This is a genomic window from Methylobacterium sp. WL8, from assembly GCF_008040045.1.
Taxonomy (GTDB): Bacteria; Pseudomonadota; Alphaproteobacteria; order Rhizobiales; family Beijerinckiaceae; genus Methylobacterium; species Methylobacterium cerastii.
This window is the reverse complement of sequence record NZ_VRVF01000009.1, coordinates 1-56231: the sequence shown is the minus strand read 5'-3', so window position 1 is coordinate 56231 and position 56231 is coordinate 1. Positions and strand designations below refer to the sequence as shown.

The window sequence follows — 56231 nt, the reverse complement described above, 5'->3', positions numbered from 1 at the left end:
GCGCCTTCGAGGGCATGGAGCCGGCCGCCTTCTTCAAGGACCCGCGCTTCGGCCTGTCGATGATGAAGGGCGTCAGCCACGTGGCGCTCGTCACCGACGCGCAATGGCTCAAGGTCGTCGCCGAGACCTTCGGCTTCGTCTCCCCGGCCCAGATCAAGGTGTTCGAGCGCGCCCGCCTCGACGAGGCCCGCACCTGGCTCGCCGCCGCGTGACGGACGCAGACGGTCCCGCCGCGTGACGGACGCAGACGGTCCCGCCGCGGGCGGGACCGTTCTACTCGGCCTGGGCGGTGTGCGTCGTGTTGCGCCGCGCCGTCCAGCGGCCGGAGCACAACGCCGACACCTTCCAGGTCCCAGCCCCGCCGGCCGCCTGAAGCCGGCCCGAGGCCGCGCCGCTCGCGGCCCCGTTCGAGACGTTGAGCCCCACCGTGCCGTCCGGTCCGACCTGGCCGGTGACCCGCGCGCCGGACTCCTTCGCGGACGCCGTGCGCACCTGCCCGTCGCGGATCGCGATGGCGGTGGTGTAGCGCGCGTCGCACAGGCCGCTCTCGGTCACGAGATCGACGGCCCAGGTCCCGTTGAAGGCACCCGGTTCTCCGGCGGCTACCGGCGACACGGTCGCGCCGGAGAGGAGGCCGACGAGAACGATCGGGGTGAGCTTCAGCATTCGGGACCTTTCTGTAGATCGGAAGGCGACCGCCGGGCACGACGGCAGCGACATCGGAAGACGAAACCGCAACGAGGCGTCTGACGCGGTGCCAGATTGATGAACGGCGGTGGCGGCAAGACGATGACGCCACGCGGATCCGACAGATACGCGTTCGGCCGTCGGTCGCGTCGGCGATGATTGGGGGCGGGGCATCTGTTCCTTGCGCGCCCGCCGCATTGATCACGTCTTATAGCATGATGACCGCAAAAACGAAATTTTTACGGGTTTCACGGGCGGGCGACGCGGCCTGCGGGCGTCGGCGGGCGCCTCCCGGCATCCAGCCCGATGCGGCGCGTTAACGCTTCATCAACCATGCCGCGTCCACGCTGTCCCGAGGAGAGACACCGCCATGAAGCGACGCCCGAGCCGCGACTTCGATGCCCTGAGCCAGGCGCAGATCGCCGCCGGGCGGACCGACGCCCGCCGGGTGGACGCGGCGCGGCTGATGTCCGCGCAGGCGCCCAAGCGCATGGCGGACCTTCTCGATGCGATCCAGCACGTGACGGAGGCCGCGACCGGCGAGCGCAGCTTCCTCCACGTCCGCCCGCGTTCGTAACGCCCGCGCGGCCGACCGTCCGCGTGCGCCTCAGAACGCGTCGGCGACGGGCTTGAACGCGCGGACGAGGTCGCCGTCGAGCCGCCCGGCCATTCCGACGAGGATGTCGTAAGCCGGCATGCTCTCCATCCGCGCACGGTAGGGGCGGTGCTCGGTGAGCGCCCCGAAGATGTCGCAGATCGTGACGAGGCGAACCAAGTCCGAGATCTGGCTCCCGACCAGCTTGTCCGGATAGCCCGAGCCGTCGAGCATCTCGTGGTGCGAGTGCGCGACGGCGAGCAGGCTCTCGTCGAACCCGCGGCCGACCAGCATGGCGTGCCCGTGCGCGGGGTGGGTGCGCATCTCGGCCATCTCTACGGCGTCGAGCTTGCCCGGCTTGTTCAGGATGGCGGCGTCGATCGCGATCTTGCCGACATCGTGCAACAGGGCTGCCTTCACGAGGTGATGGCGGTCGGCGGCGCCGAGCATCAGGACGCCGCCGAACGCGGCCGCGAGCCCGGCGACCAGCAGGCAATGCCGGTGCGTGGCGTCGTCGAAGCGTCGCACCGCCCGCACCCAGGAGCGGATGCCGCCCTCCTGCAGGGCGGTCTCGATGAGCGTCGTTCCCGCCGCGATCTCGACCGGCGAGAGCGGCCGTCCCGGGACGAAGGTGGTGCACAGGAACCGCTCGGCCCGCTCGCCGTGGCGCCGCATCGCGTCGGACATCGGATCGATCCGGTTCCGCAGCTCCGCCAGGGCGCTGCCGAGGGCGGCCGGGCCGGAGGCGGCGCTGAGCAGGCTGGAGGCGCCGAGCAGCTCGGCGTAGGCGCGGGTCCGCGCACCGTTGTCGTGGAACAGGCAGACGTAGGGCACGTCCTGGCCGCGGACGCGCTCGAGCAGCGTGCGCAGGCGCGACAGCGCCTCCGAGGTCAGCGCCTTGACGTCGCTGACGATGAGTTCCGCGGCCGCCGGGCAGGAGGCGTCGTCGTAGAGGTCGAAGACCGTCGACCGCTCGACGTTCGGGAGGTCCCGTGCCAGCCGCGCCGTTCGGTGCGTGTCGTCGCTGATCAGGAGCAATTCGGCCATGACGGCGGTCCACCGGGGAGATCGTGGTCGTTCGGGTCTCGAAAGGCGGGCGCAGGTCGCGAACGCGGCTCACGCCGCAGCCGCCGGGCCTCAGCCGAAGGCGCGGGCGGCCGAGCGGACCTGACGGGTCGCGTCGTCCACCCGCTCGCTCGCCTGGGCGATCAGGTCCATGCCCGAGGCGATCGCCGTGACGCCGTACGACGCGGTCTGCATGCTACCCGAGATCTCCTGCGTGACCGCGGATTGCTCCTCCACCGCGGCCGCGATCGCGCTCGACACGTCGCTGAGCGTCTGGATCGTGGTCTTGATCGAGGCGATCGCGTCAACGGCGTCGCGGGTCGCGTTCTGCGTCGCGGCGATCTGCGTGCGGATCTGGTCCGTCGCCTTGCCGGTCTGCTCGGCCAGCGCCTTCACCTCGGCCGCGACGACGGCGAAGCCCTTGCCCGCCGCGCCCGCACGCGCGGCCTCGATGGTGGCGTTCAGCGCGAGCAGGTTGGTCTGCGCCGCGATGCCCTGGATGAGCGCGACGACATCGCCGATCTGTGCCGCCTGGCTGCTCAGGCCGGCGACGATCAGGCCCGTGCGCTCGGTCTCCTCGACGGCCTGTCCGGCGATCCGGGCCGCGTGGCTGACCTGCTGGCTGATCTCGCCGACCGAGGCCGAGAGCTCCTCCGCACCGGAGGCGACGGCCTGGATGTCGCCGGAGACGCGCCCCACCGTGGCGGCGGCGTCGGTCGTCTGGCGCGTGACGTCCTCCGTCGCCGTCCCGATCGCGTCGAGGTCGGTGCCGATCGCCCGCTGCGCCTCGGCCCGGCGCTGGCGCTCGTGCACCTGTTCGGTGATGTCGGTGGCGAACTTGACGATCTTGGTCGTGCGGCCCTCCGCATCGGTGACGGGATTGTAGGTCGCCTGGATCCAGACCTCGCGGCCGCCCTTGCCGATCCGGAGGTACTCGGCCGACTGGAATTCGCCGCGCGCGAGCGCCGCCCAGAACGCCTGGTAGGCCGGACCGACGCGTTCGGCCTCGGTGACGAACATGCGGTGGTGCCGGCCCTGCACCTCGTCGAGCCGGTAGCCGACCGCGTCGAGGAAGTTGGGGTTGGCGGTGAGGATCGTGCCGTCGGGTTCGAAGTCAATCACGGCCTGCGAGCGGTGCAGGGCGGCGATCTGGCGTTCCATGTCCAGCGCCGCGAGCTTGTAGGCTGTGATGTCGGTGGCGAACTTCACGACTTTGACGGTCTTGCCGTCCCGGTCGAGCACGGGATTGTACGAGGCCTGGAGCCAGACTTCACGACCGCCCTTGGCGATGCGCCGGAAGGCGGCGGAATCCGCCTTGCCCTTCGACAGGCCCTCCCAGAACAGACGATACGCCTCGCTCGTCCGCTCGGACGGCTCGAGGAACAGGCTGTGGTGCCGACCTTGGATCTCGTCGAGGGCGTAGCCCATCGTCGCGAGGAAGTTGGCGTTGGCGGTGATGATCTTGCCGCTGCCGTCGAATTCGATCACGGCCTGCGACTTGTGCAGCAAATCCGAGGTGACCGAAGTCCGGCGATTCAGAAGACTCAGCATGTCGCTCCCTCGATGGAACATCGACGCCACGACGCGCGGGACCCTTGAAGAGGGGTGGCGGCGGGCTGACGATCGGCTTGGGAGGACGATACGTCGAGAGACGTTAAATCTGGTTTATTTTCTTAGAAACCCTTGGGTCCGCGACACTCTGGCATCGCTTGCGCGCAATTCTTATAGTCCCCGGCATGATCACGATGTCGATTGCGCGGGGCGCCGCCGCAGAGGCACGTGCGGGGACAGGACCCGTGATCGCGCGACGACGCGGGGCGGCAGGCTCCCACGCGGACGCTAGACAATTCTGCGTGATGCCGACGACCGTGCAGGCGCGTCTCCCGAAGCCGTCAGGCGCCGGGCGTCGCCGCATCGCCGTCCCGCATCGCTTCGGCGACGCTCTCGAAGGCGGCCACCACCGCTCGCGCGTTGGCCTGGCGGATGGCGTCGAGGTCGGGAACTCCGGCGCCGGGAATCTCGATGTCCGACATCTCGGCGCTGAGGCTTTTCCCGAGCGCGCGCACCCGGTCCGGCGGCAGGCCGCTCTGCTCGAACACCAGCACGGCGACCGTCTGGACCAGCACCCGCAGGGCGGAGGCCTCCGCGAGCCGCTCGACCGCTTCCTGATTGATCGCCATCGTCATCCCGTCGCTTGGCCCGAGAGCATTTTCCGTGATCCCCGGATCACGGAAAATGCACCGACCTGCTGTGTGGTCGCGTTTTCTTCACGCGAGCCGGCATCCACCTCGCTTGAAAACGCTCTGAAAGCCGTCTCGTCGCCGCCCGCCATGCCCGACACGGCGTGCCGCTGGCAACCGCTCAGGCGGCGGTGGGGAGCCAGTCGCAGAAGGCGCGCACCGCCGGGTCTTCGGCCCGGGCCTCCGGCACGTAGGCGTGGTAGCTTCGCGCCGGCAGGGCCGGGCCGGAAAACGGCAGCGTCAGCCGCCCCGCGGCCACATCGTCGGCGATCGGCCGCTCCGGGCCCATGGCCACGCCGAGGCCGTCGAGGGCGGCCTGCAGCGTCAAGTAGAAATGTTCCAGCGTCACCGAGCGCTGCGGGCGCAGGTTCGGCACGCCCGCGGCCTGCAGCCAGTGCGGCCAGACCTCGGGCAGCGTCGCCGCATTCAGCAGCGTATGCTGCGCCAGATCCGCCGGCGCCCGGAGCGGCAGACGTCGCAGCAGGCCTGGGCTGCAGACCGGGATGCGCCCCTCGGGAAGGAAGGCGATCGCGACGTGCCCCGGATACGCGTCCGGGCCACCGCGGATCGCGACGTCGAACGGTTCGGCGAGGTGGGCGAGCGGCACGTTGGAGGTCGTGAGCCGCACCTCGATCGCAGGGTTGGCCCGCTGGAAGGCCGAGAGGCGCGGGATCAGCCAGCGCAGGGTGAAGGTCGCGAGCGCGTTCACGTGCAACACCCGCGTTCGTCCGCGCCCGATCTGCCGAGCGCTGGCGAGGGCCACGCGGTCGAGGGCGGCACCGATCTCGGCGAGGTAGGCGCGCCCGGCCTCGGTGAGCACCACGCGGCGGTTGTGGCGCTCGAACAGCGGCGCCCCGAGCCAAGCATCGAGCGCCTGCACGTGCCGGCTCACCGCACCGTGGGTCACGCAGAGCTCGGCCGCGGCCAGGGTGAAGCTCTGGTGCCGGCCGGCAGCTTCGAAGGCCTTCAACGCATTCAGCGGCGGCAACCGGCGGTGCATGCGTGCCAGCTTTCCTCACACGTGCGTCAGCACAAGGCGTTTGTCGCGAGACCGCGAGACCGGCATCGTGCCGGCCATGAACGCCGACAGCCGAACCTCGCCCGCCGAAAGCCTTGCTCCTCCAAGCCTCGCCGACTCAAGCCTCGCCGCCCCGCCCGCCGGCGGCGCGGAGGCCGGGCGCGCGCTCGCGGTGGTCGGGGTCAACCATGCGCTGCACGACGGCTACGCCGACCTGATCTACGTGCTCCTCCCGGTCTGGCAGGCGGAGTTCGGCCTCGGCTACGTCGCACTGGCGCTGCTGCGCTCGCTCTACGTCGGTGCGCTGGCCGGGTTGCAGATGCCGGCCGCCGCGCTCGCCCGCCGACTCGGCCTGCGTACGGTGCTGGTGCTGGGCACGTTCGTCGGCGCGGCGGGCTACGCGCTCGCCGGCGCCTCGGGCGGCCTCGTCGTCCTGTGCCTCGCGCTGGCGCTGTCGGGCGCCGGCAGCAGCACACAGCATCCGCTCGCCTCGGCGGTGATCGCCCGGGCCTACGGCGAGGCCGCCCGCGGGCCGCTCGGCACCTACAACGTCGCCGGAGACCTCGGGAAGGCGGCGCTGCCGCCCCTGGTCGGGTTCGTCCTCGCCTATGCCGGCTGGCGCCCGGTGCTCTGGCTCGTCGCCGGCCTCGGCGCCATGGTCGGCCTCGGGGTCGCCGTCCTGCTGCCGCGCGAGCCCGCCGCCCGCGAGGCGGCGCGGGGGGCGGCACAGGCGACCGCGCGGGTGGATTCCTCTCGCAGCGCGCAGAAAAAGTCCGGGTTCGGGCTGCTCGTGGCGATCGGTATGCTCGACAACGCGGCGCGCCCGGCCTTCCTCGTCTACCTGCCGTTCCTGCTCCAGGCGAAGGGGGCGGCGCTCGCGACGGTGGGCGTCGGGTTCGCACTCGTCGCCGTCGGCGGAGCGCTGGGCAAGGCGGCGTTCGGACGCCTCGGGGCCCGCTTCGGGGTGACGCGCAGCGTGATCCTCACCGAGGTGGGGACGGCGGCGGCGATCCTCGCCGTCGTCGCCCTGCCGCTGGCGCCCGCCATCGCGGTGCTGCCGCTGCTCGGCCTGCTGCTCAACGGCACCTCCTCCGTCCTCTACGGCACGGTGCCGGAGCTCGCGCCGGGCGGCCGGGTCGAGCGCGCCTTCGCGATCTTCTACACCTGCACCCTCGGCGGCAGCGCGCTGGCGACGCCGCTGCTCTACGGGCCGCTCGGCGACGCGCTCGGCCCGGGCCGGGCGACCATGGCTGCCGCGGTCACGGCGTTGGCGGTCGTCCCGCTGATGCTCGCCCTCGCGCCAAGGCTCGCGCCGCGGGAGGGCGGCCCCGGATAAGCCCCGTTCGGCGCCGGGCCCGGCGCGGGTGATCCGGCATGCGCAGACCAAGCCTGCAGAAGGAGACGAGATGAGGAACGACACGACCATCCGGACCGGCGGCTGCCATTGCGGCGCGGTGCGCTTCGCGGCGACGCTGGGCGACGGCTTCCGTTCGATCCGCCGCTGCACCTGCTCCAACTGCCGGATGCGCGGCGCCGTCGTCGCGATGGCGGAGGCGGGCGGGGTCGAGATCCTGCAGGGCGCGGCGGCGCTGACGAGCTACCGCTTCCACACCGGGACGGCGCAACACTTCTTCTGCGCGCGCTGCGGGATCTACACCCATCACCAGCGCCGGTCCGACCAAAACCTGTACGCGGTCAACGTCGCCTGCCTCGACGGGGTCAGCCCGTTCGATTTCCCGGAGGTGCCTGTGATGGACGGGATCAAGCACACCGGCGACACCGGGACGCCGACCCGGCGCGCGGGCACGCTGCGCTTCGTCCCGGCCGAGGACTGACGCCGCCGGCTCAGCGCCAAGTCAGCGCAAGCCGCGGATCGCCATCTCCTCGGGCGCCTGCTCGGCTTCGTCCAGCCGGGCGAGCACCTCGGCGAGGTCGACCGGGCGATAGTCTTGCGCGTCCACGCCCACGTCGCAGGAGCGGCTGGTGTCGGGCAGGCAGGCATGAGTGTGGCCGTAGAGGTGGCGGGTCTCGCGCCAGAAGCCCGGCCAGGAGCGATGCGGATAGTGCGACAGGAACAGCCTCCGCGACGTGCCGCCGGCGTCGACCACGCTGATGCGGGCGCTGTCCACCGGCGGCTGCGCCCAGGGCAGGTCGAGCACGCGGTTGGTGTCGTGGTTGCCGCGCACCAGCCGCTTCACGCCGTTCAGCCGGCGGAAGATCGCCGCGCAATAGTCTCGGCTGGCCTCGGCGGCGAAGTCGCCGAGGTGCCAGACCTCGTCCTCGACGCCGACGCGGGCGTTCCAGCGGGCGACCAGCGCCTCGTCGTGATCCTCGACCGAGCCGAAGGCGCCGCGCCGGCGCCGGACGAGGTCGGCATCGCCGAAATGCGTGTCGGCCGTGAAGTAGGTCGCCATGGGGTTTCGGACCGGTCCTCGGCCGCCCGGGCCCGTGCGCCCGGCAGAGACCCGAGATGGCGCCCGTCGCCGGCAGCGCCAGCCGACGCGGCATCGGACCGCGCTCCCGCGCCGCGCCTCAGGGCGCGTGACGCGGCGGCGGCTCCTTCTCGAGCCCGAGGAGGCCGGCGAGCTGCCCGCGGGCGCGGCTGACCCGGCTCTTCACCGTGCCGACCTGGCATTGCAGCCGCACCGCGGCCTCCTCGTAGGTGAGGCCCTCGGCGCCGACGAGGAGGAGCGCCTCGCGCTGCGTCGCCGGAAGCGTCTCCATGACCGCGTAGAGGCGTTTGAGGGTGACGACGTCCTCCTGGTCCGGCACCGCGGTCAGCTTGCCGGCCTGGACGCCGTCGGCATCCTCCACCTCGCGCTTGCGCTTGCGGATCTCGGTGTAGAACTGGTTGCGCATGATCGTGAACAGCCACGCCACCAGGTTCGAGCCCGCCTGGAACCGGTGCTGGTTCATCCAGGCCTTCATCAAGGTTTCCTGGACCAGGTCGTCGGTCCGGCTCATGTCGCCGACGAGCGAGAACGCGAAGGTGCGCAGCGCCGGGAGAACGGCCATCAGGTCGTCGCGGAACGCCGTGGTCGGCGTCTCGCCGCGGCTCGCGAGCACGTCCTCGAAGCGGCGCACCAGGGCGCGCAGCGGCTCCGGCAAGGCGTCGCCCGCCGGCAGGGCGAAGTAGGCGCGCAACTCGCCGCCGAGATGGTTGCGGACGACGGCCGCGACGTCGACCGCGCCCAGCTCGGCGTCGAAGGTTTCGTCCCGGCCGTTGGAGATGGCTTGCGTCATGCCGATGGAGCGTCCCAAGGTTCTCACGGTCAAGCTCTTTTGAGCCGGTCTAAGGTAATTGCATATTAAATTCTGAGCCGGTGATGAACGGTCCTTAACCGTGACCGACTCCGACGGAACGTTGCTTTAGCAACGAACCCCTTTGCTCTGGCCTCATCGTGGCCCGGATGGTGAAGGCGGGCAATCGAGGCGGGGCGGGACTTTAGGGCGGGTGCGCGGCACGGGCCGCGCATGGCTGTCGCAGGTGGGTCTCAAGTCGGAACCGATCCGATCAGGCCCGATTTCATCACGGGCAACCTTCTCGCGCGGGGAAGGTTGAGGTATCTATTCATCATGTCTCGCCGAGTTTCCTATCGCATCCACGACCGGGACGACGGTCTGTTCGACGCAGCCGCCACCGTCGCGCCCGACAAGACGTATAGGCGCGAGGGCTTCGCCTCGCTCGCCGACGCCGAGGAATGGATCGATGGGCTGCGCGTCCTGATGGCCGCGATCGGCGCGCCGGTAGTGCAGGCGCAACCGGAGCCGGGCCTGCGCGATGCCCCTCCCCTTCCGTTCAGCGCGGCGCGCGCGACCGAACCGAAGACGGCCGGCGCCCGGCTGCGGCGCTTCCGCGATGCGATGTCCGCCTCCGAGGACGAGGCGGACTGAACCACCGACTGTGCGGCGGCCTCCCCACGGAAGAGCCTCCATCCGGCCGGGCAGTACGGCCTTGCCTTCGGAGCCGGGCGAACCAGACTGCGTCGGGCGAGCGCGGCCGATCCGGTCCGCGCGAGGAAACCGCCGATGGTCCGAACCCGAACCGGCGCGCGCGTGCTCGTCGACCAGCTCCTGGCGCAGGGCGTCGACTGGCTGACCTGCGTCCCCGGCGAGAGCTACCTCGCCGTCCTCGACGCGCTCTACGACACGGACGTCGACGTGCTGGTCTGCCGGCAGGAGGGCGGGGCCGCGATGATGGCCGAGGCGGCGGGCAAGCTCACCGGCCGGCCGGGCGTCTGCTTCGTCACCCGCGGCCCCGGCGCCACCAACGCGTCGGCGGGCCTCCACGTGGCGCAGCAGGATTCGACCCCGATGATCCTGTTCGTCGGCCAGGTCGCCCGCGGCATGCGCGACCGCGACGCCTTCCAGGAGATCGACTACCGCGCGATGTTCGGCACGGTGGCCAAGTGGGTCGTCGAGGTCGACGACGCCGCGCGCATCCCAGAGCTCATCGCCCGCGCCTTCCGGGTGGCGATGCAGGGGCGCCCCGGCCCGGTGGTGGTGGGGCTGCCGGAGGACATGCTCGACGACGCCGTCGCCGTCGCGGACGCGAGGCCCGTCGCGCCGGCGGAGCCCGCGCCCCGGCCGGAGGACGTTTTCGCGCTGCGCCGGATGCTCGATGGCGCGCAAAAGCCGGTCGTGCTCGTCGGCGGCTCGCGCTGGAGCGAGGCGGCGCGGGACGACCTCGTCGCCTTCGCCGCGGCCGAGGACCTGCCGGTGGCGACCTCGTTCCGACGCGCCCACCTGTTTCCCGCCGACCATCCGAACTACGCCGGCGAGCTCGGCATCGGCCCGAACCCGGCCCTCGTCGCGCGCATCCGCGAGGCCGACCTGCTGCTGATGGTCGGCGGCCGCCTGTCGGAGATGCCGGCGCAATCCTATCGCCTGCTCGGCATTCCCGATCCCGGCCTGCCGCTGGTCCACGCCCACCCGGATGCGAACGAGCTCGGCCGCGTCTACCAGCCGACGCTGGCGATCCAGTCCGCGCCCGGCCCGCTCCTGGCGGCGCTGCGGGCGTCGCCGCCACCCGTCTCGAACCCACACGGCCGGGCGGCGGCGGCGCATGCGAGCTACCGCGACTGGTCCGAGCGCCCGGCCCCGACGCCTGGCGCCTTCCAGTACGGCGAGGCCGTGACGTGGCTGCGCGAACGGCTGCCGCCCGATGCGATCCTGTGCAACGGGGCCGGCAACTTCGCCACCTGGATCCACCGCTACTACCGGTTCCGGCGTTTCCGCACCCAGCTCGCGCCGACCTCGGGCTCGATGGGCTACGGCGTGCCCGCCGCGATCATGGCCAAGCGCATCCGGCCCGAGCGCATCGTGGTCGCGCTCGCGGGCGACGGCGACGTGCTGATGACCGGCCAGGAATTCGCGACCGCCGTGCAGTACGCGATCCCGATCCTCGTAGTGGTGCTCGACAACGGCATGTACGGCACCATCCGCATGCACCAGGAGCGCACATATCCCGGCCGCGTCTCCGGCACGCGGCTGGGCAACCCGGACTTCGCCGCCCTCGCCCGCGCCTATGGCGGCCACGGCGAGCGGGTGGCGCGGACGGAGGAGTTCGCGCCGGCCTTCGAGCGGGCGCTCGCCTCCGGGCTGCCCGCGATGCTGCACTGCCTCGTCGACCCGCAGGCCCTGACGCCGACCCAGACGCTCGACGCGATTCGCGCCGGGGCGGTGGCGCAGGGCAAGGGAGAGCAGAGCAAGGGAGAGCAGAGTAAGGGCGCCGGCGGTTGACGCGTCGTCCGCCTGCGCCCGCATCGTCAGAAGATCGAGATCAGCAGGATGCCGGCCACCATCAGCGCGGCACCGCCGAGCCGTGACGGGCCGGCCTTGACCTGCTTCATGCCGACCCAGCCGAAATGGTCGAGCGCCACCGAGGTCAGCAGGTTGGCGGTGATCAGGAGGCCGTTGAAGGCGCCGGCGCCGACCGTGTCGACGAAGAGCAGGCCGCCGAACACCGCCACCGCACCGGTGATGCCGGCCAGCGGCATCCACCAGCGCACGCCCTCGACGTCCTCGCGCTTCGGCAGCGGGGTCGGGCGCACCAGGAACACCAGGGCGAACACGAACACCACCGGCAGGAACGAGACGGTGGCCGCGAGCCAGGGGTTCACGAGCGCGCCGCGCAGCTGCGAGTTCCAGACGACGCCCACCGCCTGCAGGATGCCGGCGACGACGATGAACGGGTAGAGCAGCTTCGGGTTGAGGCCGTGGCCCTCGTCCTTTTCGCCGCCCTTGTCGGCGGTGGTGCGGGCGATGAACACCACGCCGACCGCCATCAGCAGCCCGCCGAGCCACGGCAGCGGCTTGAAGCCGCCGCCCTGAAGCCCGAACAGGCCGAGCGAATCCATCGCGAGGGAGGCCAGGATGTTGGCCGTCAGCGTGAGGCCGTTGAACGGCCCGGCGCCGACCTTGTCGATGAAGGCGAGGCCCCCGAACACCGCGACCGCGCCGGCGACGCCGCCGAGCGGCGCGTACCAGGGCATCTTGCCCAAGGTCTCGAGGGTCGGCAGCGGGGTCGGCATGATGAAGAACAGCGTCGCGAACACGAAGACGATCGGCGCGAACGACACCGTCGCCGCGAGCCACGGGTTCACCAGCCGCCCCCGCAGCTGGGCGTTCATGGAGTTGCCCAGCGCCTGGAGGGCGCCGGCGACCAGGATGAAGGGATAGAGCAGGGCGGCGTTCAAGGGCGGATCTCCGGTCCGAAAGACGGGGTTTTGACGCGAGAGGTCAGACGAGGAGCAGGCCGGCGAGCGCCAGCAGGAGGGCCGGCGGCATCACCAGCAGGCCGAGCTTGAGGAAGCGCCAGAAGCCGACATCCTCGCCCTCGCGCCGGATCGCGGTGAGCCAGAGGATCGTGGCGAGCGAGCCGGTGACCGAGAGGTTCGGCCCGAGGTCGACGCCGATCAGGATCGCGGCGGCGATGGTCTTCGAGACCGCGGCGGCGTGGACCGCGGCCCCGGCGAGCAGCCCCGCCGGCAGGTTGTTGACGAGGTTCGAGCCCACCGCCACGACAACGCCCGAGCCCCAGGCGGTGCCTGCCGGGTCGACCTGGGCGTAGGCCTTGAGCTGGTCGGCGATCATCTTGAGGACGCCGGACTTCTCCAGCGCCTCGACCAGGACGAACAGGCCGGCCACCAGCGGCAGCACGCTCCACGACACGTCCTTCACCACCGCGACGAGGCCGCCGCGCTTGATCGCGAGGACGACGAGGGTGGTGGCCAGACCCGCGATGAAGGTCGGCAGGCCGAGCTCGATCCCGGCCGCCGACGACCCGATCAGCGCAACCGCGGTGGCGACGATGCCGGCACCCGCAACCTTGCCGCCGAGCCCGAGCGACGCGGCCTCGACGTCGGTGGCGATCTCCTGGCTCTTCAGGACGCCGTTCTGCGTGACGCGCAGGACGAGATAGGTGGTGACGATCGCCAGCACCGAGGGCAGGCCGAAGGTCTTGAGCCATTCCCCCAGCGGCGGCATGTGGTCGGCGAACACGACGAGGTTGGCCGGGTTCGAGATCGGCAGCACGAAGCTCGCCGCGTTGGCGATGAAGGCGCAGATGAACAGGTAGGGCAGCGGGTTCTCGACCTTCGCCGCCTTGGTGGCGGCGTAGACCGCCGGCGTCAGCACCACGGCGCAGGCGTCGTTCGACAGGAACACCGTCACCACCGTGCCGACGACGTAGACCAGCAGGAACAGCCGCGTGGCCGAGCCCTTGGCCATCCGCACCGCGATCGTCGCGAGCCAGTCGAACAGGCCCTCCTTCCGCGCGATCTCGGCGAGCAGCATCATGCCGACGAGGAACAGGTAGACGTCCGTCCCCTTGGCGACGCCGTCGAGCGCATCGTGCCACGGCAGCAGCCCGAGGACGACGAGGAGGACGGCCCCGAGCACCGCCCAGACCGCCTCCGGCCATCCGAACGGCCGCAGGATCACGCCGAGCGTCGCGGCGCCCGCGATCCCCCAGGTCGCGAGGTTGGGTGTCATGGCCAGTCCAGCGATCACGTCGATAGTCCCCCGGCGCCCCGCAGGGCGCATTGCGTCTCGAAAGCCTGGTGTCAGGCGCTCACCACTTGCGCCCGGCCCGGTTGGGCCCGAGCTGGTCGCCGCGCACGCCCTTCTCGGGCCACGCATCGACTCGCGGCACGTCGCTTCCGGGCTTCGTCGGGATCGAAAGCGCAAGGTCCGGGTCGTCGAAGACGGTGACCGGCTCGATCACGTCGGTGTCGACGAGATCCGGCCCGTGCCCCTTCCAGTCCGGATGGACGGCCTCGACTTGGATCTCGGAGGCCCCCTTCGGCCAGGGAAGCCATGCCTCGTAGACGCGCCCCGTCACGAGGGTCATCAGGTGCCATGCGCCGGTCCCGGCGCGGCAGTGGACGTATTTCGGCGGCACCTCCGACAGCACGACGGCGCGGACCTTGATCCGACCCCGCTTGATCCCCTTCATGCCGGTGTTCCGCTTGGACGTCGGCCGCGTCGCCACGCGCCGGTCGGCGGGGCTGGTGATCAGCACGAACGGCCACGGCCGGTCGAGGGGCTTGAAGCGCCAGCTCGTCACCGGCCCATCGATCGCCGACACCGCGTAGCCGACCGAGCCGTCCTCGTTCTGCCCGACCGAGCGCGCCGCCGCGTAGAGCGTGCGGCCGTCATGCGCGAGTTCGTTGTAATGGGTGTGGCCCATTTCCACGAGGCGCACGCCCGCCTCCCAGAAGAGCCCTCCGACGTCGGCCCGGTCGTCGGGCTCGCGCAGGTCGTCGGGATAGGCGTGCATGAAGACCGCGACGGGGACCCCGTCCTCGGCCGCCCGCACCAGCGCCTCGCTGAGCCAAAGCGTCTGATGCGGCCCGAGCCGGAAATCGAGGCCGATCCCCTTCCGGCCGTAGCCCGGGCTGACGATGTCGACGAACAGGCAGCGGACGCCGCGGATGTCCTCGCACGCGCAGTAATGCGGAATCTCCGCCGTCGGCCATGTCTCGACCGGCGATCCCACCGGCGGCTGGTCGAGCGTCCAGATGCGCGGCGGTTCCAGCGCCCGCGACGCCAGGAGCCCGGCATGGAACGCCTGGAAGTCGTCCATCGCCCCCTGCTGGCGATCGTGGTCGCCGGGGATCAGACGGACCGGCAGTTGCGGATGCCGGGCGAGGGCGTCGGCGAGGATCGCGTATTCGCAGGCCCAGCCGTTCTCGGCGAGGTCGCCCGGCAGGTAGACGAAATCGAACAGGTGCCGCGGCGCGATCGCCGCGATCTGATCGAGGATCGCGCGGAAGTCGTCGGCGTTCCGGGCGTCGGGCGTCGTGAGGTGAAGGTCGCCGACATGCAGGAACACGAGCGGTTCGCGGGTCGGCGTCCTGCTCGCGGCGTTCGGCGGGGGCTCGTGCGGCATGGGGGCGGTTTCGTCCACGGTCTGTCCGATCAGGCGGTCGCGGGCATCGCGGACGACATGCCGCCGTCCGAGCCGCCCCCGACCGCGGCCTCGTCCCGCGTCTCGGGCATCAGCGTCAGGTAGAGGACGAAGCCGAGCCCGGCGGTCGCCGCCAGCGCCAGGAACGCGGCCGAGTAGCCCGCCGAGACGATGATCAGGCCGGCGAAGGTCGCGCTGAACGCGGCGCCGAGCCCCTGCGCGGTCGCCACCGCGCCCTGGGCCGCGTTGAAGCGTCCGCCGCCGCGGGTCAGGTCGGCCACCACCACCGGGAACAGCGCGCCGTAGACGCCGGCGCCGACCCCGTCGAGGAGCTGGACGCCGACGAGCCAGAACGGGTTGTCGGAGAGCGTGTAGAGCAAGCCGCGGAGCGCCAGCACGCCGAAGGCCGCGAGGAAGATCGGCTTGCGCCCGATCGCGTCGGCCTTGGCGCCGACGAACATCGCCACCGGCACCATCACGCATTGCGCGGCGACGATGCAGATCGCGATCAACGAGGTCGCGTGGTCCTTGCCCGACAAGTGCGTGAGGAGCTGCCCGACCGAGGTCAGCATCGCAGCGTTCGACAGGTGGAACAGCGCGCACAGGCCGGCGAAGAGCAGCAGCGGCTTGTTCTTGAGCAAGGTGGCGAGGCCCGACGGCGCGTCGTCCTTGCCCGCCGCGTCCCGGGCCGCCTCCTGCTCCTTGGTCATGCCGCGGGCGAGGTCGTCGTCGATGGCGTCGGCCGGCACCAGCAGCATCGCGCCGACGGAGCAGACGGCGAGCCCCCCCATCAGCCAGAACACCACGACGGGTCCGAAGAAGTAGGCGAGCCCACCCGCGAGGGCGGCGGAGACGGCGTTGCCGGCATGGTTGAAGCCCTCGTTGCGGCCGATCCGCCGCGAGAACATCTTGGGGCCGACGATCCCGAGGGTGATGGCGGCGAGCGCGGGCGGAAAGATCGCCCCGGCGACGCCCGCCACCGACTGGGTCGCGGCGACGAGGTAGAAGTTGCCGATGAAGGGCAGCGCGAGGCAGCTCGCCGTCACCGCGAGCGCGGCGGCGATCACCACGGCGCGCTTGGCGTTGGTGCTGTCGATGAGCACGCCGGCCGGCGTCTGCGCGATCAGGCCGGCCACGCCGGCGATCGTCATGATCAGGCCGGTGGTCGCCTCGTTCCAGCCCTGGTCGGGCCCGCGCACGGCGATCAGGTAGATCGCGAGATACGGCCCCAGGCCGTCGCGCACGTCGGCGAGGAAGAAGTTGAGGGCGTCGAGCCCGCGCAGGGTCTTCGCCGTCGGCGCCGGGTCGGCCGTGCCGCCCCTCGCCCCCGCTTGTGTCGTGCTCACGCCGTCCCCCCTCGTCCGTCCTGCGGCCGGGCGGATCGCTCCGCTCGGCCGCGTGCTCAAGTCCTCGACCGCGGCGGTGTTCCGCCCCGGTCGACCGATTAGGCCGCCTCCGCGGAGGCGGACTTGGAATCGGTCTTCGCTTCGGTCTTGGGCTTCGGCTCGCGCACCGTGCCGTCGCGGTCGACGTGCAGGCGGACGGCGCGGCCGTCCTTCTCGGCCGGCACCTCGACGTGCTTGGGCTTGCGCTCCGGCTCGCCTGTGACACGGTAGCCGGCGGCCTCGGCGGCAGCGGTCGCGGCGGCGGGGTCGCCCTCCGAACCGGCGTGCTTGTCGGGCCAGGTGACGGCGTGCACCGTGCCGTCGGCGGTGGTGAGCCGCGCGACCTTGATCTCCGAGGGCTTCTTCTCGCCCTCGACGGTCACCGCGTCGCCGACGCGGAGCGCGACGCCCTCGGCGCCCTTCGGCCCGAGGTCGGCGAGTTGGCGTCCGTCGGCGCCCTCGATGGCGAAGCGGTGGCCGAAGACGCCCCAGACGGTGCCGGCGGCTTTCATGGTGGTCATGCGTGTCTCGACGGGTTGAGGAACGTTGGGTTCAGCGCGGAGGCGGCGGAGCGTCCGGCGGTGGCGGCGGCGGCGGCCCAGGGTCGATCTCGGTCATCGCCCCGGCGGAGGCGCCGACGGCGTGCGCCTCCATCACCGTGCCGAGGGCGGTGCGCAGGAGGATTCCGCGGACGGTCAGGGATCGCCCGGCCTGGAGCTCGACGCTCCAGCGCTCGGCTTCCCGCGGCGGCAACCGCACCTGCGTGCCGTCCTCCAGCAGGACGCCGTTGATCTCGCCGCGCTTGCCGTGCAGCGCCATGCCGACGCGCCCGCTCACCGTCGTCTCGGCGCGGTCGCGCCGGGGCGGGCCGAGGTCGGCCACCGTCGCCCCGGTGGCGTCGTTGCGGATCAGGCTGCCATCCACCAGCGGCAATGCGCGGGCCTTGAGGCCGTGGATCGTGACGGCGTCCCCCGGGCGCACCGCGAAGACGAGCTGCGCGCTGAGATGGGGCGGCGCCTTCACCTCGGTGCCGTCGGTAAGGATCAGGCCGTCGACGTCGCCTCGCGGCGTCAGCGTGTACTGCCGCACTGTCCCGCGAGTCTGAGGCAAGCCGCTCGGATCGAACACCGACTGCGCCGTCGCACCGCCCGATGACGCGGCGAGCGCCAGGATCGCGGACGCGATGAGCGTTTGACCGTGTCGCACGAAGCCTCCCTGTCGCAATGACATCACGGGAGGGCCATGGCACCCTCCGTGCCACGGACAAAAAGCTTACGGATCAGACAGTTGCGCGTGCAACGGTCAAGCTCGACCGTCGGGATTCACGACGGCATCCGTCGGAATATCGGACAGGTCGGTCCCGTCCGGCGGTGCGCCGAGGCCGTAGCGCTCGATCTTGGCGTAGAGCAGCTGTCGCTGGATGCCGAGGCGCCGGGCCGCCGCGGTGCGGTTGCCGCCGGCCGCCTCCAGGGCGGCTGCGATCATCGCGGCCTCCAGCCGCGCGACGGCGCCGGGCAGGTCTCCGGAGAGCCAGTCCACCGGCTCGGGCTTGCGGGAGGCGGCGGGCAGGTCGAGGTCCTGCGCGTCGATCGCGTCGCCGCGCACGAGCACGCCGGCGCGCTCGATCACGTTGCGCAGCTCGCGCACGTTGCCCGGCCAGGCATGGCCGAGCAGCCGCGCGGCGGCCGCCGCGGTCAGGCGCTTGCCCCCGAGCCCGGCGCCGGCCAGGAAGTGCTCGGCCAGCGGCAGGATGTCGGCGAGGCGCTCGCGCAGGGGCGGCAGCGCGATCGGCACGACGTTGAGGCGATAGTACAGGTCCTCGCGGAACGTGCCGGCGGCGACCATCCCCGGCAGGTCCCGGTGGGTGGCCGCGACCACGCGCACCGCGACGGCGACCGGGCGGCCGCCCACCGGCGCCACCACCTTGTCCTGGATCACCCGCAGGATCTTCGCCTGCATCTCGCGCGGCATGTCGCCGATCTCGTCGAGGAACAGCGTTCCCCCCTGCGCCTCCCGGAAGGCGCCGGGCCGGTCCGTCACCGCGCCGCTGAAGGCGCCGCGGACGTGGCCGAACAGCTCGCTCTCGAGGAGGTCGCGGGGGATCGCGGCGCAGTTGACCGGGACGAAGGCCCCGGTGCGCCGCCGGGCGTAGGTGTGGAGCGCGCGTGCCACCAGCTCCTTGCCGGTGCCGGTCTCGCCGCGGATCAGGATGGTCGCGTCGCTGTCGGCGGCCAAGCCGATCGTCTTCTGGACCCGCCGCATCCCGGCGCTCGACCCGACGAGGCCGTCGCCGGGGCCGGGCTCGACGGCAGAGCTCGACGGGATCGCCGGCCGTTCGAGCATCGCCGCCAGCACCGCCGCAAGGTCGGCCCGGCCGACGGGCTTCGTCAGGTGGTCGTGCGCGCCGAGGCGCATCGCCTCGATGGTGTTGCCGGCGTTGGCGTAGGCCGTGAGCACGGTGACCGGCGGGGGGCTGTCCTGCGCGCGGATGCGGGCGAGCACCGCCATGCCGTCGAGGTCGCCCGGCATGCGCAGGTCGAGGAGGATCGCGGCCACCCGCGGCTCGGCCGCCAGCCGCGACAGCGCGTCGCGGCCCGACGCCGCCACGAGGGGGCGATGGCCGAGGTCGGCGATGGTCTCGGCCAAGCTCTCGGCCAATGCCGCGTCGTCGTCGACGATCAGGATCAGCGCCATCTCACAGCCATGGCAGGTCGATCTCGAAGGTGGCGCCGACGGTCGATTCCATCAGCCGGACCTCGCCGTCGTGGGCGCGGGCGATCTCGCGCACGATGGCGAGGCCGAGGCCGGTGCCGTCGGGGCGCCCGGTGGCGAAGGGCTCGAACGGCTCGGCCCGGATCGCGGCGGGGACGCCCGGCCCGGTGTCGGACACCGTCAGCAGCAGGCGCGCGCCGCCGCCCTCCCCGACCCGGGCGGCGGCGAGCCGGACGAGGCCGCCCTCGGGCACGTGCTGGAGCGCGTTGAGCACGAGGTTGTCCAGCGCCCGGGCGACCTGGCCGGCGTCGATCGAGACCCGGGCGCCGGGCGGCAGCCCGTCGGTCTCGACGGCGAGCCGCACGCTCTGCTCCCGGGCGAGGTCCTCGTGCAGGTGGGCGCTGGCCTCGACGAGGGCGGCGACGTCGGCGGGCGCCCGCACGGGGGGCCGCGTCTGCGTCAGCCCGAGGAGGTCGGCGAGGAGGCCGTCGATGCGCGCGACCTGCTGCAGCACGGTCTCGATGGCGCCGCGGGCGCGGGCCGGGTCGCCGCTCGCCAGGGCGTTCTCGGCCTTGAGGCGCATGGCCGACAGGGGGTTGCGGATCTCGTGGGCGACGCTCGCCGACAGGCGCCCGACCGCGGCGAGCTTTTCCGCCGCGACGGCGCGCCCTTGCGCCTCGCGCAGGCGCGCGCTCGCTGCGTTCAACGCATCGACGAGGCGGTCGAGCTCCGGCTCGCCGGTGGGCGCGAGGTCGGGCAGGTCGCCGCGCTCGGAGCGCGGCGCGGCGAGCTGAGCCTTCAGCCGGGCGATGTGGCCGGAAAAGCCGTAGAGGAAGCGGCCGAGGAACAGGGCCGAGCCGAGCACGGTGGCGGCGAGGAAGGCGAAGCCCGCGAGCAGCTGCCGGTAGGCTGGGCCGTGGTCGGTCTGGATCCGCGCCATGGTCCAGGCGGTCGCGCCGGCGATCGGGCCGCGCAGCGGGCAGGCCTGGAGCAACAACGCCTGAGTCCGGCTCGGGCGGCGGAGCGCCGCGGGCCGTTCGGTGCGCAGCGCGTCGGCGTTGATCTGCGCGATGCTCTCGCGCTCGGCCGACGGCAGGTCGGTCTTGGGCCCGGTGCCCTCGTAGGTCGGGAAGGCGTAGGCGACCGAGCCCTCGGCGGCGGTCCAGACCCCGCCCTCGACGCCGGGCGACCGGGCGAGCGCCACGCTCACCGCGTCGGCGAGGTCGGCGCGAAGGCTGGCGTCGACGATCCGCGTCGAGGCCATCGCGCCGGTGACGAAGGCGGTGCGGTCGACGATCTCGCGGCAGGCGCGGGCGACCGCGACCTCGGCCTGGCCGACCTGCACGTCGGCCGACTGACTGTAGAACGCGAACAGCAGGTAGCCGGTGGCCGCGGCGGAGGCGAGAAGCAGCAGCCAGAGCGCGAGCAGCCGCGCCCGCAGCGAGCGCGGGATCACCGGCCGCGCCATCGCCGGCCTTGCTCGAAGCGGATCTCGCGCACCGGGCGTCGTCGCCCCCCTCAACGGCCGGGCGCCACCGCCTCGGATGCTGCCGGTCGTCGCATGTTCCGCCCGGCCGACCAAGCGGACGGAACGCCTTGCGATGTTCGGTCCCCAGCGCGCCGCTCTCGCTTGACCGCCCCGGCGGTTTTCGACAGGGTCCGCGGAGCTGCAATCCGCGGTTCCGGCGAGGGCCGCCGCACTGGACGATCCGCAAAAGCTCCCGATGGCGTCAGGCGACGAGACGGCTCCCGGGCCCTTCACGATCTGCCGCGAGGACGAGCCGGTGCCGGCAGCCCTGCGCGGCGCAGTCGCGGGGATCGGCAACTTCGACGGGGTCCACCTCGGGCATCGCGAACTGGTGGCCGCAGTGCGCGAAGCCGCCGCCGAGACCGGCGCGCCCTCGGCGATCCTCACCTTCGAGCCGCATCCGCGCGCCTACTTCGCCCCCGACAAGCCGATGTTCCGCCTCACCGGCGTCGCCGCCCGCGAGATTGTCTTCCGCCGGCTCGGCCTCGACGGGGTGATCGTGCGCCGGTTCGACGCGGGACTCGCCGGCACCGGCGCGCGCGACTTCGTAGAGCGGCTGCTGCGTGACGACCTCGGCCTCACTGGCGTCGTCGTCGGACACGACTTCCATTTCGGGCGCGGACGCGAGGGCACGCCGGCGATGCTCGCGGCGCTCTGCGCCGAGATCGACCTGTCCTGCCGCGTCGTGGCGCCGGTGGCGCACGGCGGCGAGGCCGAGCCGGTCTCGTCGAGCGCGATCCGGCGGGCGCTGGCGGAGGGCGACGTGGCCCGTGCCAACGCGCTGCTCGGCTACCGCTGGTTCGTGCTCGCCACCGTGCGGCACGGCGACAAGCGCGGGCGCACGCTGGGTTACCCGACCGCCAACCTCGCCCTCACCGAGTGCGCGCTCGCCCACGGCATCTACGCGGTGCGCGTGCGCTTGCCCGACGACACGATGCGCGACGGCGTGGCGAGCTACGGCCGCCGCCCGACCTTCGACGACGGCGCGCCGCTCCTGGAAGTGAACCTGTTCGGCTTCTCGGGCGACCTCTACGGGCAGGAGATCGCGGTCGAACTCGTGGGCTTCATCCGCGGCGAGGAGCGGTTCTCGAGCGCCGAGGCGCTGATCGCCCGGATGGACGTCGATTCGGCCGAGGCGCGCACGATGCTCGCCGCCGACCGGACGCCGTCGATGCTCGGCTGAGCCGCCCTCAGGGCGCGGCGGCCAAAGCCAGGGCCGCGTGCCGCAAATCCTTCGCGTCGTGGCCGCCGCTGACGGCGTAGGCCGAGTCGCCGGTGGTCCAGGCGAGCGTCGCGCCGTCGCCGGCATCCTCCACGTCGGTGGCGAGCCCGGCCGCCTGCACGAGGCCGGACGAGCGGCGCCGGGTCGCGAACAGCGAGACCTCGCCGAGGTCGCCGGCGGCGAACGCCACCTCGATCCCGGTGCCGCTGCGGGCGGGAAACACCTGCACGTCGCGCACGGTCCAGCCGTCCGGCAGGGCGGGGAGCGCGATGCCGGTGGCGGCCGAAAGCCGGTCGCGGTCGTAGGCCGGCGCGCCCTGCGCGCCGATGCGGGCGCGCAGCCGAGCCACCTCGCGCGCCTGCTGCGCGTCGGCGACGAGGGCCGGGTCGACCGGCGACGCGAAGGTGTCGGGCACGCCGAACTGGCCGACCTCGCTGTGCGCGAGCCAGCCGGCGCCGACGAGCACGGCGATCGCTGCCGCCCGCTTGAGACGCGACGCGAACGAGCTCCAGCGCAGCGACCGGTCGAGGCGGCGGGCGGCGAGGCGTAGCCGGTCGGGCCCCGGGCCCGGCGACGGGGCGAAGGATTCGCGCAGCGCGTCGCGGTCGTGCATCTCGGCCATCACCCGGGCGGCGACGTCGGGGTGGCCGGCGAGGTACGCCTCCACGTCGAGGCGGCGCATCACGTCGAGCTGCCCGTCGACGAAGGCGATGAGGTCGGTGTCTGCAATCGGGTCGGTCATCGCGCTCGTCCTGTCGTCTCGTTCGTCGTCCTCGACGCGGGGCGCCGCCCTGCCGCCCGTTCGTCTCGTCGCGCCGGGGTGCCTACCGCGTCCGGCGTCGTCCCGTTCCGCGGGGTCAGAAGTCCCCGACGGCGCGACGGAAGTAGGGGGCGTCGCCCGGCCCCTCGGTGCGGCCGTCGCGGGCGACGAGGCGCAGGCCCGGCCGCTCCGGCCCGCGCGCACGCGGCTCCTTGGCAGCATTTCCGGGAGCTTTCCGCGCCGTGCCCTCCCGCGCGCCGCCCTCGCCCTCCTCGAAGGCGCGCAACGCCGCCCGGCCGCGCCCGAGACGCGACATCAATGTGCCGATCGGGATGCCGAGAACCGCCGCCGCGTCGGCGTAGGCCATGCCTTCGAGGGTGACGAGGTGGAGGGCGGCGCGCTGCTCCTCGGGGAGCGTCAGGAAGGCGCGGCGGATCTGGGCGAGGCGGACTTGGCCCTCCTGGGCCGGCGGCGCCACCTCCTCGTGCATCTGCACCAGGACGTCGGCGTGGCGGGTCTCGACGCGCTTGCGGCGCTGGTCGTCGATGAAGACGTTGTGCAGCACCGTCATCATCCAGGTGCGCAGGTTGGTGTTCGGCCGGAGGCTGCCTTCCGCCTCCAGCGCGCGGACCAGCGTGTCGTGCACGAGGTCGTCGGCCCGCAGGGTGTCGCGGGTGAGCGAGCGCGCGTAGCGCCGTAGCGGCACCAGCAGGTCGACGATGTCGGGACGCTTGGTCTTGTCGGCGATCATGGAGCGTAAACGGACCCGCGCGCGGCTTTAATCCACCCGCGCAGCGAGAATCCCGTTTGAGACGATCCCGCGCGGAGCGCCTACTGATACGCCTTCTGCAGGTCGAGGGAGCAGTCGCGGCCGATCTTCTCGTAATGCTCGGCGAGCCAAGCCTGCGCGGCGCCGCGGCCCTTGTCGCGCAGGCGCTGGAACACGCGCCAGCGGGCGTCGAGCTTCGAGGCGGCGTTGTAGTCCTCCAGCGCGTCGGTGCCGTCGATGCGGTGGACCAGCACCCGCTGGTACTGGCCCTGGCCGAGCACGCCCTCCTCGATCAGCCCGTCGACGAAGTCGATCGCGCGCAGCTCGCGCATCAGGTTGGCGTTGAAGGTGATCTCGTTCAGCCGGTCCTGGATCTCCTTCTCGGTCCGCGGGGTCTCGCGACGCTCCACCGGGTTGATCTGCACCAGGACGATGTCGCGGGTCACCGCGCCGCGATGCAGCGGATAGAGCGGCGGGTTGCCGAGGTAGCCGCCGTCCCAATAGGGCACGCCGTCGATCTCCACCGCCTGGAACACGGTCGGCAGGCAGGCCGAGGCCATCAGGTGATCGACGGTGAGACGTTCGCGCTCGAACACCGCGAGCTTGCCGGTCCAGACGTTGGTGGCCGAGACGAAGACGCCGGCGGTGTTCGATTCGCGCAGGCGCTCGAAGTCGACCTGGGCGGCCAGCGCCTTGCGCAGCGGGTTGATGTTGAGCGGGTTCGAGACGTAGGGGCTCGGCGTCAGCACCTTCGACCAGAACTCGATCACCGGGTTGCCCTTCAGGGCACCGAACATCCCGTGGAACAGGCTGCGCTGGCCGGGGGAGAAGTCTCCGTCGAGGCTGACCTCGCGCCAGAACCGCTCCAGCCCGGCGCGGGCGCCCTCGGGACCGCCCGCGAGCCAGCCGTCGATCATCACCACGGCGTTCATCGCGCCGGCGCTCGCCCCCGTCACCGCCTCGAAGCCGAGGCGCCCGTCCTCGATCAGCGCGTCGAGGACGCCCCAGGTAAAGGCGCCGTGCGCGCCGCCGCCCTGAAGCGCGAGCGCCACGTTCTTCTCGGCCCGCGGCCCTGCGAGCACGTGGTGCGACGGGTGCGCGGAAGGGCTGTCGGCGATGCCGTCGGAGACCGGCTCGGGCACGGCGGTGGCCGGGTTGTCCGGCTCGGGACGATCGGTGGAGGACTTTGAGGTCAACGTCATCATCGCCTCGACATGGGTTGTTGCACTGCAATATCAACGCACGCACCGCAGCATTTTCCTACGGACGTGGCGGCGGCGCAAGCGCGGCGAACGCCCGACGGTTCCGCGAATCGGCCCTGCCGGAGGCGGGGCGATCGGCGGTGTCGGCATCGCAGGGGCACGCTCGGAATCCGACGGCGGAGCGCGCGATCCCGTTGGCGGGCAACGCCTTTCCGGGGCACGCGGAGAACGATCGGCCTGAGCTGTGGCGTGCGCGAACTCGACATCGCCGGGCGGATGCGACATGACACGCGCGGTGCAGACATGCAGGGCCGCGGGATTGACGCGGTCATGCGTCAATCGCAGCTAAACGATCGAGGGCGTAACGCGATCGCATGCTGCGCGCAGCCGCCGGCCGATCGCGCCCCGCGAAACACCAAGGCCTTGAACGAAGGTCCACGATGGAAGCCATGCAAGCCGCCAGCCTCGACCAGAACCCGCTCGCCGCGCAGGTCGCGGGCCTGACCGGACCGGAGATCGCCGGGCCGGCTCCGCGGCACCGCACCGTCGGCGTGCGCGTCGGCGAGGGCGAAGGCGCGGTGATCGTCGGCGGCGGGGCACCGGTCGTCGTGCAGTCGATGACCAACACCGACACCGCCGACATCGACGCCACGGTGGCGCAGGTCGCCCAGCTGGCGCGGGCCGGCTCGGAGCTGGTCCGCATCACCGTCGACCGCGACGAGGCCGCGGCCGCCGTGCCGAAGGTGCGCGAGCGCCTCGACCGCATCGGCTGCCACGTGCCGCTGGTGGGCGACTTCCACTACATCGGCCACAAGCTCCTCTCCGACCATCCGGCCTGCGCCGAGGCGCTGGCGAAGTACCGGATCAACCCGGGCAACGTCGGCTTCAAGGAGAAGAAGGACGTCCAGTTCTCGACGATCATCGAGCAGGCGATCCGCTACGGGAAGACCGTGCGCATCGGCGCGAACTGGGGCTCGCTCGACGAAGCGCTGCTCACCCACCTGATGGACGAGAACGCGAGGCTTCCCCGGCCGATCGACGCCCGCGCGGTGATGCGCGAGGCGATGGTGCAGTCGGCGCTCTCCTCGGCGGAGCGCGCCGTGGAGCTGGGCCTGCCGAAGGACCGCATCATCCTCTCCGCCAAGGTCTCGGCGGTGCAGGACCTGATTGCGGTCTACCGCGAGGTCGCCCGCCGCTCGGACTACGCGATCCACCTCGGCCTCACCGAGGCCGGCATGGGCTCGAAGGGCTTGGTCGCGGCGTCGGCCGCCATCGGCGTGCTGCTGCAAGAGGGCATCGGCGACACGATCCGCTACTCGCTGACGCCGGAGCCCGGCGGCGACCGCACCGTCGAGGTGAAGGCCAGCCAGGAATTGCTGCAAACCATGGGCTTCCGCACCTTCGTGCCGATGGTCGCGGCCTGCCCCGGCTGCGGCCGCACCACCTCGACCACGTTCCAGGAACTCGCCCGCGACATCCAGAACTGGATCGTCACCTCGATGCCGGAGTGGAAGAAGACCTATCCGGGCGTCGAGGGCCTGAACGTCGCGGTGATGGGCTGCATCGTCAACGGACCCGGCGAATCGAAGCACGCCGACATCGGCATCTCGCTGCCGGGCACCGGCGAGACCCCGACTGCGCCGGTCTTCATCGACGGCAAGAAGGCGATGACGCTCCGCGGCGCGACCCTGGCCAAGGACTTCGAGACGGTGGTGATCGACTACATCGAGCGCCGCTTCGGCCAGGGCGCGCGCAACGCCGCGGAGTAGGACGGCCCGATTGTAAAGCGTCACACGCGCTCTTCCCTCCCCCCTCTGCGGGGGAGGATGGGCCTCGCGTCAGCGAGGGTCGGGAGAGGGGAGCGACCTTTCCGGACAACGCGCTCCCCTCTCCAGACCCGCTGCGCGGGCCACCCTCCCCCGCAGAGGGGGAAGGAAGAGCGGCTTGGGAACCGCCCTGTTCCCGCTCGGGCGCCGGCGTGATAGCAGGGCCTCGAAGGCCCCGTGAGCGGCGGGCCCCGCGACCGCGCGGGTTCATTTCACGCACACGGTCGCATCCTCCGGTGGGACCTTCGATGCGCCACACCGCGAAACGCCGCGCAGGCCTGAGCCTCGAACGCACCCGATGACACACCCTGCCACACCGAGCGGTCCTGCCGCTCAGCCCGGCGCCGTGCCGGACAAACCCGCGGCGACCGCGCCCGGGGCCGCGAGCCTGCCGGCCGGCACCCTCGATCCCGTCGAGGGGCAGAGCCAGGGCCATGCCGCCCCGGGGCTGTGGACGCTGGCGGTCGGCTCGGTCGGCGTGGTCTACGGCGACATCGGCACCAGCCCGCTCTACGCCTTCCGCGAGGCGTTGGTGCCGGCCCGCTACGACAACATCCTGCTGCCCGAGGAGGTGCTCGGCACCGCCTCGCTGATCCTGTGGGCGCTGTTCCTGATCGTGACGGTGAAGTACGTCGCGATCCTGCTGCGCATGGACAACAACGGCGAGGGCGGCATCCTCTCGCTGATGGCGCTGGCGCGGAAGGCGCTCGGCGGATCGCGGATCGTGTTCGCCCTCGGCCTGCTCGGCGCGGCCCTGTTCTACGGCGACGCGGTGATCACCCCGGCGATCTCGGTGCTCTCGGCGGTGGAGGGTTTGAAGCTCGTCACGCCGGCCTTCGAGGGCTCGGTGCTGCCGATCACCGTGGCGATCATCCTGGCGCTGTTCCTCGTGCAGAGTCGCGGCACCAGCAAGGTCGCCGCCTTCTTCGGCCCGGTGATGGTGGTGTGGTTCGCGGCCCTGGCGTTGGCGGCCGTGCCGCACATCTTCGGAAACCTCGCGGTCTTCAAGGCGCTGAACCCGTGGTACGCCGTGCACTACCTGCTCGGCCACGGCACCGGCGCGCTCGTGGCGCTGGGCGCGGTGTTCCTGGCCGTCACCGGCGCGGAGGCGCTGTTCGCCGACCTCGGGCATTTCGGACGGCGTCCGATCCAGATCGCCTGGATCGGCCTGGTCTTCCCGTCGCTGGCGCTGAACTACCTCGGCCAGGCGGCCCTGGTGCTGGAGAAGCCCGACACCACCGACCCGTTCTTCCAGCTGTTTCCCGAATGGGCGCTGCTGCCGATGGTGATCCTCGCGACGCTGGCCACCGTCACCGCGAGCCAGGCGGTGATCACCGGGGCGTTCTCGCTGTCCCGGCAGGCGATCCAGCTCGGGCTGCTGCCGCGGCTTGAGATCCGCCACACCTCCGAGTCGCATTCGGGGCAGATCTTCCTGCCGCAGATCAACGTGCTCCTGATGGTCGGCGTCGTGGTGCTGGCGGTGGTGTTCCGCTCGTCCTCGGCCCTGGCCTCAGCCTACGGCATCGCGGTCACCGGCACGATGCTGCTCACCGCGAGCATGACCTTCCTCGTGGTCTGGCGGCTGTGGCGCTGGTCGCCGGTGGCGGCCGCCGCCTTGATGCTGCCGTTCATCGTCATCGAGTTCCTGTTCCTGCTATCGAACCTGCTCAAGGTGCTGGAAGGCGGCTACGTCCCGCTGCTGCTGGCCGCCGGCCTGATCGTGCTGATGTGGACCTGGGTGCGGGGCGTCACGATCCTGTTCAACAAGACCCGCAAGACCGACGTGCCGATCCTCGAGCTCGTCGGCATGCTGGAGAAGAGCCCGCCGCACCACGTGCGCGGCACCGCGGTGTTCCTGACGAGCGACCCCGAGATCGCGCCGGCGGCGCTGCTGCACAACCTCAAGCACAACAAGGTGCTGCACGAGAAGAACGTCATCCTCACGGTCGAGACCGTCGACACCCCCCGCGCCAACGGGCCGGACCGGGTGCGGCTCGAGCCGATCGGGCCGGGCTTCTTCAAGGTCGTGATGAAGTTCGGCTACATGGAGACGCCGAACATCCCCAAGACCCTCGTGCTGTTGCGCAAGCAGGGCTTCAAGTTCGACATCATGGCGACGTCGTTCTTCCTGTCGCGCCGCTCGATCCGCCCCGCCGCCCATTCCGGGATGCCGCTGTGGCAGGACCGGATCTTCATCACCCTGGCCAAGAACGCCAACGACGCGACGGACTTCTTCCAGATCCCGACGGGCCGGGTCGTGGAGGTCGGGACGCAGGTCACGGTCTGAGGCTTGGTGCCATCCGACGCTTGCCGGTCAGAGCGAGGCTTGCCGGTCGGAGCGAGGCTGCCGTCAGAGCGAGGCTGCCGTCAGAGAAGGTCGGTCGGCACGCCCAGAGCCGCGCCGGCTTCCGCCAGGCGCTTGTCGAGCGTGGCGAGAACCAGGCCTTCGTCCATGACGATCGCGAGGTGCAAGGCATCGCCCGCTCGTAGGCCCAGCCGCGCCTGATCGGTGCATCGCGCTGCGGATCGAAACGTCGCTCCGGTCACAGGCAACATTCGGAACGAGGCGGACGAAAGCTGTGCGAAAGCGGCAAGCGCCACGGATCGCCGCACTCCATCGATTGCGCCTGTTCGGACCTTGATCGAAAGCGCTGCCGAGAATTCCGTTACGACCCAAGCACTGATGGCAAGGTCGTCGGCCCTCTGGGCGGCGAGCCATTCTTGCATCCGTCCCGTGTTCGCTTCGGTAGTCAGCGCTGCAACCAGGACGGACGTATCGAGGTAGGGCATCAATAGCGCTCGTCGTCGCGCATCGCCCGAATGAAGTCTGCTGCACCTTCGTCTTGGAACGGCATCTGTGCCGTGACCGCCCTCAGGGCGTCGAGATCGACCTTCCGCTTCGGTTCCGACACGGCGCTCAGCCGCACGACTTCTCGTCCGCGGCGGGTGATGGTGACGGCTTCACCTGCGATGACCCTATCGACGAGGGCGCTGAGATGCGCCTTCGCTTCGGCAAGGCTGACCGTCGCCATAGAAACCTCCACCCACCTTCATGACCATTCAGATAGTCATTTAGTCCAAGAGCCGCATGGCGACAATCTTCCAGACGATCTCGAAGCCCGATTCCCATTGCGTGCGCCACCGCACACGGCATGCCCCCGGCGCCGGGCTCGCGTCGCGTGCGGTCGTTTGCCCGCGTTGCACCGCGGAGCGGGCATGCCGTAGATTGAATTCATTCTGAGAACGACGTGCGGACCCGGGGGGCGTCGCGGTTCGGCGGGCCTTGCATCCCACCCGAGCCGTCGAGCCCTCCCGACGCGATCCGCGTTCAGACAGGACCTTTGCGAATGATCAAACTGACGGTGAACGGAGCGCCACGCAGCTTCGACGGCGATCCCGACATGCCGCTGCTCTGGTACCTGCGCGACGAGCTCGGGCTGGTCGGCACCAAGTTCGGCTGCGGCCAGTCGCTGTGCGGCGCCTGCACGATCCACCTCGGCGGCACCGCCACCCGGTCCTGCACCACCCCGATCTCGGCCGCAGCCGACCAGGCGGTGACCACCATCGAAGGGCTCTCGCCCGACGGCAACCATCCGGTGCAGGTGGCTTGGCGCGACCTCAACGTGGCGCAGTGCGGCTACTGCCAGTGCGGCCAGATCATGCAGGCGGCCTCGCTCCTGAAGGACACGCCCAAGCCCACCGACGCGCAGATCGACGAGCAGATGAGCGGCAACATCTGCCGCTGCGGCACCTACCCGCGCATCCGCGCCGCGATCCACCAGGCCGCCGGCCAAGCGCCCGCCACCAAGGGAGAGCGCCTGTGATCCACGACGCCAAGATGATGGCCGAGCTTGCGGCCGAGACGCCGACCCGGACGCCGCTGATCGCCAACGTCAGCCGCCGCACCATCCTCGGTGGCCTGGGCGCCTTCGTGCTCGCGGTGAACCTGCGCGGCACGGCCAAGGCCGAGGCCGCCAAGGACGAGCCGCCGAAGTTCGGCGCCGACGGCATGCCGCACGGCTGGCGCGACGACCCGAAGATCTTCGTCGCGATCGCCGCCGACGGCCGCGTGACCGTGACCAACCACCGCTCCGACATGGGCCAGGGCGTGCGCACCTCGGTGGCCTTCGTGGTCGCCGACGAGCTCGAGGCCGACTGGTCGAAGGTCGGCGTGGTCCAGGCCTGGGGCGACGAGGAGCGCTTCGGCAACCAGGACACCGACGGCTCGCGGAGCCTGCGCCACTTCTTCCAGCATTTCCGCCATGCAGGCGCCGCGGCCCGGCTCATGCTGATCCAGGCGGCCGCCAAGCAGTGGAACGTGCCGGCCTCCGAGGTCACGGCCGAGAACCACGTGCTGGCGCACGCCAAGTCGAAGCGTACGATCGGCTACGGCGAGGTCGCGGCCGCCGCGGCGGAGCTGCCGGTGCCGGCCCGCGAGAGCGTGGTGCTGAAGGACCCCAAGGCCTTCCGCTACATCGGCAAGGGCCAGATCGGCATCATCGACAACCGTGACATCACCACCGGCAAGGCCGTCTACGGCCTCGACACGAAGCGCGAGGGCATGCTGTACGCCCTGGTCGCGCGCCCGGCCGTCTACGGCGGCAAGGTCGTCTCGTACGACGACACCGAGACCAAGAAGGTCCCCGGTGTCGTGAAGGTGTTCAAGATCGACGGCGGGGCGATCCCGTCCGAGTTCATGCCGCTCGGCGGCGTCGCCGTGGTGGCCAAGAACACCTGGGCGGCGATGAAGGGCCGCGAGGCCCTTAAGATCGTCTGGGACGACGGCCCGAACGCCGGCTACGACACCGACGCGTTCCGCACCGAGCTCGAGAAGGCGTCGCGCGCACCCGGCAAGGTCGTGCGCAACCAGGGCGACGTCGACGGGGCGATGGCCAAGGCCAAGACGAAGCTCACGGCCGACTACTTCGTGCCCCACCTCGTCCAGGCTCCGATGGAGCCGCCGGCCGCCGTGGTGCAGGTGAAGGACGGCGCGTGCGAGGCCTGGGCCTGCACGCAGGGTCCGCAGGCCGCCCACGACCGGCTGGTCAAGGCGCTCGGCCTGCCCGCCGACAAGGTGCGGGTGAACGTGACGCTGCTGGGCGGCGGCTTCGGCCGCAAGTCCAAGCCCGACTACGTGGTCGAGGCGGCGCTCTGCTCGCGCGAGGTCGGAGGCGCGCCGGTGAAGCTCACCTGGACCCGCGAGGACGACATCCACCACGGCTACTACCACACCATCTCGGCCGAGCACCTCGAGGCGGGCCTCGACGACAAGGGCATGCCGGTGGCCTGGCTCCACCGCTCGGCGGCGCCGACGATCGGCTCGATCTTCGCGCCCGACCCGAAGCACGAGCTGCCGTTCGAACTTGGGATGGGCCTGGTCAACACGCCGTTCGCGGTGCCGAACATCCGGCTGGAGAACCCGGAGGCGGCCGCCCACGTCCGGATCGGCTGGTTCCGCTCGGTCTCGAACATCCCCCACGCCTTCGCGATCCAGTCGTTCGTGGCGGAGCTGGCGCACGCCGCGGGACGCGACGCGAAGGACTACCTGCTCGATCTGATCGGGCCGGCGCGCAAGATCGATCCGACGACGATCGGCGACGTGTGGAATCACGGCGAGGACCCCAAGCTCTACCCGATCGACACCGGGCGCCTGCGCCGGGTGATCGAGACCGCCGCCGGCGGTGCCGGCTGGGGCCGCAAGCTGGAGAAGGGCCGGGGCCTCGGGCTCGCGGGTCACTACAGCTTCGTCACCCACACCGCGGTCGCGGCCGAGGTCGAGGTCGACCCGAAGGGCGGCGTGAAGGTGGTGGCCGTCGACATCGCGATCGATTGCGGGCCTCAGGTCAACCCGGAGCGCATCCGCTCGCAGATGGAAGGCGCCGTGGTGATGGGGATGGGCCTCGCGCTCACCTCCGAGATCACCTTCAAGAACGGCCGGGCGCAACAGAACAACTTCGACGGCTACGAGATCATTCGGATCGACGCCGCCCCGAAGGTGATCCGCGTGCACCTCGTCAACTCGGGCACCTGGGACGGCCCACTCGGCGGCGTCGGCGAGCCCGGCGTTCCGCCGGTGGCGCCGGCCATCGCCAACGCGGTGTTCGCCGCCACCGGGCGCCGCGTGCGCCAGCTACCGATCCGCGACCAGCTCAGCGCCTGAGCCGGCGGACCCGCGCCGCCCGACGGCGCGGTGACGGATTGGACGACCGAGGGGCCCCTCTTCAACCGGAAGAGCGGGCCCTTCGGCGTTCTTGCGACGGCGCGTCGCCTGCGAAGCGCGTTTTCAAGGCGTCATCTGTCGTAAGGGCCGCCTTTCAGGGGAGCCTTGCCGGCGGATGCCGCGTTTCCGTCGGCAAGCCGTTCGGCTCCCCCGTTCGGCTCGAAGACACCGGAGATTCCATTCGATGACGCGTCTCGCGTACCTCGCCGCCCTGCTCGCGGCGCCCGCCCTGATCGCATCCGCCTCGGCCTCGCCCTGTTCCGAGCGGATCGACGGCCTCGACAAGCGGGTGAAGGCGGAGGCGACGGCCGCGATCTCGGCTTCGACCAGCGGCCAGGGTGCCGCCGCCAAGCGCGGCGGCGAGGGCGTGACCGGCACGGAGGGGACCGCCCCCGGCCAGTCGCCGCAGGCCCCCCCGGAGAAGTCGGCCGAGGCCGGCAAGGGCGCCGACGCCGCCCAGCAGGCCAAGGTCGCCCTCGACGAGGCCCGCACCGCCGACGCCAAGGGCGACGCCAAGGCCTGCGACGCCGCGGTGACGCGCGCCGAGGGCCAGCTCAAGTCGGCTCCGTAGGCCTATCGCGTTCACGAACGCCGGACGCTGCACCTACAAAGGTCAGTGGATCGACGGGACTGCCGCAGATGGATCCGGCTCAAGTTGCGGGTATGGCGCGGGTCCCCGCTCCCCGCACGCGGGGAGAGGCCCGGCTGCACCAAGTCGTACAGCCAGGGAGCGGCGGCGAAGCCGAAGGGACGGTGAGGGGGCACGAACGGATGTGGTTCCTCCGTGGCAGCCCCCTCACCTTCGGCTGCCGCCTCGCTTTGCCGACGACGAGGTCGGCAAAGCCCTCTCCCCGCAGGCGGGGCGAGGGGATGCGAGCACGACGAACTGCCACAAGCAGGGATGTGTGAGTCCTATGCCCCATACGGGAGGAAGGGCGGGTGGCGCGCAGCCTGTGTGCGACTGTGCGTAAGATGCGGGGCGCTGCACGAAGGTTAGAGCCTGCGAGCGCGCAGGGAGCACCGAGCGTGGTGCTTGGCCGGGGGGCGAAGAGCGCGTCCTCGCCCCGAGGGGGCGTCGTCAGGCGATCGCGTCGAAGGTGATGCGGGCGGCGGTGGCACCGAGGGCGTGCGCGTTGCCGTTGAGGCCGGCGCAGAGGTCGTCGATCTCGGCGACGTCGAGGGCGTCGCCGGTCTCGGCGGCGATCGCGTCGATGAGATGGTCCTGCCGGGGATCGAACGGGTGACCCTGCATCCGGTAGAACTGGTAGTAGCGCAGGGCCGCCAGGACCGTGTCGCGCTCGCGGGCCGTGACCGTGAAGTTCTGCATGGGCTGTTGGCTCCCGTGTGGCTTCATCGAACGCCGGTGCGCGCCGCGGCGACCGCACCAAGCTTGTCCATTGTACGCACGGCGTCGTGAGCGTCCATGTCTTGACAGAGCGATCCGGCGTGATTCGCCAAAGAAAGTCCGATTGCGCGCAAGCTGGACTTGAGTTTCCGAAAGCAATTCGCGTGGTTTTTCAGTGCGCTGCTGAATCGCCCGGCGTTATTCTGCCTAGTTTTCTGGCCCGATGCATCGGATCACGAGACGAGGGCGGCGAAGTAGGCCGGCACCGTCTCGCTCGCCGGGCCGTAGCGGGCCTCGTCGAACGCGTCCGCGTTGTCGGACGGCTCGGCGTTGAGCTCGCAGGTCGGGATGCCCTGCGCTCGCGCGTGCCGCACATAGCCGGCCGCCGGGTAGACGGCGCCCGAGGTGCCGATCGCGACGAACAGGTCGGCGGTCGCGAGCGCCGCCTGGATCGCGTCGAGGTGGTGGGGCATCTCGCCGAACCAGACCACGTCGGGCCGCGACGTGCCGACGGCGCCGCAGCGCGGGCAGGCGTCGGCGACGTGGAGGTCGCCGGGGCAGGCGAACGTGCCGCCGCAGGCCGTGCAGCGTCCCTTCAGGAGTTCGCCGTGCATGTGCACGACGGCGCGCGAGCCCGCCCGCTCGTGCAGGTCGTCGACGTTCTGGGTGCACAGGAACAGCCGCCCGCCGCGCTCGCCCAACGCCGCCTCGGCCCGGGCCAGCGCGACGTGGGCCGGGTTCGGCGTGGCCGCGACCACCCCGCGCCGGCGCAGGTTGTAGAAGTCGATGACGGTGTCGGGGTCGGCCGCGAAGGCCTCGGGCGTCGCGAGCCGCATCGGATCGAACCGCGCCCACATCCCGCCGCGGTCCCGGAACGTGCCGAGCCCGCTCTCGGCCGACACCCCGGCTCCGGTGAGGAGGAAGACGTTCTTCGGAGGCTTGCGTTCGAACATGGGCGCGAGATTACACCCGTCCGACCCGAACCTCACCTCGGAACCTCAGCGCTGGAGCGCGGCGGCCCGGCCGCGCGCGGCGAGGCTCGGCGGAGGCCACCCGACGGCACCGTCTTCAGGGCGATGCCGTCCCGGCGGACAAGCCGGGCTATAACGCGCCGATGCGCTTCCTCGGCCGCCTCCTCCTCGGCTTCCTCGCCCTGCTCCTCGCGATCCCGGCCGGCGCCGCGATCCTGCTCGGCGCCCTCGTGCTCGATCCGGTGGCCAGCGTCTGGCTGACGCGAGGGGCGCTGGCCGGGCTTCATGCCGGCCTGTCGGACCTCGCCGCCGGCCTGCCGCCGGAGAGCGTCGCGTTCGTCGTCGCGGGACTGGCGAAGGCGTCCTTCGTGCTGCTGGCGGTGCCGCCCGCCCTCGTCGCGCTCGTCGGCGAGACCCTGCGATGGCGCGGCCTCCTCTGGTACGGCGCCGGCTGCGGCCTCCTCACCGCCGCCCTCCCCTGGCTCGTGCGCGGGGCCGTACGCCCCGGCGGCGCGGCGCTGGCGGCGGAGGCGCGCGTGACCGCGATCCTGTTCCTGGCCGGCGCCGGCGCCGGGCTCGTCTACTGGCTGATCGCGGGGCGAAGCGCCGGACGGCCCGCGTAAGCGTTCCAAGACGGGGCTCGCGGAACCCGCCGCCGGGACGAAGCGCCGGCGCCTGCCGCGTGGCCGCGGCCGTGCTATCCACGGTGGCATGAGATCGACCCGCGCCGTCCTCGCCGTCCTGCTCGCGCTCGGCGGTCCCGCCTCAGCACAGAGCCCGGCGCCGCCGATCCCCTCCGACGACGCGCGGATGCTGCCGGTCCTGGCCGTGCACGGCATGGTCGCGAGCCAGGAGGCCCAGGCGACGCGCGTCGGCGTCGAGATCCTCCGGCGCGGCGGCAACGCGGTCGACGCCGCGGTCGCGGTCGGCTTCGCGCTGGCGGTGACCCTGCCGCAGGCGGGCAACCTCGGCGGCGGCGGGTTCATGATGGTGCACCTGGCCGACCGGCAGGAGATCGTGGCGATCGACTACCGCGAGACCGCGCCGAGGGCCGCCACCGCCGACATGTTCCTGGCGCCCGGCGGCGAGCCGGACCGGGACGCCTCGCGGCGCGGCGGAAAGGCCGTCGGCGTACCGGGCACGGTGCGAGGGCTGGCGGAAGCGCACCGCCTCTACGGATCGGGCAAGCTGTCGCTCGCCGAGCTGATCGCGCCGGCCGAGGCGCTGGCCCGCGGCGGCATCCCGGTCGCGGGCGGCCTCGCCGATTCCCTGCAGCGCTCGGCCGGCCTCCTCGGGCGCTGGCCCTCGACCCGGAAGATCTTCTTCCGCGGCGACGCCCCCCTGCCCCGGGGCGAAAGCCTGGTGCAGGCGGATCTCGCGGGCACGCTGCGCGCCATCGCCGAAGGCGGGCCGGACGCGTTCTACGCCGGCCCGGTCGCCGCGCGGATCGCGGCGGCCGTGCGCGAGGCCGGCGGCCTGATGACGGAGGCGGACCTCTCCGCCTACCGCCCGGTGATCCGTCAGCCGGTGCGCGGCAGCTACCGCGGTTACGAGGTGATCTCGATGCCGCCGCCCTCCTCGGGGGGCGTCCACCTGATCGAAATCCTGAACATCCTCGAGGGCTTCGACCTCGCCGCGATGGGCGCGGGCAGCGCCGCCGCGATCCACACCCTGGCCGAGGCGATGAAGCCGGCCTACGCCGACCGCGCCACCTGGCTCGGCGACCCGGACCGGGTCCGCGTGCCGGTGCAGGGCCTCACCGCGAAACCCTACGCGGCGACGCTGCGCCGGGCGATCGACCCGGACCGGGCGCGGCCCGCCGACAGCATCGCGGCCGGCGACCCTCCGCCGCCGGAGCCCGACCAGACCACGCATGACTCGGTGGTGGACGCGGCCGGCAACGCGGTCGCCAACACCTGCACCCTGAACTTCTCCTACGGGGTCGGGCTGGTGGCCGAGGGCACGGGCGTGCTGCTCGACAACGAGATGGACGACTTCTCCGCCAAGGCCGGCACCCAGAACGCCTACGGCCTCGTCGGCGGCGACGCCAACGCGGTGGCGCCGGGCGCCCGCTCGCTCTCCTCGATGACGCCGACCTTCCTGTTCCGGGATGGACGCCGACCTTCCTGTTCCGGGATGGGCAGCTCACTCTCGTCACCGGCAGCCCCGGCGGCAGCCGCATCATCACCACGGTGCTCGCGGTGATCGTCAACCTGGTCGATTTCCGCATGAACCTCGCGGAGGCCGTCGCCGCGCCACGCATCCACCACCAATGGAAACCGGACGTGCTGCGCGTCGAGCAGGGTCTCTCGCCCGACACCCTCGCCCTGCTGCGGGCGCGGGGCCACGACGTTAGGGTGGGGGCGAGCTCGGGCTCGGCCAACTCGATCCTGCGCAGCGGCGGCCTGCTCGCGGGGGCGGCCGACCCGCGCCAGCGCGACACGCTGGCCGAGGAGTATTGATGTGAGGCCTGAGTATTGAGGCAGGACCCAAGACAACCTGAGGCGTCACGCCCGAGCGCCCTTGGCCCCGGCCGCGCCTGCGCGTTAAAGGGGGATCGTCACAGAAGGTCCCGATGCTCGCCGTCCGCTCCCTCGCGTTCAACCTCTGCTTCTACGCCGCCACCACGCTGATCGCGTTCGGCGGGCTGCCGACGCTGGTCTCGGGGCGGGCGGTGATGCGGCTGGCGCGGCTGTGGGGGCGGGTGACGCTGTGGCTGCTGCGCGTGGTCGCCGGCACGCGGGTCGAGTTCCGCGGGCTGGAGAACATCCCGGCCGGCGCGATGCTCGTCGGCGCCAAGCACCAGTCGGCGCTGGAGACCCTAGCCCTGTGCACGGTGTTTCCCGAATTCGCCTACGTGCTGAAGCGCGAGCTGCTGTTCATCCCGCTGATCGGCTGGTTCCTGTCGCGCAGCGGCATGGTGGCGATCGACCGGTCGAAGGGCGCGCGCGCCATGAGCCTGATGAACGCGGCTGCGGCGGATGCGATCGCGCAGGGGCGCCAGCTCATCGTCTTCCCCGAGGGCACCCGGACGGCGCCGGGCGCCGACCCGGCCTACAAGCAGGGCCTGTCCCACCTCTACGCGGCGCTCTCCGTGCCGTGCCTGCCGGTGGCGCTGAACACCGGCCTGTACTGGCCGCGCCGCAGCTTCGTCCGCCGCCCCGGCACCACGGTGATCGAATTCCTGCCGCCGATCCAGCCGGGCCTGGCGCGCGCGGACTTCCTCGACCTCGTCCAGGATCGCATCGAGACTGCCTCGAACGCGCTGCTCGCCGCCGGACGCGCCGACCTTGGACAGGCCGGCCGAACGGCTCCCGAGCCACAGCGCGAAACCTCGCGCCCGGCCTGACGTCGGACGCCGATTCCTGCGTCCGCGGCACCACCGGGACATTGTGAAACGCCCTTCGAATTCCCATTTTGTTCTCACGAGACGAATCGCTTGACGGGCGCTCGGCGCCCGATCTAGGTTGGAACGAATGGCGAACAAGAGAGCCTTGTCCTGGTCTGCGGCCCTCCGCGACCTGACGGACGAGCGGACACGGAGACGGGACGTGCGGGAAGAGCGCTTGAGGACCACCGCCGGCCTTCGCGGCACCCCGGCCCTGGCGCTCAGCGCCTGGCGCGGGCGTTCGGGACGGCGCTATGTGGTCGGCGTGCATGACCTCAGCGCGCCCGAGCTCGACGAGATGGGCGAGGCGGTGGTGATCGCCGTCCGCCGCGATCCCGCGGGCATCGCCGAGCTGGTGTCGGTGTCGTCCTCCGGTGAAAGCCCGCGCGAGCGCCTGCATCGCACCTGGCTCGCCCGCGCCCGCAAGGGCGGCGCGACGGAGATGCACGTGCACCGGCTCGCCGAGGGCGAGGCCGAGCGCAAGGCGATCGTCGACGACCTCTCGATGGAGAGCGCGGACCCCGCGCACGCCTGAACCCCCTTCGCTCGATCGGGCCGGCCGGCGTATCCGGCTGGCGCACCCGCGATCGAGCGAAGGCCGTATCCGCGGTCCGGTGGGGTGATGCGGATTCGGCGTGACGCCGCCTACGCCCCAGTTTCGCCCCGAGCCTCCCCTCATGGCTTGCTGGACGCATGACGATCGCGGACGAACCTGCGATGGGGCGAGCGCGCGGAGCGAACGATGCAGGATCCGGCAAGGCAAGATCCGGCAAGGCAAGGTCCTCTGGGGCAAGCCCCGGGCGAGCCCGTAGCAGTGCCACAGCGGGCGCCGCGCTCCCGGCGCGGCCTGTTCATGCCCTACATCCTGCTGCTGGCGCTGGTGGTGCTGTGGTCGGCGGGCTGGTTCTACGTCCGCGGCCGGGCGGCCTCCGAGATGGACGGCTGGATCGCCCGCGAGGCCAGCGCCGGCCGGACCTGGACCTGCGCCGACCGGTCGATCGGCGGCTATCCGTTCCGAATCGAACTGCGCTGCGGCTCGGTCAGCCTCGCGCGCGCCGACGGACGCTTCCGGCTCGGCCCGCTGACGGCGGTCGCGCAGGTTTACCAGCCGCGCCACGTGCTGATGCTCACCGAGGGCCCGTTTCACGTGGAACAGGGCGACCTCGTCGGCGACGCGACCTGGACGATGCTGGAGGGCAGCTTCCACGGCGCATCGGACGGGTTCGTCCGGGCCTCGCTCGTGGTCGACGCGCCGTCTGTGACGGTGGCCGGCGCGACGCCCGATCCGATCGCAGTCTCCGCCCGCCACCTCGAGCTGCATGCGCGCCCGACGCCAGGGCGCTTCGAGTCGGACGGCGCCGTCGATCTCAGCCTGCGCCTGTCGCAGGCCCTGGCGCCGTTGGCGGACGCGCTGATCGGCAACGCCGACCCGGCCGACCTCACCCTCGACGCCACCGTCGACCGCGCGACGACCCTCGGCACCGGTACGGTGGCGCGCGAGCTGGAGCGCTGGCGCCAGGCCGGCGGAAGCCTCGACGTCGCCAGCCTGGCGCTGGCCAAGGGCGAACGGCGGCTGCAGGCCAAGGGCAGCCTCGGGATCGACCAGGGCCACCGCGTCGCGGGGCAGCTCGACCTGCGCGCGGCGGGCGTCGAGTCGCTGGTCGCCGCGGTGGTCGGGCAGCGCTTCGGCGCCGACCGCGGCGCGCTGGTCGGCAACCTCGTCGGCGGCCTGCTCGGGCTGCGCCGCCAGCCCGAGGGCGGTGCGGGCGACGCCTCCGGCGAGGTGGCGCTGAAGCCGCTGCCGCCGCTGCGGCTCGCCGACGGCCGGATCCTGTTCGGGCCGATCGCGATCCCGAACGTGCGGCTGCAGCCGCTGTACTGATCGCACGCGTCCGGCATCGAGGGTGGAGCAGACTGCGCCGCCCGCACGGCGCCGGCCATACGCAAAACAGCGTATAGGCCGCGACGCGACCGAGCCCCTAGCCTGCGCCACGATCCGCGGCCGTTCCATGAGCCGCCGGACGCGAGATGCGAGGCGTGAGGCACGATGGCTGACGGGGATCACGATCTAAACCGGGGCTTGCGCTCGCCGCTGCGGCGCAAGCTGCTCATGGGGCTGGCGGCCGCGCCGGCCCTCTCGCTCCTGCCGCGCAACGCCTTCGCCGCCGGCCCGGCGACCTCGGCGGTGAGCACCACCGGCCTCGCCGTCACCGACACCGAGGTGACCTGCGGCATCCTCCACTCGATCACCGGCACCATGGCGATCTCGGAGACCGGCGCGCAGCAGGCGGAGAAGCTCGCCATCGCGCAGATCAACGAGGCCGGCGGCATCCTCGGCCGCAAGATCAAGATCATCCAGGAGGACGGCGCCTCCGACTGGCCGACGTTTGCCGAGAAGGCCAAGAAGCTCCTCGTCAACGACAAGTGCGCCGCCGTGATGGGCTGCTGGACCTCGGCCTCGCGCAAGGCGGTGCTGCCGGTGTTCGAGCAGTACAACGGGCTCCTCTACTACCCGACCTTCTACGAGGGCCTGGAGCAGTCCAAGAACGTGTTCTACACCGGCCAGGAGGCGACGCAGCAGATCCTCGCGGGTCTCGACTGGGTGCACAAGGAGAAGGGCGGCGACACGTTCTTCTTCGTCGGCTCGGATTACATCTGGCCGCGCACCTCGAACAAGATCGCCCGCAAGCACGTCGAGAACGTGCTCAAGGGCAAGGTCGTCGGCGAGGAGTACTTCCCACTCGGCCACACGCAGTTCAACTCGGTCATCAACAAGATCAAGCTCACCAAGCCGAAGGTGATCTTCACCGACGTGGTCGGCGGCTCGAACGTGGCGTTCTACAAGCAGCTGAAGGCCTCCGGCATCGACCTCTCGAAGCAGGTGCTGCTGACGATCTCGGTCACCGAGGACGAGATCGACGGCATCGGCGGCGACAACATCGCCGGGGCGTACTCGTGCATGAAGTACTTCCAGTCGATCGAGAACGACAACAACAAGAAATTCGTTGCCGACTTCAAGAAGATGTGGGGCGAAAAGACCGTCATCGGCGACGTCACCCAGGCCGCCTACCTCGGGCCTTACCTGTGGAAGATGGCCTGCGAGAAGGCCGGCTCGTTCGACGTCGACAAGGTCGTCGCCGCCTCGCCCGACCTCGAGTTCAAGGGCGCGCCGGAAGGCTACGTCCGCATCGACCCGAACCACCACCTCTGGTCGAAGACCCGCGTCGGCAAGGCCAAGCCCGACGGCCAGTTCGAGATCGTCTACACCAGCCCCGAGCTGATCAAGCCGGACCCGTTCCCGAAGGGTTACCAGTAGGCCGCATCCGCGCGCCGCCGGCGCGGCGCGCGATTTGCAGACGGCCTTTCGACGATCACTCATCCCCCCGACCTCATCCTGAGGCGCCCGCGGCAGCGGGCCTCGAAGGAGGGCTCCAGGGGTCGCCGAGCGCGCCGGAGGGCCCCTTCGAGGCCTCCGCTTCGCTCCGGCACCTCGGGACGAGGTGGGAGGGTGGGAGACGGCGATCGCGCAAAGCGGCGGGCCACGGCCCTCCGGCATTCCCGACGGCTCGGAGCGCACGGATGTTCGGTGACTATTCCCTCGGCGACCTCGGCGCGATCTTCGCGATGCAGGGCTTCGCCGGCCTGATCCTGTTCTCCGTCTACGTGCTGATGGCGCTCGGGCTGGCGATCATCTTCGGCCAGATGGGCGTGATCAACATGGCGCACGGGGAGTTCATGATCCTCGGCGCGTACATGACCTACCTGTGCTCGACGTTCTTCCAGAGCTACCTGCCGGCCCTGTTCCCGGGCTACTTCTTCCTGGCGATGGTGCTCGCCTTCTGCGCCTCGGGGGCGCTCGGGATGCTGGTGGAGTGGGCGCTGATCCGCCACCTCTACAAGCGCCCGCTCGACACGCTGCTCGCCACCTGGGGCCTGTCGCTGATCCTGCAGCAGGCCTACCGCTCGATCTTCGGGGCGCGCGAGGTCGGCGTCGAGCTGCCGACCTGGCTGATCGGCTCGGTGCAGGTCACCGAGTCCATCGAGATCCCGATCAACGGCCTGTTCGTGATGGCTGTCACCACGCTGATCACGGTCGGCGTCGCGCTGCTGATCTACCGCTCGCGCTTCGGCCAGCAGGTTCGCGCAGTGATGGCGAACCGCCCGATGGCAGGCGCCGTCGGTATCGATACCGAGAAGGTCGACCGCTACACCTTCGGCCTCGGCTGCGGCATCGCGGGCGTGGCCGGCTCGGCCTTCACCATGATCGGCTCGACCGGGCCGACCTCGGGCCAGCTCTACATCGTCGACACCTTCCTGATCGTCGTGTTCGGCGGGGCGGCCTCTCTGCTCGGTACCATCGCCTCGGCCTTCTCGATCTCGCAGACCCAGTCGACGCTGGAATTCTTCCTCTCCGGCTCGATGGCCAAGGTGCTCACCCTGCTCGCGGTGGTCGGCATCCTGATGCTGCGGCCGCAGGGCCTGTTCACCCTCAAGGTCCGGCGCTGAGGATTTCGACGATGAAGAACCCCGTCCAGACCCTGACCAAGTCCGTCACCGTGAACGACAACCCGTTCATGAAGCCGATCGAGTGGCTGAGCCTCGCGCTTCTCGCTCTGGTGCTCCTCGTCGTGCTGCCGAGCCTGCTCGACGCCTTCCGGCTCAACCTGGTGGGCAAGTACCTCACCTACGCCTTCGTGGCGCTCGGCCTCGTCATCTGCTGGGGCTATGCCGGCATCCTGTCGCTCGGCCAGGGCTGCTTCTTCGGCCTCGGCGGCTACTGCATGGCGATGTACCTGAAGCTCGAGGCGTCCAGCGTCGCGAACACCAAGATCCAGTCGACGCCGGGCATCCCCGACTTCATGGATTGGAACCAGATCACCGAACTGCCGTGGTTCTGGAAGCCGTTCCAGAGCCTGCCGCTGACCTTGATCCTCGTCGTCGCGGTGCCGGTGCTGTTCGCCTTCGCGATCTCGGCGGCGATGTTCAAGCGCCGGGTCGGCGGCACCTACTTCGCCATCATCACCCAGGCGATCGCCGCGATCCTGACCATCCTGATCGTCGGGCAGCAGGGCTACACCGGCGGCATCAACGGCATCACCGACCTGCGCACCCTCCACGGCTGGGACATCCGCACCGACAGCGCCCACACCATCCTGTACTTCGTCAACGGCGGGCTGCTGCTCGGCTGCATCCTGATCGCGCAGTTCGTGAAGAAGTCGAAGCTCGGGCGCATCCTCGTCGCGATGCGCGACAAGGAGGACCGGGTGCGGTTCTCCGGCTACTCGGTCGCCGGGTTCAAGGTCTTCGCCTTCTGCCTCGCCGCCGCCTTCGCGGCGATCGGGGGCGCGATGTTCACCCTCCAGGTCGGGTTCATGTCGCCGTCCTTCGTCGGCATCGTGCCCTCGATCGAGATGGTGATCTACGCCGCCGTTGGCGGGCGGATGTCGCTGTTCGGCGCGGTCTGGGGCACGCTGCTCGTCAACTGGGCCAAGACCAGCTTCTCGGAATCCTTCCCCGACCTGTGGCTGTTCGGCCTCGGCGCCCTGTTCATCGCCGTGGTGCTCGCCTTCCCGAACGGCCTCGCCGGCATCTGGCGCGAGCACATCGAACCCCGCCTCACCCGCCGGGTGAAGGGTCTGCGCGCCCCGCCCCCCGCGATCGTCCCCCACGGCGCCCCGGCCGAGTGAGAGCATCATGAACGCCGCGATCCTCCCGGGCTCCGTCATCGGCGCTAACCCGAACGCCCCCGAATACCTGCTGGCGGTCGACGCGCTCACCGTCTCCTTCGACGGGTTCAAGGCGGTCAACGACGTCTCGTTCTACGTCGACCCCAACGAGATCCGGGTGATCATCGGCCCGAACGGGGCCGGCAAGACCACCGTGCTCGACCTGATCTGCGGGCGCACCCGCGCCAGCGCCGGGTCGATCAAGTACAAGGGCCAGGAGCTGACCAAGCTCACCGAGAGCGCGATCGTCCAGGCCGGCGTCGGGCGCAAGTTCCAGACGCCGTCGATCTACGACGACCTCACGGTGTTCGAGAACCTGGAGATCTCGTTCCCGCGCGGGCGCTCGGTGTTCGGGGCGCTGACCTTCAAGCGCGACGCCGAGGTGCGCGACCGCATCCACGAGATCGCCGAGACGATCTTCCTCAAGGACCAGCTCCTGGAGCGGGCCGAGTTCCTGAGCCATGGCCAGAAGCAGTGGCTCGAGATCGGCATGCTGCTGATCCAGGACCCGGAGCTGCTGATGCTCGACGAGCCGGTGGCCGGGATGAGCGTCGGCGAGCGCATCAAGACCGCCGAGCTCCTCAACCAGATCATCGTCGGCCGCTCGGTGCTGGTGATCGAGCACGACATGAAGTTCGTCGAGGACATCGCCCACCGGGTCACCGTGCTGCACCAGGGCAAGGTCCTGTCGGAGGGCTCGATGGAGCGGGTCAAGAACGATCCGAAGGTCATCGAAGTGTATCTGGGACACTGAGCATCATGCTGCAGACCGCGCATCCTCCCCTGGCGAAAGCCCCTCCGCTGCCGACGATCCCGTCGGCCGCGCCGATCCTGCGCGTCGCGGACCTGCACGCAGCCTACGGCCAGAGCGAGGTGCTGCACGGCCTCGACTTCCAGGTCGCGCCCGGCGAGATCGTCGCGGTGATGGGCCGCAACGGCATGGGCAAGACCACGCTGATGAAGACCCTGATGGGGATCGTGCCGGTGAAGGCCGGCTCGATCCGCGTCGACGGCGCCGAAATCGGCGGCCTCAAGAGCCATGCCCGCGTCGCCAAGGGCCTCGCCTACGTGCCGCAGGGCCGGATGATCTTCTCGACCATGACGGTGCAGGAGAACATCGAGACCGGGCTGACCGTCACCGGCACACGCCGCGTCCCCCAGGACCTCTACGACATGTTCCCCGTGCTGTTGGAGATGAAGGGCCGGCGCGGCGGCAACCTCTCCGGCGGCCAGCAGCAGCAGCTCGCCATCGCCCGGGCGCTCGCGAGCCGCCCGAAGGTGCTGCTCCTCGACGAGCCGACCGAGGGCATCCAGCCCTCGATCATCCGCGAGATGGGGCGGACGCTGAAGGCGATCCGCGACGCGCGCGGCCTGTCGATCGTCGTCTCCGAGCAGGTGCTGAGCTTCGCCCTCGACGTCGCCGACCGGGTGCTCGTGATGGAGAACGGCGAGATCGTCCACGAGTCGCTGCGCGCCGACATCGACGAAGCGCAGGTCGCCCGCTTCCTCTCGGTCTAAACGAGGACATCATGGCCGATTACGAGATCTTCGAGCTCGGCGACCACGTTCTCCAGTGCGGCAAGACGCTGCGCAACGCCAAGCTCGCGTTCAAGACCTTCGGCACGCTCAACGCGGCCCGCGACAACGCCATCGTCTACCCGACCTGGTATTCCGGCCAGCACACCGAGAACGAGTGGCTGATCGGGCCGGGCAAGGCCCTCGACCCCGACACGTACTTCATCATCATCCCGAACATGTTCGGCAACGGGCTCTCGTCCTCGCCGAGCAACACGCCGGCTCCCTGGAACGGGCCGCGCTTCCCCAACGTCACGGCCTACGACAACGTCCGCGCACAGCACCGGCTCGTCACCGAGCATTTCGGCATCGAAAAACTGGTCCTGGTGACCGGCTGGTCGATGGGGGCGCTCCAGACCTACCATTGGGGCGCGCTCTATCCCGAAATGGTCCCGCGCATCCTGCCGTTCCAAGGCTCGGCCAAGTGCTCGCGGCACAACTTCGTCTTCCTCGAGGGCGCCAAGGCGGCGCTCCAGGCCGACGCCGCCTTCGCAGAGGGTTGGTATGCGAGCCCGCCGAACAAGGGGCTGCGCGCCTTCGGCCGGGTCTACGCCGGCTGGGGCCTGTCGCAGACCTTCTACCGGATCGAGGCCGACAAGACCCACATGGGCTACGCCTCGCTCGAAGACTTCCTCGTCGGATTCTGGGAAGGCCTGTTTTATACGCGCGACGCCAACGACCTGCTCGCGATGCTGTGGACCTGGCAGAACGGCGACATCGGCGCCAACGACACCTTCCTCGGGGACACCAAGGCGGCGCTTCGCGCGATCACCGCGAAGGCGATCCTGATGCCGGCCTCGACCGACCTGTACTTCCCGCCCGAGGACAACCGGATCGAGGCGGAGTCGATGCCGAACGCCGAGTTGCGCGTCATCGACACGTGGTGGGGCCACTTCGCCGGCGGACCGGGCACCAGCCCCGACGACATCCAGATCCTCGACGACGCGCTGAAACGGCTGCTCGCGAGCTGAAAGGTTTCGGCCGGGTCAACCGGTCGTTCGGGGCATCGCCGTCCCCAGGTTTCCAAGACAGGGAGCAAAGTCAGAAAATGCCCGAGACGCTGATCAAGGTCGACCTGACGCAATCGGCCTACGACAACGACATGGTGCACAACCGCTGGCACCCGGACATCCCGATGGTCGCCATGGTGAAGCCCGGCGACGACTTCATCGTCGAGACCTACGACTGGACCGGCGGCTTCATCAAGAACAACGATTCCGCCGACGACGTGCGCGACATCGACCTGTCGATCGTGCACTTCCTCTCCGGCCCGATCGGCGTCGAGGGCGCCGAGCCCGGCGACCTCCTGGTGGTCGACCTCCTCGACATCGGCGCCAAGCCCGAGAGCCAGTGGGGCTTCAACGGCTTCTTCTCGAAGAACAACGGCGGCGGCTTCCTCGACGAGCACTTCCCTCAGGCCCAGAAGTCGATCTGGGACTTCGAGGGCATGTTCACCAAGTCGCGCCACATACCCGGCGTGCGCTTCCCCGGCCTGATCCATCCCGGCCTGATCGGCTGCCTGCCCGATCCGAAGATGCTCGAGACCTGGAACATCCGCGAGAAGGCGCTGTTCGACACCGACCCGAACCGGGTGCCGGCTCTCGCCACCCTGCCCTTCGGGCCCACCGCCCACATGGGACGCCTCAAGGGCGAGGCGAAGGAGAAGGCGGCCGCGACAGGCGCCCGCACGGTGCCGGGGCGCGAGCACGGCGGCAATTGCGACATCAAGGACCTATCGCGCGGATCGAAGATCTACTTCCCGGTCTACGTGCCCGGCGCCGGCCTCTCGATGGGCGACCTGCATTTCAGCCAGGGCGACGGCGAGATCACCTTCTGCGGCGCGATCGAGATGGCCGGCTGGGTCCACCTCAAGGTCAGCCTGATCAAGGACGGCATGGCCAAGTACGGGATCAAGAACCCGATCTTCAAGCCGTCGCCGGTCACGCCGAAGTTCGACGACCACTTGATCTTCGAGGGCGTCTCGGTCGACGAATACGGCAAGCAGCATTATCTCGACGTGACGGTGGCCTACCGGCAGGCCTGCCTCAACGCGATCGAGTACCTGAAGAAGTTCGGCTACTCGGGCGCGCAGGCCTACTCGATCCTCGGCACCGCACCGGTCCAGGGCCACATCTCGGGCGTGGTCGACATCCCCAACGCCTGCGCGACCTTGTGGATTCCGACCAAGATCTTCGAGTTCGACATCAATCCCGGCGCCGACGGGCCGACGAAGTTCATCGACGGCTCGATCCAGATGCCGCTCTCACCGGATCTGTAGTCTCCTGGTTTGCCGCGCTTCCCGGCCGGCAAACCGCACACACTTTGCCTGGAAGCGCGCGAATGCCGGTCTACGATTACGCTTGCGAGGCCTGCGGGCCGTTCACGGTGCTGCGCCCTATGGCGCAGTTCAAGGACCCGCACGACTGCCCCGATTGCGGGACGGCGTGCGGGCGCGCCTTCCTCACCGCGCCGAACCTCGCCTCGATGGATGCGGGCCGGCGCAAGGCCTACGCGACCAACGAGCGGAGCGCGCACGCCCCCCGCAAGTCGTCCGCGCACGGGGCCGGCTGCGGCTGCTGCTCGGGGACGAAGGCCAAATCCAACCCCACGGCCGCCAAGAGCTTCCCGAACGCGCGGCCGTGGATGATCAGCCACTGACACAGCGACACCCCCTCCCCCTCTGCGGGGGAGGGTGGGCTTCGCGTCAGCGAAGGTCGGGAGAGGGAAACGCGCTTTACGGCACCGTCGATCCCCTCTCCCGACCCGCTTCGCGGGCCACCCTCCCCCTCACCCAAGTCGGGCTTGCCCGACTTGGGCACACAAGGCGCGGATCTCGGGCAAGCCCGAGATCCGTCGGGGGGAGGGAAGAAACCCGAGCCAGGAGGAACCTACGCCATGATGCACGGAGACATCTCGTCCAGCGCCGACAGCGTCGGCGTCGCGGTGGTGAACTACAAGATGCCGCGCCTCCACACGAAGGCGGAGGTGCTGGAGAACGCCACGAAGATCGGCGACATGATCGTCGGCATGAAGGCCGGCCTGCCGGGTCTCGACCTGGTGATCTTCCCCGAATACTCGACCCACGGGATCATGTACGACGCGGGGGAGATGTACGAGACCGCCTCGACCGTGCCCGGCGCCGAGACCGAGATCTTCGCCGACGCCTGCCGCAGGGCCAAGGTCTGGGGCGTGTTCTCGCTCACCGGCGAGCGCCACGAGGAGCATCCGAACAAGGCGCCCTACAACACCCTGATCCTGATGAACGACCAGGGCGAGATCGTGCAGAAGTACCGCAAGATCATGCCCTGGACGCCGATTGAGGGCTGGTATCCGGGCGACCGCACCTACGTCTCGGAGGGGCCGAAGGGCCTGATGATCAGCCTGATCATCTGCGACGACGGCAACTACCCCGAGATCTGGCGCGATTGCGCCATGCGCGGGGCGGAACTCATCATCCGCTGCCAGGGCTACATGTACCCGGCGAAAGAGCAGCAGATCCTGATGTCGAAGGCGATGGCCTTCGCCAACAACACCTACGTCGCGGTGGCCAACGCCGCCGGCTTCGACGGAGTCTACAGCTACTTCGGCCACTCGGCGATCGTCGGCTTCGACGGGCGCACGCTCGGCGAGTGCGGCGAGGAGGAGATGGGCATCCAGTACGCGGCGCTTTCGAAATTCCTGATTCGCGATTTCCGCGCGCACGGGCAGTCGGAAAACCACCTCTTCAAGCTGCTCCACCGCGGCTACACCGGGATGATCAACTCCAAGGAGAATCGGCACGGGCTGTCGGAATGCCCCTACGACTTCTACCGCCGCTGGATCGAGGACCCCGACGCCACCCGCGACGCGGTGCGCGCCATCACTCGCCAGGGCGTCGGCACCGAGGAATGCCCGATCGACGGCATCCCCTTCGTCGGCAAGGGCGAAGGGCCGCCGGACCCGCGCTGAAATCGGCTCCGACGCAACGCCGCGCCGGCCCCGGATCGGGTCTGCGCGGCCACTTCCATGACACGACGACGTCTGATCGGAACGGCCCAAGGCCCGACACGTTGACCGGCGCTTGTCTTGCGCACATCAGGTCGAACCAGGGGCGGATCGGGTAGATCATGAACGGTGAGTCGAAGCCGGCCGGTGCGGGCGGTCAGGACAGCAGGCCGGGCGCGCACGGTGTCAGTGCGGAGTTCCGGCGCTTCGCCGACGACGTCCCGCTGATGATGTGGCGCTCGGACCATCGCGGCCACGCGATCCATCACAACGAGTGCTGGCTCCAGTTCACCGGCCGGCCGCTGGAGGAAGAACTCGGCGTCGGCTGGCGCACGGGCCTGCATCCGGACGACTTCGAGCGGCACGCGCGCATCGTCTCCGAGGCGTTCACCGCGCGCGAGCCCTTCACCGTCGAGTTCCGCCTGCGTCGTCACGACGGGGCCTATCGCTGGCTGCTCGACACCGCCCGGCCGCTGACCGAGGACGGCGAGTTCCGCGGCTATCTCGGCTCGTGCTTCGACATCACCGACCGCAAGCATGCCGAGGTGCATATCGAGGAGGCGCTGCAGGAGAAGGAGACCCTGCTCGCGGAGGTCTACCACCGCGTCCGCAACAACCTGCAGGTCATGGTCAGCCTGATCGGCCTCTACGGCCGCGCGGCGCCGGAGCCCTGCCGCGGCAGCTTCGAGGCGCTGGGCCAGCGGGTGAGGGCGATCGCGCTGGTGCAGCAGCACCTGCACGAGGCGCCCCACATCGCCTCGATCGACCTGCGCGACTACCTGCATCGGCTCGCCTCCGGCCTCGGCCAGCTCCGCCGCGCCGGGCGCATCGGCGTCCACCTCGGCGGCGCCGGCACCAGCCTCGTCGAGCCGCGCACCGCCAACGCGCTCGGGATGATCGTCGCCGAGATCGTGGCCGAGTGCCTCGACGCCACCGCCGAGAGCGTCGCCTGCGCCATCGCCATCGACATTGACGCCGCCCCCGGCGCGCCGGTGCGCCTCTCGATCACCTCCGGCGCCGGCGACCAGGATGAATCCGGCCGGCCCAACATCCCGAAGCTCGGGCCGCGGCTGATCGCGGCCTACGCGGCTCAGGCCGAGATCGCCGTCACCGGGGTGGCGACGGCCGAGGACCCGCTGCGGCTGCAGCTGCCGGAGGCGCGGATCGACGGCCTGGCCTGAAGGGCGCCGCGGGATTCGCTTCGGCCGGGGTGGCGACCTATATCTTGGACGACCCCCGCGCCCCCGACAGAACACCGGCCGAGCATGCTGCCTCCGATCGAGACCATCGTCGAGAACTTCGAATTCATCGACGACTGGGAAGAGCGCTACCGCTACCTGATCGAGCTCGGGCGCACCTTGCCGCCGGCCGACGCCGCCCTGCACGCGGAGTCGAACAAGGTGCTGGGCTGCGCCAGCCAAGTGTGGATCGACCTGAACGTCGATGCGTCCGCCGACGTGCCGCGCCTTCACCTGCGGGGCGACAGCGACGCCCACATCGTGCGCGGCCTCGTCGCGCTGATGGTCGCGCTGTTCGACGGCAAGACCCCGCGCGAGGCGGCAGACACCGACGCCTTCGCCCTCTACACCAAGTTGGGCCTCGGCGAGCACCTCACCCCGCAGCGCTCCAACGGCGTCCGCGCCATGGCCGACCGCATTCACCGCGACGCGGTCCGCCTCGCCGCCTGAGCTGGCGACCGCCTCACGCCCGGTCGCGCCACAGCCGCATGCGGGCATGGTCCGGGCCTATGGCCTCGCGCTGCAGGCCGTAATGCTCGGCCAGCCGCCCGAGGGCGATCTTGGCGACCACCTTGGCGGAGCGGGCCGGCCAGCGGCGTTCCTCCTCGATCCGCTCCAGCCCTTTCACGTGGCCGCACAGGTCGATCAACAGGCCCGACAGGTCGTGGCCGACCGCATCCATCGCGCGGTCCACCCGGGCGCGCGCCGCCATCATCGTGTCGGAGGCGCCGGCGGCGTCGCGCGGCCCCGAGCCGTCGACGCGGATCGCCGTCCAGTCGATGCCCATCCGCGGCATCAGCATACCCGTGGTGATGTCGCGGCGCAGGCGCTCGCCGGCCTCGAACGACGCCCGGTCGAGAAGCGGCGCTCCGTCGCGGCCGCGCCGCCGCACCATCCAGGCGATCGGGCTCTCCGCCGCGTCGCGCAGGCGCCTCTCCGTTCCCTCGCCCTCGACTACGAGGTCGAGATGCTGCCCGCGGAAGGCTTCGCCGGCCGGCGCGTCGCCACGCCGGAGGCGCGCCCGGCCGGCGATCGACAGCACGATCCGCCCGCGCGGGCCGGGTTCGCGCAGGGCGAGGTCGGCGGCGAGCAGGCGCTCGCCGGACGCCGCCGGAAAGCGGCCGCCGCCGAGCGAGACGCCGCCGCCGCAGCGCACGATCAGCATCGCGTCCTCGACCGGGTCCGGGAAGGCGTAGGCGCCGTCGGCGGCCAAGGCTGCCAGCAGCCGCTCGCCAGCACGCCCGATCGCGGCCTCCGCTCGCGGCAGGGCGACCGGGCGGGCAAGGGGGCGAGGAGCCAGGCGAGCGGTCCGAGCCTGAGAGAGTTTGTTCATGTTTTGTTCCCAAGGCGAACGGTCTTCGTCACGACGAAGGAAACAGGAGAGTCCTGAAAATCGTCCTAGATCAAGACTTGACGACCACGACGCTGTGGAGCGTCACGCACCCTAGGGTGCAGGGTCGGCGCCGGGCTTCGCCGGCGGATGCTTCAGCACCTCGGCGATCTCCTCCTCGGACTTGCCGCGGACGTCGTAGCCCATCCCGGCGAGGCGCTCGACCAGGGCGTCGCTGTCGGCGGCCGAGCGGGCGGCCCATTCGGCGAGCACGTCGTTCGCCTTGCCGAGGTCGTCGGTCGGGACCGCCTCAGTCGACATCTTGGCATCGCTCATGGGGACAAACCGCTCGCAGAACCAGGCACGGTGACGCGCAAGGTTTGTGCCCATCGCGCGCATTGTCCAGCGCGTGGATGTCGGCTTGCGTGAAGAAAACGCGACCGCACGACGAAAGAGAGCGTCTTCCGTGATCCGGAGATCACGGAAGACGCTCGAGATCGCGCGGGACGCGGGGAAACCGTGCCCCGGCGCTCCGCATGGCGGTCTCAGGCGGCTTCGTCGTAATTGCCCGAGCGGGTCTGGCCGAGGCCGATCGCCTTGGCGAGGTCGGAGCGGGCCTTGGCGTAGTTCGGCGCGACCATCGGGTAGTCCGGCGGCAGGCCCCACTTGGCGCGATACTGCTCCGGGCTCATGTCGTACTTGGCGCGCAGGTGGCGCTTGAGCGACTTGAAGGTCCGGCCGTCCTCCAGGCAGATGATGTGGTCGGCGGTGACGGACTTCTTCACCGGCACGGCGGGGGTCAGCGGGCCGGCGGGCGCCTCGGCCTCGGCCTGTCCGCCGGCGACCTGCATCAGCGACGCGTGGATGCGGGTGATCAGCTGGGCCAGCTCGCCCGGGGGGACCGGGTTGTTGCTGACGTAGGCCGACACGATGTCGGCTGCGAGTTCCACGTAGTCGACCGTGGTTTCAGTGTCGTTCATGTTCGGCCATGTCCTCTGGACGCTCAGGCTGTCGACGGGTCTTGGGCGGCGCGGGCCGTCGGCCCCGCCGTCTCTCGCCAGGATGCGGGCATTCCCGCAGCAATGTTCGGCCCGCCCGCAAGTGCTGAGTAAAATGCGGGGACCCCTCCCCGCGACGACTTCTCATTAGGATATTTGCAGATCGCCCGCAAGTTGCTCGACGACAGTTCGGATACGCAACGTCAACTATCCGGAAGGATATTTCAGCTTAACGAAATCGGCTAAAGCGATGCCTACTCAAGGGCGAAGCATCCCACCGAATCGGCTCTACCCCAGATTGCAGAACCTGCGGAGGACAACGCGGCCGGCACCAAGCCGGGGCGAGACCATTGCACGCCGGGCCTTGTCCGGGGCCGGGCCGCACGGCACATGCCCAGGTTCGCGCAGGTTCTCCACGGGAAATCTCCAATGGCGTTCGACACGGCCCACGTCCCGCCCGCCTCCGACGCGCCGCGTGCGCAGCGCCGGCCGCACAGCTTCGTCGTCCACGGGCGCACCCTGTCGGACGACTACGCCTGGTTGAAGGCCGAGAACTGGCAGGACGTCCTCAAGGACCCGTCGGCGCTGCCGGCCGACATCGGCGACTACTTGAGGTCCGAGAACGCCTACGCCGAGGCGGCGCTCGCCGGCGCGGCGCCGCTGCGCAAAACTTTGGTCGCCGAGATGCGCGGGCGCATCCGCGAGGACGACAGCGGCGTGCCGACGCCGGACGGGCCGTTCGCCTACTACACCCGCCACCGCGACGGCGGGCAGCACCCCCTGGTCTGCCGCCGCCCATCCGCGGCCGGCGACGACGCGGGGGCGGAAGAGATCCTGATCGACGGCGACAAGGAGGGCGAGGGCCTGGCCTTCTTCGAGATCGCAGGCGCCGCCCATTCCGACGACCATGCGCGCCTCGCCTGGGGCGTCGACACCAAGGGCTCGGAGCTGCACGCGATCCGGGTGCGCGACCTCGCGACCGGGACGGATGCGGCCGACCGCGTCGAGGCGACCTCCGGCGAGGCGGTCTGGTCGGCCGACGGCGCCGGGTTCTGGTACGTCGCGGTCGACGCCAACCACCGGCCGGCGCGGGTGATGTACCACCGCCTCGGCGCGGAGCAGGCGGACGACGCCACGGTCTACGTCGAGCGCGATTCCGGGTTCTTCGTCCACATCGGGGCGACGCAGTCGGGCGCCTACCTCACCATCACCGCGAGCGACCACGAGACCTCGGAGGTCCACCTCCTCGACCGCGCCGCGCCGGACGGGCGCCTGCGCGTGGTGCAGCCGCGCGAGCCGCTGCTGATCTACTCGGTCGAGCATCGCGGCGCGGACCTCTACATTCTCACCAACGCCGACGGCGCCGAGGACTTCAAGGTCGTCACCACCCCGGTGGCCGAACCAGGCCGGGGGCACTGGGCCGACCTGGTGCCGCACCGCGCCGGCACCATGATCCGCCACCTGCATCTGCTCGCCGACCACCTGGTCCGCCTCGAGGTCGAGAACGCCCGGCCGCGGATCATCGTGCGCGACCTCGCGACCGCCGAGGAGCACGCGGTGGCGTTCGCGGAGGAGGCCTACTCGCTGGGCCTCCAGCCCGGCTACGAGTTCGAGACGGCGACGATCCGCTTCGCCTATTCCTCGATGACGACGCCGACGGAGACCTGGGACTACGATTGCGCCACCCGCTCCCGCGCCCTGCGCAAGCGTCAGACCATCCCGAGCGGGCACGCGCCCGAGGACTACGTCACGCGGCGGCTGTTCGCGACCGCCCGGGACGGGGCGCAGGTGCCGATCTCGCTGCTTCACCGGCGCGACCTCGTCCTCGACGGGACGGCGCCGCTGCTGCTCTACGGCTACGGTGCCTACGGCACGCTGATGCCGGCGGCGTTCCGCACCAACCTGCTGAGCCTCGTCGACCGCGGCTTCGTCTACGCCATCGCCCACATCCGCGGCGGCACCGAGAAGGGCTGGCGCTGGTACCTCGACGGCAAGCGCGAGAAGAAGCCCAACACCTTCTCCGACTTCGTCGCCTGCGCCCGAGCGCTGATCGCGGCGCAGTACACGTCCGAGAAGCGGATCGTGGCGCATGGCGGCAGCGCCGGCGGCATGCTGATGGGGGCGGTGGCCAACCTCGCCCCGGAGCTGTTCGCCGGCATCGTCGCCGACGTGCCCTTCGTCGACGTGCTCAACACCATGCTCGACGCCGAGCTGCCGCTGACACCGCCGGAATGGCCGGAATGGGGAAACCCGGCCGAGAGCGAGGCGGCGTTCCGGACCATCCTGTCGTACTCGCCCTACGACAACGTCGCAGCCAAGGCCTACCCGGCGATCCTGGCGCTCGGCGGCCTCACCGACCCGCGGGTGACCTATTGGGAGCCGGCCAAATGGGTGGCGCGCCTGCGCGCGACCATGACCGGCGGCGGCCCGGTCCTGCTGCGCACCAACATGGAAGCCGGCCACGGCGGCGCCGCCGGCCGCTTCGACCGGCTCGAAGAGGTGGCGCTGATCTACGGCTTCGCGTTGGCGGCGGTGGGCGAGGCGTGAGGGAGAGGCGGCGTTCGGCTGCCACCGTGCCGAACATCATGACGCGGGAGATGTCCCCCTTCCCAGGTTCCCGATTCACCGATTCCGCACAGCCTCGGATGACGCGCGGCTCCCCCCTCTCCCCGCAGGCGGGGAGAGGCCCGGCTGTACCCCGTCGTGCAGCCGGGAAGCGGAGGCGAAGCCGAAGCGACGGTGAGGGGGAGCTTCCGGAAGAGCCTCCTCCGGCTCAGCCCCCTCACCGTCGGCTGCCGCCTCGCTTTGCCGACGACGAGGTCGTCAAAGCCCTCTCCCCCACCGAAGTCGGGCCTGCCCGACTTCGGCAGGCAGGTTCGGATCTCGGGCAAGCCCGAGATCCGTGCGGGGCGAGGGGATGCGCGCAAATCAAGGCGCCAGAAGCAGAGATGTGCGAAGCCTATTGCGTCTCCTTGAGACGTAGATAGCCCTCACGGCTGCGCGGGCGGCGGGCGGATGTCGAGGGGGCGTTCCGG

General features: G+C 70.8%; 53 protein-coding genes and 1 pseudogene (1 of these 54 running past the window's edge). 29 read left to right on the top strand and 25 right to left on the bottom strand.

Translation table 11 applies throughout. The features are described from left to right. Nucleotides 1-212 carry the 3' portion of an STAS/SEC14 domain-containing protein gene (locus FV234_RS05590; RefSeq protein WP_147754169.1) on the top strand. The gene continues 148 nt to the left of window position 1, outside the view, so 212 of the gene's 360 nt are visible here — the last part of the coding sequence; its start codon lies off the left edge, out of view; the stop codon is at nucleotides 210-212. Nucleotides 213-273: 61 nt separating this feature from the next. On the opposite strand, the gene FV234_RS05585 is transcribed toward FV234_RS05590, so the two are convergent. Next, nucleotides 274-666: a hypothetical protein gene (locus FV234_RS05585; protein ID WP_147815133.1), complete on the bottom strand. Its 393-nt coding sequence runs from the start codon at nucleotides 664-666 to the stop codon at nucleotides 274-276. A 391-nt stretch (nucleotides 667-1057) separates the two neighbouring features. Here FV234_RS05585 and FV234_RS05580 point away from each other — a divergent pair, with 391 nt between their 5' ends. Beyond that, nucleotides 1058-1264 (top strand): hypothetical protein, encoded by a 207-nt coding sequence (locus FV234_RS05580; RefSeq protein WP_147754171.1) that lies wholly within the window; start codon nucleotides 1058-1060, stop codon nucleotides 1262-1264. Between the two features lie 30 nt (nucleotides 1265-1294). Here FV234_RS05580 and FV234_RS05575 read toward each other — a convergent pair whose 3' ends face one another. From FV234_RS05575 to gcvA, 4 genes are all read right to left on the bottom strand, one after another. Then, nucleotides 1295-2329 carry an HD domain-containing phosphohydrolase gene (locus FV234_RS05575; RefSeq protein WP_147828329.1) on the bottom strand — a complete coding sequence of 345 codons (1035 nt, stop codon included), beginning with the start codon at nucleotides 2327-2329 and terminating at the stop codon, nucleotides 1295-1297. Nucleotides 2330-2419: 90 nt separating this feature from the next. After that, the gene (locus tag FV234_RS05570; protein ID WP_187273590.1) at nucleotides 2420-3898 is read right to left on the bottom strand and encodes a PAS domain-containing methyl-accepting chemotaxis protein; all 1479 of its coding nucleotides are present in this window, start codon (nucleotides 3896-3898) and stop codon (nucleotides 2420-2422) included. A 341-nt stretch (nucleotides 3899-4239) separates the two neighbouring features. Then, the gene (locus FV234_RS05565; protein ID WP_147828328.1) at nucleotides 4240-4527 is read right to left on the bottom strand and encodes a hypothetical protein; all 288 of its coding nucleotides are present in this window, start codon (nucleotides 4525-4527) and stop codon (nucleotides 4240-4242) included. Between the two features lie 181 nt (nucleotides 4528-4708). Further along, complete coding sequence (gene gcvA, locus FV234_RS05560; protein WP_147828327.1) at nucleotides 4709-5587, bottom strand: transcriptional regulator GcvA; 879 nt, start codon at nucleotides 5585-5587, stop codon at nucleotides 4709-4711. Nucleotides 5588-5654: 67 nt separating this feature from the next. Here gcvA and FV234_RS05555 point away from each other — a divergent pair, with 67 nt between their 5' ends. Both FV234_RS05555 and FV234_RS05550 read left to right on the top strand, forming a co-directional pair. Further along, nucleotides 5655-6941, top strand: a complete 1287-nt coding sequence (locus FV234_RS05555; RefSeq protein ID WP_246686122.1) for an MFS transporter — start codon at nucleotides 5655-5657, stop codon at nucleotides 6939-6941. A gap of 70 nt (nucleotides 6942-7011) precedes the next feature. Continuing rightward, the gene (locus FV234_RS05550) at nucleotides 7012-7440 is read left to right on the top strand and encodes a GFA family protein (protein WP_147828326.1); all 429 of its coding nucleotides are present in this window, start codon (nucleotides 7012-7014) and stop codon (nucleotides 7438-7440) included. 21 nt (nucleotides 7441-7461) lie between these two features. Here FV234_RS05550 and FV234_RS05545 read toward each other — a convergent pair whose 3' ends face one another. Together FV234_RS05545 and FV234_RS05540 are read right to left on the bottom strand one after the other, a co-directional pair. Further along, the gene (locus FV234_RS05545; protein ID WP_147828325.1) at nucleotides 7462-8019 is read right to left on the bottom strand and encodes a metallophosphoesterase; all 558 of its coding nucleotides are present in this window, start codon (nucleotides 8017-8019) and stop codon (nucleotides 7462-7464) included. Nucleotides 8020-8137: 118 nt separating this feature from the next. Further along, nucleotides 8138-8848: a sigma-70 family RNA polymerase sigma factor gene (locus FV234_RS05540; protein ID WP_147828324.1), complete on the bottom strand. Its 711-nt coding sequence runs from the start codon at nucleotides 8846-8848 to the stop codon at nucleotides 8138-8140. 333 nt (nucleotides 8849-9181) lie between these two features. On the opposite strand from FV234_RS05540, the gene FV234_RS26080 reads away from it, so the two are divergent. Continuing rightward, nucleotides 9182-9499, top strand: coding sequence for a hypothetical protein (locus tag FV234_RS26080; protein ID WP_187273589.1), 318 nt, complete (start codon nucleotides 9182-9184; stop codon nucleotides 9497-9499). Between the two features lie 135 nt (nucleotides 9500-9634). Further along, nucleotides 9635-11347 carry a thiamine pyrophosphate-binding protein gene (locus tag FV234_RS05530; protein WP_147828323.1) on the top strand — a complete coding sequence of 571 codons (1713 nt, stop codon included), beginning with the start codon at nucleotides 9635-9637 and terminating at the stop codon, nucleotides 11345-11347. Between the two features lie 26 nt (nucleotides 11348-11373). Here FV234_RS05530 and FV234_RS05525 read toward each other — a convergent pair whose 3' ends face one another. The 8 genes from FV234_RS05525 to FV234_RS05490 form a co-directional block, all read right to left on the bottom strand. Beyond that, nucleotides 11374-12303 (bottom strand): DMT family transporter, encoded by a 930-nt coding sequence (locus FV234_RS05525; protein ID WP_147752215.1) that lies wholly within the window; start codon nucleotides 12301-12303, stop codon nucleotides 11374-11376. A 43-nt stretch (nucleotides 12304-12346) separates the two neighbouring features. After that, nucleotides 12347-13600 (bottom strand): arsenic transporter, encoded by a 1254-nt coding sequence (locus FV234_RS05520; RefSeq protein WP_147828322.1) that lies wholly within the window; start codon nucleotides 13598-13600, stop codon nucleotides 12347-12349. Between the two features lie 79 nt (nucleotides 13601-13679). Continuing rightward, nucleotides 13680-15017 carry a metallophosphoesterase gene (locus FV234_RS05515; protein WP_246686121.1) on the bottom strand — a complete coding sequence of 446 codons (1338 nt, stop codon included), beginning with the start codon at nucleotides 15015-15017 and terminating at the stop codon, nucleotides 13680-13682. A gap of 11 nt (nucleotides 15018-15028) precedes the next feature. Beyond that, complete coding sequence (locus FV234_RS05510) at nucleotides 15029-16363, bottom strand: MFS transporter (protein WP_147828320.1); 1335 nt, start codon at nucleotides 16361-16363, stop codon at nucleotides 15029-15031. A 98-nt stretch (nucleotides 16364-16461) separates the two neighbouring features. Continuing rightward, nucleotides 16462-16923: a hypothetical protein gene (locus tag FV234_RS05505; RefSeq protein WP_147828319.1), complete on the bottom strand. Its 462-nt coding sequence runs from the start codon at nucleotides 16921-16923 to the stop codon at nucleotides 16462-16464. Between the two features lie 31 nt (nucleotides 16924-16954). Further along, nucleotides 16955-17608, bottom strand: a complete 654-nt coding sequence (locus FV234_RS05500; RefSeq protein WP_147828318.1) for a hypothetical protein — start codon at nucleotides 17606-17608, stop codon at nucleotides 16955-16957. A 96-nt stretch (nucleotides 17609-17704) separates the two neighbouring features. Beyond that, entirely contained in the window at nucleotides 17705-19096 is a 1392-nt protein-coding gene (locus tag FV234_RS05495; protein WP_147828317.1) for a sigma-54 dependent transcriptional regulator, read from the bottom strand. 1 nt (nucleotide 19097) lies between these two features. After that, nucleotides 19098-20582 carry an ATP-binding protein gene (locus FV234_RS05490; RefSeq protein ID WP_238270965.1) on the bottom strand — a complete coding sequence of 495 codons (1485 nt, stop codon included), beginning with the start codon at nucleotides 20580-20582 and terminating at the stop codon, nucleotides 19098-19100. Nucleotides 20583-20838: 256 nt separating this feature from the next. Between FV234_RS05490 and FV234_RS05485 the strand changes: the two genes are divergently transcribed. After that, nucleotides 20839-21825, top strand: a complete 987-nt coding sequence (locus tag FV234_RS05485) for a bifunctional riboflavin kinase/FAD synthetase (protein ID WP_147828316.1) — start codon at nucleotides 20839-20841, stop codon at nucleotides 21823-21825. Between the two features lie 7 nt (nucleotides 21826-21832). Here the strand turns inward: FV234_RS05485 and FV234_RS05480 are convergent, their stop codons facing one another. From FV234_RS05480 to FV234_RS05470, 3 genes are all read right to left on the bottom strand, one after another. Continuing rightward, complete coding sequence (locus FV234_RS05480; protein WP_147828315.1) at nucleotides 21833-22606, bottom strand: anti-sigma factor; 774 nt, start codon at nucleotides 22604-22606, stop codon at nucleotides 21833-21835. A 115-nt stretch (nucleotides 22607-22721) separates the two neighbouring features. Then, the gene (locus tag FV234_RS05475; RefSeq protein WP_147828314.1) at nucleotides 22722-23375 is read right to left on the bottom strand and encodes a sigma-70 family RNA polymerase sigma factor; all 654 of its coding nucleotides are present in this window, start codon (nucleotides 23373-23375) and stop codon (nucleotides 22722-22724) included. 80 nt (nucleotides 23376-23455) lie between these two features. After that, nucleotides 23456-24595, bottom strand: a complete 1140-nt coding sequence (locus FV234_RS05470) for a patatin-like phospholipase family protein (RefSeq protein WP_147761796.1) — start codon at nucleotides 24593-24595, stop codon at nucleotides 23456-23458. A 449-nt stretch (nucleotides 24596-25044) separates the two neighbouring features. Between FV234_RS05470 and ispG the strand changes: the two genes are divergently transcribed. Further along, entirely contained in the window at nucleotides 25045-26364 is a 1320-nt protein-coding gene (gene ispG / locus FV234_RS05465) for a flavodoxin-dependent (E)-4-hydroxy-3-methylbut-2-enyl-diphosphate synthase (protein ID WP_147752206.1), read from the top strand. A gap of 355 nt (nucleotides 26365-26719) precedes the next feature. Continuing rightward, nucleotides 26720-28708, top strand: coding sequence for a potassium transporter Kup (locus FV234_RS05460; RefSeq protein WP_147828313.1), 1989 nt, complete (start codon nucleotides 26720-26722; stop codon nucleotides 28706-28708). Nucleotides 28709-28788: 80 nt separating this feature from the next. Here the strand turns inward: FV234_RS05460 and FV234_RS05455 are convergent, their stop codons facing one another. Both FV234_RS05455 and FV234_RS05450 read right to left on the bottom strand, forming a co-directional pair. After that, nucleotides 28789-29211 carry a type II toxin-antitoxin system VapC family toxin gene (locus FV234_RS05455; RefSeq protein ID WP_147828312.1) on the bottom strand — a complete coding sequence of 141 codons (423 nt, stop codon included), beginning with the start codon at nucleotides 29209-29211 and terminating at the stop codon, nucleotides 28789-28791. Further along, entirely contained in the window at nucleotides 29211-29453 is a 243-nt protein-coding gene (locus tag FV234_RS05450) for a type II toxin-antitoxin system prevent-host-death family antitoxin (RefSeq protein ID WP_147752203.1), read from the bottom strand. The genes FV234_RS05455 and FV234_RS05450 overlap by 1 nt, the downstream gene beginning before the upstream one ends. 315 nt (nucleotides 29454-29768) lie before the next feature. Between FV234_RS05450 and FV234_RS05445 the strand changes: the two genes are divergently transcribed. The 3 genes from FV234_RS05445 to FV234_RS05435 all read left to right on the top strand — a co-directional run bounded on the left by FV234_RS05445 (nucleotide 29769) and on the right by FV234_RS05435 (nucleotide 33212). Further along, a complete protein-coding gene (locus FV234_RS05445; protein ID WP_147752202.1) occupies nucleotides 29769-30245 on the top strand; it encodes a (2Fe-2S)-binding protein in 477 nt (158 codons plus the stop codon). Beyond that, complete coding sequence (locus FV234_RS05440; protein WP_147828311.1) at nucleotides 30242-32581, top strand: xanthine dehydrogenase family protein molybdopterin-binding subunit; 2340 nt, start codon at nucleotides 30242-30244, stop codon at nucleotides 32579-32581. Before FV234_RS05445 ends, FV234_RS05440 begins: the two co-directional genes overlap by 4 nt. Before the next feature lie 244 nt (nucleotides 32582-32825). Next, nucleotides 32826-33212 (top strand): hypothetical protein, encoded by a 387-nt coding sequence (locus FV234_RS05435; RefSeq protein ID WP_147752200.1) that lies wholly within the window; start codon nucleotides 32826-32828, stop codon nucleotides 33210-33212. Between the two features lie 507 nt (nucleotides 33213-33719). On the opposite strand, the gene FV234_RS05425 is transcribed toward FV234_RS05435, so the two are convergent. After that, nucleotides 33720-33968, bottom strand: coding sequence for a hypothetical protein (locus tag FV234_RS05425; RefSeq protein WP_147752198.1), 249 nt, complete (start codon nucleotides 33966-33968; stop codon nucleotides 33720-33722). 251 nt (nucleotides 33969-34219) lie between these two features. Further along, nucleotides 34220-34939 (bottom strand): NAD-dependent deacylase, encoded by a 720-nt coding sequence (locus FV234_RS05420; protein WP_147828309.1) that lies wholly within the window; start codon nucleotides 34937-34939, stop codon nucleotides 34220-34222. A gap of 161 nt (nucleotides 34940-35100) precedes the next feature. Between FV234_RS05420 and FV234_RS05415 the strand changes: the two genes are divergently transcribed. From FV234_RS05415 to FV234_RS05335, 16 genes and pseudogenes are all read left to right on the top strand, one after another. After that, complete coding sequence (locus FV234_RS05415; RefSeq protein WP_147828308.1) at nucleotides 35101-35580, top strand: hypothetical protein; 480 nt, start codon at nucleotides 35101-35103, stop codon at nucleotides 35578-35580. A gap of 88 nt (nucleotides 35581-35668) precedes the next feature. Next, a pseudogene (gene ggt / locus FV234_RS05410) lies at nucleotides 35669-37419 on the top strand (gamma-glutamyltransferase). A 113-nt stretch (nucleotides 37420-37532) separates the two neighbouring features. After that, nucleotides 37533-38306 carry a lysophospholipid acyltransferase family protein gene (locus FV234_RS05405; protein ID WP_147761804.1) on the top strand — a complete coding sequence of 258 codons (774 nt, stop codon included), beginning with the start codon at nucleotides 37533-37535 and terminating at the stop codon, nucleotides 38304-38306. Between the two features lie 217 nt (nucleotides 38307-38523). Then, entirely contained in the window at nucleotides 38524-38880 is a 357-nt protein-coding gene (locus FV234_RS05400; protein ID WP_306422408.1) for a hypothetical protein, read from the top strand. Between the two features lie 318 nt (nucleotides 38881-39198). Beyond that, on the top strand, nucleotides 39199-40227 hold the full coding sequence (locus tag FV234_RS05395; protein ID WP_238270976.1) for a DUF2125 domain-containing protein: 1029 nt from the start codon (nucleotides 39199-39201) through the stop codon (nucleotides 40225-40227). Nucleotides 40228-40392: 165 nt separating this feature from the next. Further along, entirely contained in the window at nucleotides 40393-41661 is a 1269-nt protein-coding gene (gene urtA / locus FV234_RS05390) for an urea ABC transporter substrate-binding protein (protein ID WP_147753752.1), read from the top strand. A gap of 263 nt (nucleotides 41662-41924) precedes the next feature. After that, nucleotides 41925-42851 (top strand): urea ABC transporter permease subunit UrtB, encoded by a 927-nt coding sequence (gene urtB, locus FV234_RS05380; protein ID WP_147753751.1) that lies wholly within the window; start codon nucleotides 41925-41927, stop codon nucleotides 42849-42851. An 11-nt stretch (nucleotides 42852-42862) separates the two neighbouring features. After that, nucleotides 42863-44032, top strand: coding sequence for an urea ABC transporter permease subunit UrtC (urtC, locus tag FV234_RS05375; RefSeq protein WP_147753750.1), 1170 nt, complete (start codon nucleotides 42863-42865; stop codon nucleotides 44030-44032). A gap of 7 nt (nucleotides 44033-44039) precedes the next feature. Continuing rightward, entirely contained in the window at nucleotides 44040-44825 is a 786-nt protein-coding gene (urtD, locus tag FV234_RS05370; protein WP_147753749.1) for an urea ABC transporter ATP-binding protein UrtD, read from the top strand. A gap of 74 nt (nucleotides 44826-44899) precedes the next feature. After that, the gene (gene urtE / locus FV234_RS05365) at nucleotides 44900-45589 is read left to right on the top strand and encodes an urea ABC transporter ATP-binding subunit UrtE (protein WP_187273591.1); all 690 of its coding nucleotides are present in this window, start codon (nucleotides 44900-44902) and stop codon (nucleotides 45587-45589) included. Between the two features lie 11 nt (nucleotides 45590-45600). Beyond that, a complete protein-coding gene (locus FV234_RS05360; protein ID WP_147828305.1) occupies nucleotides 45601-46617 on the top strand; it encodes an alpha/beta fold hydrolase in 1017 nt (338 codons plus the stop codon). A gap of 77 nt (nucleotides 46618-46694) precedes the next feature. After that, the gene (gene fmdA, locus FV234_RS05355) at nucleotides 46695-47924 is read left to right on the top strand and encodes a formamidase (protein WP_147828304.1); all 1230 of its coding nucleotides are present in this window, start codon (nucleotides 46695-46697) and stop codon (nucleotides 47922-47924) included. A 62-nt stretch (nucleotides 47925-47986) separates the two neighbouring features. Beyond that, nucleotides 47987-48304 (top strand): zinc ribbon domain-containing protein, encoded by a 318-nt coding sequence (locus tag FV234_RS05350; RefSeq protein ID WP_147753745.1) that lies wholly within the window; start codon nucleotides 47987-47989, stop codon nucleotides 48302-48304. A 237-nt stretch (nucleotides 48305-48541) separates the two neighbouring features. Next, on the top strand, nucleotides 48542-49594 hold the full coding sequence (locus tag FV234_RS05345) for an aliphatic amidase (RefSeq protein WP_147828303.1): 1053 nt from the start codon (nucleotides 48542-48544) through the stop codon (nucleotides 49592-49594). Nucleotides 49595-49752: 158 nt separating this feature from the next. Further along, nucleotides 49753-50811 (top strand): PAS domain S-box protein, encoded by a 1059-nt coding sequence (locus FV234_RS05340; protein ID WP_147828302.1) that lies wholly within the window; start codon nucleotides 49753-49755, stop codon nucleotides 50809-50811. A gap of 84 nt (nucleotides 50812-50895) precedes the next feature. Then, nucleotides 50896-51318 carry a SufE family protein gene (locus tag FV234_RS05335; RefSeq protein WP_147764829.1) on the top strand — a complete coding sequence of 141 codons (423 nt, stop codon included), beginning with the start codon at nucleotides 50896-50898 and terminating at the stop codon, nucleotides 51316-51318. Between the two features lie 13 nt (nucleotides 51319-51331). Here the strand turns inward: FV234_RS05335 and FV234_RS05330 are convergent, their stop codons facing one another. From FV234_RS05330 to FV234_RS05320, 3 genes are all read right to left on the bottom strand, one after another. Continuing rightward, complete coding sequence (locus FV234_RS05330; protein WP_238270989.1) at nucleotides 51332-52201, bottom strand: DUF6456 domain-containing protein; 870 nt, start codon at nucleotides 52199-52201, stop codon at nucleotides 51332-51334. 111 nt (nucleotides 52202-52312) lie between these two features. Next, nucleotides 52313-52519, bottom strand: coding sequence for a hypothetical protein (locus tag FV234_RS05325; protein ID WP_147828356.1), 207 nt, complete (start codon nucleotides 52517-52519; stop codon nucleotides 52313-52315). Between the two features lie 224 nt (nucleotides 52520-52743). Next, nucleotides 52744-53178 (bottom strand): MucR family transcriptional regulator, encoded by a 435-nt coding sequence (locus FV234_RS05320; RefSeq protein WP_147764830.1) that lies wholly within the window; start codon nucleotides 53176-53178, stop codon nucleotides 52744-52746. Between the two features lie 447 nt (nucleotides 53179-53625). Between FV234_RS05320 and FV234_RS05315 the strand changes: the two genes are divergently transcribed. Continuing rightward, nucleotides 53626-55743 (top strand): S9 family peptidase, encoded by a 2118-nt coding sequence (locus tag FV234_RS05315; protein ID WP_147828301.1) that lies wholly within the window; start codon nucleotides 53626-53628, stop codon nucleotides 55741-55743. Nucleotides 55744-56231 lie beyond the last annotated feature (488 nt).

Bases quoted from the DNA above. Each gene is read 5' to 3' on its own strand.
- gcvA (WP_147828327.1), bottom strand. From the start codon at position 5,587: ATGCACCGCCGGTTGCCGCCGCTGAATGCGTTGAAGGCCTTCGAAGCT.
- urtC (WP_147753750.1), top strand. From the start codon at position 42,863: ATGAAGAACCCCGTCCAGACCCTGACCAAGTCCGTCACCGTGAACGAC.
- FV234_RS05425 (WP_147752198.1), bottom strand. From the start codon at position 33,968: ATGCAGAACTTCACGGTCACGGCCCGCGAGCGCGACACGGTCCTGGCG.
- FV234_RS05315 (WP_147828301.1), top strand. From the start codon at position 53,626: ATGGCGTTCGACACGGCCCACGTCCCGCCCGCCTCCGACGCGCCGCGT.
- FV234_RS05395 (WP_238270976.1), top strand. From the start codon at position 39,199: ATGCCCTACATCCTGCTGCTGGCGCTGGTGGTGCTGTGGTCGGCGGGC.
- FV234_RS05550 (WP_147828326.1), top strand. From the start codon at position 7,012: ATGAGGAACGACACGACCATCCGGACCGGCGGCTGCCATTGCGGCGCG.
- FV234_RS05575 (WP_147828329.1), bottom strand. From the start codon at position 2,329: ATGGCCGAATTGCTCCTGATCAGCGACGACACGCACCGAACGGCGCGG.
- FV234_RS05320 (WP_147764830.1), bottom strand. From the start codon at position 53,178: ATGAACGACACTGAAACCACGGTCGACTACGTGGAACTCGCAGCCGAC.
- FV234_RS05585 (WP_147815133.1), bottom strand. From the start codon at position 666: ATGCTGAAGCTCACCCCGATCGTTCTCGTCGGCCTCCTCTCCGGCGCG.
- FV234_RS05420 (WP_147828309.1), bottom strand. From the start codon at position 34,939: ATGTTCGAACGCAAGCCTCCGAAGAACGTCTTCCTCCTCACCGGAGCC.
- FV234_RS05475 (WP_147828314.1), bottom strand. From the start codon at position 23,375: ATGATCGCCGACAAGACCAAGCGTCCCGACATCGTCGACCTGCTGGTG.
- urtB (WP_147753751.1), top strand. From the start codon at position 41,925: ATGTTCGGTGACTATTCCCTCGGCGACCTCGGCGCGATCTTCGCGATG.
- FV234_RS05565 (WP_147828328.1), bottom strand. From the start codon at position 4,527: ATGGCGATCAATCAGGAAGCGGTCGAGCGGCTCGCGGAGGCCTCCGCC.
- FV234_RS05435 (WP_147752200.1), top strand. From the start codon at position 32,826: ATGACGCGTCTCGCGTACCTCGCCGCCCTGCTCGCGGCGCCCGCCCTG.
- urtA (WP_147753752.1), top strand. From the start codon at position 40,393: ATGGCTGACGGGGATCACGATCTAAACCGGGGCTTGCGCTCGCCGCTG.
- FV234_RS05570 (WP_187273590.1), bottom strand. From the start codon at position 3,898: ATGCTGAGTCTTCTGAATCGCCGGACTTCGGTCACCTCGGATTTGCTG.
- FV234_RS05530 (WP_147828323.1), top strand. From the start codon at position 9,635: ATGGTCCGAACCCGAACCGGCGCGCGCGTGCTCGTCGACCAGCTCCTG.
- FV234_RS05480 (WP_147828315.1), bottom strand. From the start codon at position 22,606: ATGACCGACCCGATTGCAGACACCGACCTCATCGCCTTCGTCGACGGG.
- fmdA (WP_147828304.1), top strand. From the start codon at position 46,695: ATGCCCGAGACGCTGATCAAGGTCGACCTGACGCAATCGGCCTACGAC.
- FV234_RS05325 (WP_147828356.1), bottom strand. From the start codon at position 52,519: ATGTCGACTGAGGCGGTCCCGACCGACGACCTCGGCAAGGCGAACGAC.
- FV234_RS05495 (WP_147828317.1), bottom strand. From the start codon at position 19,096: ATGGCGCTGATCCTGATCGTCGACGACGACGCGGCATTGGCCGAGAGC.
- FV234_RS05345 (WP_147828303.1), top strand. From the start codon at position 48,542: ATGATGCACGGAGACATCTCGTCCAGCGCCGACAGCGTCGGCGTCGCG.
- FV234_RS05340 (WP_147828302.1), top strand. From the start codon at position 49,753: ATGAACGGTGAGTCGAAGCCGGCCGGTGCGGGCGGTCAGGACAGCAGG.
- FV234_RS05455 (WP_147828312.1), bottom strand. From the start codon at position 29,211: ATGCCCTACCTCGATACGTCCGTCCTGGTTGCAGCGCTGACTACCGAA.
- FV234_RS05350 (WP_147753745.1), top strand. From the start codon at position 47,987: ATGCCGGTCTACGATTACGCTTGCGAGGCCTGCGGGCCGTTCACGGTG.
- FV234_RS05335 (WP_147764829.1), top strand. From the start codon at position 50,896: ATGCTGCCTCCGATCGAGACCATCGTCGAGAACTTCGAATTCATCGAC.
- FV234_RS05520 (WP_147828322.1), bottom strand. From the start codon at position 13,600: ATGACACCCAACCTCGCGACCTGGGGGATCGCGGGCGCCGCGACGCTC.
- FV234_RS05485 (WP_147828316.1), top strand. From the start codon at position 20,839: ATGGCGTCAGGCGACGAGACGGCTCCCGGGCCCTTCACGATCTGCCGC.
- FV234_RS05540 (WP_147828324.1), bottom strand. From the start codon at position 8,848: ATGACGCAAGCCATCTCCAACGGCCGGGACGAAACCTTCGACGCCGAG.
- FV234_RS05415 (WP_147828308.1), top strand. From the start codon at position 35,101: ATGCGCTTCCTCGGCCGCCTCCTCCTCGGCTTCCTCGCCCTGCTCCTC.
- FV234_RS05450 (WP_147752203.1), bottom strand. From the start codon at position 29,453: ATGGCGACGGTCAGCCTTGCCGAAGCGAAGGCGCATCTCAGCGCCCTC.
- FV234_RS05490 (WP_238270965.1), bottom strand. From the start codon at position 20,582: ATGGCGCGGCCGGTGATCCCGCGCTCGCTGCGGGCGCGGCTGCTCGCG.
- FV234_RS05405 (WP_147761804.1), top strand. From the start codon at position 37,533: ATGCTCGCCGTCCGCTCCCTCGCGTTCAACCTCTGCTTCTACGCCGCC.
- FV234_RS05545 (WP_147828325.1), bottom strand. From the start codon at position 8,019: ATGGCGACCTACTTCACGGCCGACACGCATTTCGGCGATGCCGACCTC.
- FV234_RS05505 (WP_147828319.1), bottom strand. From the start codon at position 16,923: ATGACCACCATGAAAGCCGCCGGCACCGTCTGGGGCGTCTTCGGCCAC.
- FV234_RS05330 (WP_238270989.1), bottom strand. From the start codon at position 52,201: ATGAACAAACTCTCTCAGGCTCGGACCGCTCGCCTGGCTCCTCGCCCC.
- FV234_RS26080 (WP_187273589.1), top strand. From the start codon at position 9,182: ATGTCTCGCCGAGTTTCCTATCGCATCCACGACCGGGACGACGGTCTG.
- FV234_RS05360 (WP_147828305.1), top strand. From the start codon at position 45,601: ATGGCCGATTACGAGATCTTCGAGCTCGGCGACCACGTTCTCCAGTGC.
- ispG (WP_147752206.1), top strand. From the start codon at position 25,045: ATGCAAGCCGCCAGCCTCGACCAGAACCCGCTCGCCGCGCAGGTCGCG.
- FV234_RS05445 (WP_147752202.1), top strand. From the start codon at position 29,769: ATGATCAAACTGACGGTGAACGGAGCGCCACGCAGCTTCGACGGCGAT.
- FV234_RS05460 (WP_147828313.1), top strand. From the start codon at position 26,720: ATGACACACCCTGCCACACCGAGCGGTCCTGCCGCTCAGCCCGGCGCC.
- urtD (WP_147753749.1), top strand. From the start codon at position 44,040: ATGAACGCCGCGATCCTCCCGGGCTCCGTCATCGGCGCTAACCCGAAC.
- FV234_RS05470 (WP_147761796.1), bottom strand. From the start codon at position 24,595: ATGACGTTGACCTCAAAGTCCTCCACCGATCGTCCCGAGCCGGACAAC.
- FV234_RS05580 (WP_147754171.1), top strand. From the start codon at position 1,058: ATGAAGCGACGCCCGAGCCGCGACTTCGATGCCCTGAGCCAGGCGCAG.